This is a genomic window from Ruegeria sp. E8 (genome assembly GCF_056533985.1).
In genome coordinates, this window is the sequence record NZ_JBQFOY010000001.1 from 56842 (window position 1) to 111856 (window position 55015).

Annotated in this window: 61 protein-coding genes (2 of these 61 running past the window's edge); 38 read left to right on the plus strand and 23 right to left on the minus strand. The window is 57.7% G+C overall.

All coding sequences use genetic code 11. The annotated features are described in order from the left end of the window. Positions 1–473 carry the 3' portion of a DsbE family thiol:disulfide interchange protein gene (locus ACR0LF_RS00280; protein WP_480573263.1) on the plus strand. 67 nt of this gene lie to the left of the window's left edge, so only the last 473 of its 540 coding nucleotides appear in the window; its start codon lies off the left edge, out of view; it ends in the stop codon at positions 471–473. Between the two features lie 29 nt (positions 474–502). On the opposite strand, the gene ACR0LF_RS00285 is transcribed toward ACR0LF_RS00280, so the two are convergent. The 3 genes from ACR0LF_RS00285 to acnA all read right to left on the minus strand — a co-directional run bounded on the left by ACR0LF_RS00285 (position 503) and on the right by acnA (position 5653). Continuing rightward, positions 503–1204 carry an SDR family NAD(P)-dependent oxidoreductase gene (locus ACR0LF_RS00285; protein WP_480573266.1) on the minus strand — a complete coding sequence of 234 codons (702 nt, stop codon included), beginning with the start codon at positions 1202–1204 and terminating at the stop codon, positions 503–505. A 137-nt stretch (positions 1205–1341) separates the two neighbouring features. Next, on the minus strand, positions 1342–2844 hold the full coding sequence (locus ACR0LF_RS00290) for a BCCT family transporter (RefSeq protein ID WP_480573270.1): 1503 nt from the start codon (positions 2842–2844) through the stop codon (positions 1342–1344). 118 nt (positions 2845–2962) lie between these two features. Beyond that, positions 2963–5653, minus strand: a complete 2691-nt coding sequence (acnA, locus tag ACR0LF_RS00295; RefSeq protein ID WP_480573272.1) for an aconitate hydratase AcnA — start codon at positions 5651–5653, stop codon at positions 2963–2965. Positions 5654–5875: 222 nt separating this feature from the next. Here acnA and ACR0LF_RS00300 point away from each other — a divergent pair, with 222 nt between their 5' ends. After that, on the plus strand, positions 5876–6577 hold the full coding sequence (locus tag ACR0LF_RS00300) for a DUF1223 domain-containing protein (protein ID WP_480573275.1): 702 nt from the start codon (positions 5876–5878) through the stop codon (positions 6575–6577). Here the strand turns inward: ACR0LF_RS00300 and ACR0LF_RS00305 are convergent, their stop codons facing one another. The 4 genes from ACR0LF_RS00305 to purB all read right to left on the minus strand — a co-directional run bounded on the left by ACR0LF_RS00305 (position 6578) and on the right by purB (position 11028). Then, a complete protein-coding gene (locus tag ACR0LF_RS00305) occupies positions 6578–7501 on the minus strand; it encodes a lysophospholipid acyltransferase family protein (protein ID WP_480573278.1) in 924 nt (307 codons plus the stop codon). A gap of 133 nt (positions 7502–7634) precedes the next feature. Beyond that, a complete protein-coding gene (locus ACR0LF_RS00310; protein ID WP_480573281.1) occupies positions 7635–8735 on the minus strand; it encodes a flagellar motor switch protein FliG in 1101 nt (366 codons plus the stop codon). Between the two features lie 69 nt (positions 8736–8804). Further along, positions 8805–9347 (minus strand): tetratricopeptide repeat protein, encoded by a 543-nt coding sequence (locus ACR0LF_RS00315; protein ID WP_480573284.1) that lies wholly within the window; start codon positions 9345–9347, stop codon positions 8805–8807. Between the two features lie 376 nt (positions 9348–9723). Further along, positions 9724–11028 carry an adenylosuccinate lyase gene (gene purB, locus ACR0LF_RS00320; RefSeq protein ID WP_480573287.1) on the minus strand — a complete coding sequence of 435 codons (1305 nt, stop codon included), beginning with the start codon at positions 11026–11028 and terminating at the stop codon, positions 9724–9726. An 88-nt stretch (positions 11029–11116) separates the two neighbouring features. On the opposite strand from purB, the gene ACR0LF_RS00325 reads away from it, so the two are divergent. The 3 genes from ACR0LF_RS00325 (at position 11117) to ACR0LF_RS00335 (ending at position 12525) form a co-directional block, all read left to right on the plus strand. Further along, complete coding sequence (locus ACR0LF_RS00325) at positions 11117–11449, plus strand: hypothetical protein (protein WP_480573289.1); 333 nt, start codon at positions 11117–11119, stop codon at positions 11447–11449. A 174-nt stretch (positions 11450–11623) separates the two neighbouring features. Next, on the plus strand, positions 11624–12184 hold the full coding sequence (locus ACR0LF_RS00330; protein WP_480573292.1) for a hypothetical protein: 561 nt from the start codon (positions 11624–11626) through the stop codon (positions 12182–12184). Positions 12185–12195: 11 nt separating this feature from the next. Continuing rightward, positions 12196–12525, plus strand: a complete 330-nt coding sequence (locus ACR0LF_RS00335) for a hypothetical protein (RefSeq protein WP_480573294.1) — start codon at positions 12196–12198, stop codon at positions 12523–12525. 32 nt (positions 12526–12557) lie between these two features. On the opposite strand, the gene ACR0LF_RS00340 is transcribed toward ACR0LF_RS00335, so the two are convergent. Continuing rightward, the gene (locus ACR0LF_RS00340; RefSeq protein ID WP_480573297.1) at positions 12558–13772 is read right to left on the minus strand and encodes a bifunctional alpha/beta hydrolase/OsmC family protein; all 1215 of its coding nucleotides are present in this window, start codon (positions 13770–13772) and stop codon (positions 12558–12560) included. A gap of 280 nt (positions 13773–14052) precedes the next feature. Between ACR0LF_RS00340 and ACR0LF_RS00345 the strand changes: the two genes are divergently transcribed. Further along, positions 14053–14247 (plus strand): hypothetical protein, encoded by a 195-nt coding sequence (locus ACR0LF_RS00345; RefSeq protein ID WP_480573300.1) that lies wholly within the window; start codon positions 14053–14055, stop codon positions 14245–14247. Positions 14248–14257: 10 nt separating this feature from the next. On the opposite strand, the gene dddP is transcribed toward ACR0LF_RS00345, so the two are convergent. After that, positions 14258–15601, minus strand: a complete 1344-nt coding sequence (dddP, locus tag ACR0LF_RS00350; protein WP_480573303.1) for a dimethylsulfonioproprionate lyase DddP — start codon at positions 15599–15601, stop codon at positions 14258–14260. A 122-nt stretch (positions 15602–15723) separates the two neighbouring features. Between dddP and ACR0LF_RS00355 the strand changes: the two genes are divergently transcribed. Continuing rightward, complete coding sequence (locus tag ACR0LF_RS00355; RefSeq protein WP_480573306.1) at positions 15724–16467, plus strand: heme-dependent oxidative N-demethylase family protein; 744 nt, start codon at positions 15724–15726, stop codon at positions 16465–16467. A gap of 36 nt (positions 16468–16503) precedes the next feature. Here ACR0LF_RS00355 and ACR0LF_RS00360 read toward each other — a convergent pair whose 3' ends face one another. From ACR0LF_RS00360 to ACR0LF_RS00380, 5 genes are all read right to left on the minus strand, one after another. Beyond that, positions 16504–17415, minus strand: a complete 912-nt coding sequence (locus ACR0LF_RS00360) for a hypothetical protein (protein WP_480855941.1) — start codon at positions 17413–17415, stop codon at positions 16504–16506. A gap of 199 nt (positions 17416–17614) precedes the next feature. Next, a complete protein-coding gene (locus ACR0LF_RS00365) occupies positions 17615–18403 on the minus strand; it encodes a lytic murein transglycosylase (RefSeq protein WP_480573312.1) in 789 nt (262 codons plus the stop codon). A gap of 66 nt (positions 18404–18469) precedes the next feature. After that, positions 18470–19117 carry an MSMEG_1061 family FMN-dependent PPOX-type flavoprotein gene (locus ACR0LF_RS00370; protein WP_480573315.1) on the minus strand — a complete coding sequence of 216 codons (648 nt, stop codon included), beginning with the start codon at positions 19115–19117 and terminating at the stop codon, positions 18470–18472. Between the two features lie 126 nt (positions 19118–19243). Further along, positions 19244–20650 carry a type I glutamate--ammonia ligase gene (gene glnA, locus ACR0LF_RS00375; RefSeq protein WP_480573318.1) on the minus strand — a complete coding sequence of 469 codons (1407 nt, stop codon included), beginning with the start codon at positions 20648–20650 and terminating at the stop codon, positions 19244–19246. A 41-nt stretch (positions 20651–20691) separates the two neighbouring features. Further along, positions 20692–21030, minus strand: a complete 339-nt coding sequence (locus tag ACR0LF_RS00380; protein WP_170343910.1) for a P-II family nitrogen regulator — start codon at positions 21028–21030, stop codon at positions 20692–20694. 171 nt (positions 21031–21201) lie between these two features. On the opposite strand from ACR0LF_RS00380, the gene ACR0LF_RS00385 reads away from it, so the two are divergent. The 3 genes from ACR0LF_RS00385 (at position 21202) to tig (ending at position 25790) form a co-directional block, all read left to right on the plus strand. After that, positions 21202–22842, plus strand: coding sequence for an NAD(P)H-hydrate dehydratase (locus ACR0LF_RS00385; protein WP_480573320.1), 1641 nt, complete (start codon positions 21202–21204; stop codon positions 22840–22842). Between the two features lie 308 nt (positions 22843–23150). Then, on the plus strand, positions 23151–24275 hold the full coding sequence (locus ACR0LF_RS00390; RefSeq protein WP_480573323.1) for a porin: 1125 nt from the start codon (positions 23151–23153) through the stop codon (positions 24273–24275). A 183-nt stretch (positions 24276–24458) separates the two neighbouring features. Next, positions 24459–25790, plus strand: coding sequence for a trigger factor (gene tig, locus ACR0LF_RS00395; protein WP_480576111.1), 1332 nt, complete (start codon positions 24459–24461; stop codon positions 25788–25790). A 101-nt stretch (positions 25791–25891) separates the two neighbouring features. Here the strand turns inward: tig and ACR0LF_RS00400 are convergent, their stop codons facing one another. The 6 genes from ACR0LF_RS00400 to rpsF form a co-directional block, all read right to left on the minus strand. Next, positions 25892–26746 (minus strand): acyl-homoserine-lactone synthase, encoded by an 855-nt coding sequence (locus ACR0LF_RS00400; RefSeq protein ID WP_480573326.1) that lies wholly within the window; start codon positions 26744–26746, stop codon positions 25892–25894. A gap of 107 nt (positions 26747–26853) precedes the next feature. Beyond that, positions 26854–27555 (minus strand): autoinducer binding domain-containing protein, encoded by a 702-nt coding sequence (locus ACR0LF_RS00405; protein WP_480573329.1) that lies wholly within the window; start codon positions 27553–27555, stop codon positions 26854–26856. A 236-nt stretch (positions 27556–27791) separates the two neighbouring features. After that, positions 27792–28277: a transglycosylase SLT domain-containing protein gene (locus tag ACR0LF_RS00410; protein WP_480573332.1), complete on the minus strand. Its 486-nt coding sequence runs from the start codon at positions 28275–28277 to the stop codon at positions 27792–27794. Between the two features lie 164 nt (positions 28278–28441). Beyond that, the gene (rplI, locus tag ACR0LF_RS00415) at positions 28442–29062 is read right to left on the minus strand and encodes a 50S ribosomal protein L9 (protein WP_480573335.1); all 621 of its coding nucleotides are present in this window, start codon (positions 29060–29062) and stop codon (positions 28442–28444) included. Positions 29063–29074: 12 nt separating this feature from the next. Further along, positions 29075–29302, minus strand: coding sequence for a 30S ribosomal protein S18 (rpsR, locus tag ACR0LF_RS00420; RefSeq protein WP_005608650.1), 228 nt, complete (start codon positions 29300–29302; stop codon positions 29075–29077). 28 nt (positions 29303–29330) lie between these two features. After that, positions 29331–29684 carry a 30S ribosomal protein S6 gene (gene rpsF, locus ACR0LF_RS00425; protein ID WP_152458335.1) on the minus strand — a complete coding sequence of 118 codons (354 nt, stop codon included), beginning with the start codon at positions 29682–29684 and terminating at the stop codon, positions 29331–29333. A gap of 284 nt (positions 29685–29968) precedes the next feature. Here rpsF and ACR0LF_RS00430 point away from each other — a divergent pair, with 284 nt between their 5' ends. Together ACR0LF_RS00430 and ACR0LF_RS00435 are read left to right on the plus strand one after the other, a co-directional pair. After that, complete coding sequence (locus ACR0LF_RS00430; protein WP_480573338.1) at positions 29969–30487, plus strand: hypothetical protein; 519 nt, start codon at positions 29969–29971, stop codon at positions 30485–30487. Positions 30488–30612: 125 nt separating this feature from the next. Continuing rightward, positions 30613–31185 (plus strand): YceI family protein, encoded by a 573-nt coding sequence (locus ACR0LF_RS00435; protein WP_480573341.1) that lies wholly within the window; start codon positions 30613–30615, stop codon positions 31183–31185. A gap of 72 nt (positions 31186–31257) precedes the next feature. On the opposite strand, the gene ACR0LF_RS00440 is transcribed toward ACR0LF_RS00435, so the two are convergent. Next, complete coding sequence (locus tag ACR0LF_RS00440; protein WP_480573344.1) at positions 31258–32484, minus strand: cytochrome b/b6 domain-containing protein; 1227 nt, start codon at positions 32482–32484, stop codon at positions 31258–31260. 161 nt (positions 32485–32645) lie between these two features. Here ACR0LF_RS00440 and fabD point away from each other — a divergent pair, with 161 nt between their 5' ends. The 7 genes from fabD to mltG all read left to right on the plus strand — a co-directional run bounded on the left by fabD (position 32646) and on the right by mltG (position 38979). Continuing rightward, positions 32646–33584, plus strand: coding sequence for an ACP S-malonyltransferase (gene fabD, locus ACR0LF_RS00445; protein ID WP_480573347.1), 939 nt, complete (start codon positions 32646–32648; stop codon positions 33582–33584). A 42-nt stretch (positions 33585–33626) separates the two neighbouring features. Beyond that, a complete protein-coding gene (gene fabG / locus ACR0LF_RS00450; RefSeq protein ID WP_480573350.1) occupies positions 33627–34364 on the plus strand; it encodes a 3-oxoacyl-[acyl-carrier-protein] reductase in 738 nt (245 codons plus the stop codon). Positions 34365–34569: 205 nt separating this feature from the next. Then, complete coding sequence (locus ACR0LF_RS00455; protein ID WP_008756330.1) at positions 34570–34803, plus strand: acyl carrier protein; 234 nt, start codon at positions 34570–34572, stop codon at positions 34801–34803. 138 nt (positions 34804–34941) lie between these two features. Continuing rightward, positions 34942–35481 (plus strand): GNAT family N-acetyltransferase, encoded by a 540-nt coding sequence (locus ACR0LF_RS00460; RefSeq protein ID WP_480573353.1) that lies wholly within the window; start codon positions 34942–34944, stop codon positions 35479–35481. Positions 35482–35603: 122 nt separating this feature from the next. After that, on the plus strand, positions 35604–36347 hold the full coding sequence (locus ACR0LF_RS00465) for a 1-(5-phosphoribosyl)-5-[(5-phosphoribosylamino)methylideneamino]imidazole-4-carboxamide isomerase (protein WP_480573356.1): 744 nt from the start codon (positions 35604–35606) through the stop codon (positions 36345–36347). A 208-nt stretch (positions 36348–36555) separates the two neighbouring features. Beyond that, on the plus strand, positions 36556–37821 hold the full coding sequence (gene fabF, locus ACR0LF_RS00470) for a beta-ketoacyl-ACP synthase II (RefSeq protein ID WP_480573359.1): 1266 nt from the start codon (positions 36556–36558) through the stop codon (positions 37819–37821). Continuing rightward, positions 37822–38979 carry an endolytic transglycosylase MltG gene (gene mltG, locus ACR0LF_RS00475; RefSeq protein WP_480573362.1) on the plus strand — a complete coding sequence of 386 codons (1158 nt, stop codon included), beginning with the start codon at positions 37822–37824 and terminating at the stop codon, positions 38977–38979. It abuts the gene before it with no gap. 87 nt (positions 38980–39066) lie between these two features. On the opposite strand, the gene ACR0LF_RS00480 is transcribed toward mltG, so the two are convergent. Next, positions 39067–40332, minus strand: coding sequence for a DEAD/DEAH box helicase (locus tag ACR0LF_RS00480; protein ID WP_480573364.1), 1266 nt, complete (start codon positions 40330–40332; stop codon positions 39067–39069). Between the two features lie 326 nt (positions 40333–40658). Further along, positions 40659–41195, minus strand: coding sequence for a winged helix-turn-helix transcriptional regulator (locus tag ACR0LF_RS00485; RefSeq protein ID WP_480573367.1), 537 nt, complete (start codon positions 41193–41195; stop codon positions 40659–40661). 39 nt (positions 41196–41234) lie between these two features. Between ACR0LF_RS00485 and ACR0LF_RS00490 the strand changes: the two genes are divergently transcribed. From ACR0LF_RS00490 to ACR0LF_RS00580, 19 genes are all read left to right on the plus strand, one after another. Further along, positions 41235–41609 (plus strand): VOC family protein, encoded by a 375-nt coding sequence (locus ACR0LF_RS00490; RefSeq protein ID WP_480573370.1) that lies wholly within the window; start codon positions 41235–41237, stop codon positions 41607–41609. A gap of 433 nt (positions 41610–42042) precedes the next feature. Continuing rightward, entirely contained in the window at positions 42043–43413 is a 1371-nt protein-coding gene (locus ACR0LF_RS00495) for a DNA-packaging protein (RefSeq protein ID WP_480576114.1), read from the plus strand. Positions 43414–43470: 57 nt separating this feature from the next. Further along, entirely contained in the window at positions 43471–43941 is a 471-nt protein-coding gene (locus ACR0LF_RS00500) for a hypothetical protein (RefSeq protein WP_480573373.1), read from the plus strand. Positions 43942–43956: 15 nt separating this feature from the next. Further along, a complete protein-coding gene (locus tag ACR0LF_RS00505) occupies positions 43957–44286 on the plus strand; it encodes a hypothetical protein (protein ID WP_480573374.1) in 330 nt (109 codons plus the stop codon). 189 nt (positions 44287–44475) lie between these two features. Then, positions 44476–45636 (plus strand): phage portal protein, encoded by a 1161-nt coding sequence (locus ACR0LF_RS00510; protein WP_480573378.1) that lies wholly within the window; start codon positions 44476–44478, stop codon positions 45634–45636. Beyond that, on the plus strand, positions 45629–45847 hold the full coding sequence (locus tag ACR0LF_RS00515) for a GTA head formation protein, RCAP_rcc01685 family (RefSeq protein WP_480573381.1): 219 nt from the start codon (positions 45629–45631) through the stop codon (positions 45845–45847). The genes ACR0LF_RS00510 and ACR0LF_RS00515 overlap by 8 nt, the downstream gene beginning before the upstream one ends. Positions 45848–45873: 26 nt before the next feature. Next, positions 45874–46419: an HK97 family phage prohead protease gene (locus tag ACR0LF_RS00520; protein ID WP_480573384.1), complete on the plus strand. Its 546-nt coding sequence runs from the start codon at positions 45874–45876 to the stop codon at positions 46417–46419. Between the two features lie 34 nt (positions 46420–46453). Further along, positions 46454–47632, plus strand: a complete 1179-nt coding sequence (locus tag ACR0LF_RS00525; RefSeq protein WP_480573387.1) for a phage major capsid protein — start codon at positions 46454–46456, stop codon at positions 47630–47632. Between the two features lie 172 nt (positions 47633–47804). Next, complete coding sequence (locus tag ACR0LF_RS00530; protein WP_480573390.1) at positions 47805–48404, plus strand: head-tail connector protein; 600 nt, start codon at positions 47805–47807, stop codon at positions 48402–48404. After that, a complete protein-coding gene (locus ACR0LF_RS00535; protein WP_480573393.1) occupies positions 48401–48739 on the plus strand; it encodes a phage head closure protein in 339 nt (112 codons plus the stop codon). The genes ACR0LF_RS00530 and ACR0LF_RS00535 overlap by 4 nt, the downstream gene beginning before the upstream one ends. Then, positions 48736–49149, plus strand: coding sequence for a DUF3168 domain-containing protein (locus tag ACR0LF_RS00540; RefSeq protein WP_480573396.1), 414 nt, complete (start codon positions 48736–48738; stop codon positions 49147–49149). The genes ACR0LF_RS00535 and ACR0LF_RS00540 overlap by 4 nt, the downstream gene beginning before the upstream one ends. A gap of 21 nt (positions 49150–49170) precedes the next feature. Beyond that, positions 49171–49584 carry a phage major tail protein, TP901-1 family gene (locus ACR0LF_RS00545; protein WP_480573399.1) on the plus strand — a complete coding sequence of 138 codons (414 nt, stop codon included), beginning with the start codon at positions 49171–49173 and terminating at the stop codon, positions 49582–49584. 4 nt (positions 49585–49588) lie between these two features. Then, positions 49589–49909, plus strand: a complete 321-nt coding sequence (locus ACR0LF_RS00550) for a gene transfer agent family protein (protein ID WP_480573402.1) — start codon at positions 49589–49591, stop codon at positions 49907–49909. Beyond that, positions 49906–50115, plus strand: a complete 210-nt coding sequence (locus ACR0LF_RS00555) for a rcc01693 family protein (protein ID WP_480573406.1) — start codon at positions 49906–49908, stop codon at positions 50113–50115. Before ACR0LF_RS00550 ends, ACR0LF_RS00555 begins: the two co-directional genes overlap by 4 nt. After that, positions 50102–50764: a phage tail tape measure protein gene (locus tag ACR0LF_RS00560; RefSeq protein WP_480573409.1), complete on the plus strand. Its 663-nt coding sequence runs from the start codon at positions 50102–50104 to the stop codon at positions 50762–50764. The genes ACR0LF_RS00555 and ACR0LF_RS00560 overlap by 14 nt, the downstream gene beginning before the upstream one ends. 15 nt (positions 50765–50779) lie before the next feature. Continuing rightward, a complete protein-coding gene (locus ACR0LF_RS00565) occupies positions 50780–51412 on the plus strand; it encodes a phage distal tail protein, Rcc01695 family (RefSeq protein WP_480573412.1) in 633 nt (210 codons plus the stop codon). After that, entirely contained in the window at positions 51412–52299 is an 888-nt protein-coding gene (locus ACR0LF_RS00570; RefSeq protein WP_480573416.1) for a DUF2163 domain-containing protein, read from the plus strand. Before ACR0LF_RS00565 ends, ACR0LF_RS00570 begins: the two co-directional genes overlap by 1 nt. Then, the gene (locus tag ACR0LF_RS00575; RefSeq protein WP_480573419.1) at positions 52296–52742 is read left to right on the plus strand and encodes a C40 family peptidase; all 447 of its coding nucleotides are present in this window, start codon (positions 52296–52298) and stop codon (positions 52740–52742) included. Before ACR0LF_RS00570 ends, ACR0LF_RS00575 begins: the two co-directional genes overlap by 4 nt. Further along, positions 52742–55015, plus strand: the 5' portion of a protein-coding gene (locus tag ACR0LF_RS00580) for a baseplate multidomain protein megatron (RefSeq protein WP_480573422.1). The gene runs 1830 nt beyond the window's last position; 2274 of the gene's 4104 nt are visible here — the first part of the coding sequence; it begins with the start codon at positions 52742–52744; its stop codon lies beyond the right edge, outside the window. The genes ACR0LF_RS00575 and ACR0LF_RS00580 overlap by 1 nt, the downstream gene beginning before the upstream one ends.

The window sequence follows — 55015 nt, forward strand, 5'->3', positions numbered from 1 at the left end:
GGATCGGCATGTTCCGCGATGATCCCAACGCGTTGCCCTCGGCCCGCGAAGGACAGCAAGCCCCACCCGTCGTTCTGAGCGAATTCCCCGAGAAAGCCTTGTTCGACGATTCCACACTGCGGGATGGAGAAGTCAAACTGGTCAATTACTGGGCCAGTTGGTGCGCGCCCTGCCGCGCCGAACATCCCAATCTGGAAGCATTGGCGGCAGAGGGCATTCCCGTCTATGGCATCAACTACAAAGATCAACTCGACAATGCCGAGGCCTTCCTGAAGGAACTTGGCGATCCCTACACCGCTATTGGCCGGGACGAGCAAGGCCGAATGGCACTGGACTGGGGTCTTTACGGCGTGCCCGAAACCTATGTGATTGACGGTGAAGGCACTGTCATTTTGCGCTTTGCTGGTCCGATCACGCAGCGTGTGATCGAAAACACTCTTCGTCCTGCTTTGGAAAAAGCTGCGGGCGGCTGAGTCGGGCCCGGAACCAGACTTAGGCGGGTTTACAAACGATAGCCGCCAGTCACGCCCAGAACTTCTCCGGTTATGAAACCCGCCGCGTCAGAGGTCAGAAACCGGACCACGCGGGCGATATCTTCGGGTGTGCCGATCCGGCCCAAAGCGGTTTCTTTGACGAAAAGCGACGTCAGATCGTCCGAGCGAGGGTCCTCGGGGATGTTGATGGCACCCGGTGCGACAGCGTTTACGTGGATACCGTTCGGGCCAAGCTCTTTTGCCATTGCTCGGGTCCACAAATTAAGCGCTGCTTTGCTTGCCCCATAGGTCACGGCATCGCGTGGCGGCAAAGTTGCGTTCATCGATGAAATGCTGACAACCGACGCGCCGCGTTTCAGATATGGCAAAGCGGCGGCCAGCAACGCCGCCGGGGCCAGCAGGTTGAGATCAAGGATTGCCCCGTGATCTTCGGCCCGAAACTCCTCTTTCGGGGTGGATCGGACAAGGCCTGCGTTGTTCACGATTACGTCCAGCCGTCCGAAGCGTTCAATGACCTGTTCAACAACTTGGGCTGGTTGATTGTCCTGTGTCAGGTCGGACTGAATCGCCAGGAAGTCGCTGCTCTGCAATTCTGAATCAGGCTCGCTTTCCAGCCAGGTGAACGCGATATTGTGATCACGGCCAAGGTCTTCGACTATCGCCCGCCCGATCCCTCGGGCACCACCGGTTATCAGTGCAACTTTGTCCATGGGTACAGATGATCCGCAAAGAGGCCGAGTTGCAACGATGATTTCAGCGTTTTGAATCCCATCACTTGCGCAGCAATATCCAGATCATGGCCGCGATGAAGGCGAAGGTCACGAGGTTCATCAGGGTATCAGTAAGATCACCGATCAGCATCGCGTCGCCCCTCCTCTCTGAGCCCGCGGAACAAGCAGACCATCAACAGGACTGAAATAAAGACAAAGGGCAAAGCGCCAAGCGAGATGAGGATTTTTACCGAGTCCACGGATCCTGAAAGAATCATGGCAACGCTCAGCAGCCCCAGCAATGCCCCCCAGATCAGGCGCACGCGCGGAGGAGGATTTTCGTCGCCCCCGGTCGAGAACGTGCCCAAGACAAATGCCGCACTTACGACGCTGGTGACAATGAACAGAAACGCGGCCAGCACCGTTGCGAGGGTCGTAACCAAAGAGAGTGGCAGTCGGTCGAGCAGGGCAAAGGTCACACGCTCGATGTTTGTCTGCGTATAGGCCAGAAGTTCGCCCGCGCCGTTGAGCGCCTCGAAAAGACCAATGCCGCCAAATGCTCCGAACCAGAGAATAGAGAACAGTGTGGGGGCGAACAGCACGCCGATCACGAATTCACGTATCGTTCGACCGCGTGAGATGCGGGCCACGAAGACGCCCACAAACGGCCCCCAGGCGATCCACCACACCATGTAGGTGAGTGTCCAGTCGCTGAACCATCTGGTGACGTCATCGCCGAAAAAGGTGAAAGTTTGAAACCCCCTTGGAATGACGTTGGTGACGTAATCTCCGAATCCCTGAACGACCGTATTCAAAAGATACTCAGTCGGACCGAGGACCACCGTATAGGCAACCAATCCGATCGCGATCAGCATCGCGGCATTGGACAAGCGCGCCATGCCCTGACCCAGATCGATCAAAAGCGCAGGGATATACGCGGCGACCATTGCCAGAAAGACAACGCTGATCAGCAGTGCACCGACCGTTTCACGGCCACCCAGAACCGCGATTCCGTCCGCAACCTGAAAAACGCCCATGGCCATGGAACCACCAACGCCGATAGAGATTGCGATGATCGCCATGAAGTCTGAAAACCACCCCACACGCTCGGCCCAGCGTTCGCCGGGAAACAGGCTTTTGATCGGAGCGCTGACCATCATTCCAGTGCCGCGCCGGAAGCTGAAATACGCGATGGTCAGTGCGGTGGATCCATAGATGGCCCAGGCGTGCAGACCCCAGTGAAAATTCGTCGCCAGCATGGCCTGCTGTGCAGCGATGAAATCCGGGGCCATGCCTGAGATGAAGTTGAAATGGGTAAGCGGTTCCGCCACTGCCCAGAACAACAGGCCGACTCCCATACCGGCAGAGAACAGCATCGAAATCCATGTGGCCGTTGAAAACTCCGGTTCTTCGTCATCCTGCCCAAGACGAATTTTGCCATAGTGTGAAAACGCCAGAACCAGGCAGCCGATCAACATACCCGATGCGGCCAGCATGACGAACCAGCCGCGGCTGTGGAATGTTTGTTGGACAATCCCGCTGGCCCAGGTCACCAAACTCTGGATGTCGATGACGCCCCATATGCCGATTACGGCAATGACGCTGAGGGAACAAACCAGCAGGGCGTTGGGTTTCTTCATGGCGAATGGTTTCCGTCTTTGGCTTTCCCTGACAGTTTCAGGTTTCTGAATAAATGGCCAGAAAACAAAAAACCCCCGGCGGTTGGCCGGGGGTTCAAAAGCAAACTAGGCTATCGGGTTAAGATGCCTTCGCAAGGTTGCGCAGCACGTATTGCAGCACACCGCCGTTCTCAATGTATTCAATCTCGGGCGCAGTATCGATGCGGCACTTCAGAGTGATGGTTTTCTCTGTCCCGTCGCCATAGACGATGGTGCAAGGTACGTCTTGCAGCGGTTCGACAGACTCCAACCCGTGGATCGAGACGGTTTCATCGCCCTTCAGGCCCAGCGTCTTGCGGGTGTCACCGCCGGTAAATTCGAACGGGATGACGCCCATGCCAACCAGGTTCGACCGGTGGATGCGCTCAAAACTTTCGGCAATCACGGCCTTGACGCCTAACAGCGCGGTACCCTTGGCCGCCCAGTCGCGCGAGGAGCCCGCGCCGTACTGTTCGCCCCCAAAGACGACCAGCGGTATGCCGTTGGCCTGATAAGCCATCGAGGCGTCATAGATCGAAGTCTGCTCGCCATCAGGCCCCTTGGTGTAACCGCCTTCAACGCCGTCCAGCATTTCGTTCTTGATGCGGATATTTGCGAATGTGCCGCGCATCATGACCTCGTGGTTGCCGCGGCGCGAGCCGTACGAGTTGAATTCGCGCGGTTGCACCTGACGGTCAGTCAGATATTTGCCAGCCGGGGTGGTCGTGGCAAAGGAGCCGGCGGGCGAAATGTGGTCTGTGGTGACCATGTCGCCCAGAACGGCGAGAACTTTGGCGCTTTCGATGTTGGAAATGGTACCCGGCTCCGCACCCATCCCCTGGAAGTAAGGCGGGTTCTGGATGTAGGTCGAGGTGGGAGGCCAATCATAGGTTTCCTGTTGCGGAACCTCGACGCCCTGCCATTTCTCATCGCCTTTGAAGACGTCAGCGTATTTGGACTGGAACGCCTCGCGGGTCACGGTAGCTTCGACCAGTTCGGCAATCTCGCTTTGGGTGGGCCAGATGTCTTTCATGAAGACGTCATTGCCGTCTTTGTCCTGACCAATCGGTTCCGAAGTCAGATCGATGTCCATCGTGCCTGCCAGGGCGTAGACCACCACCAGCGGCGGCGAGGCCAGATAGTTGGCGCGCACGTCGGGTGATATCCGGCCTTCGAAGTTGCGGTTGCCTGACAGCACCGAGGTCGCGACCAGATCGCCCTCGGAAATGGCTTCCGAGATTTCCCGTTGGATCGGGCCGGAGTTACCGATGCAGGTGGTGCAGCCGTAGCCGACAAGGTTGAACCCGATGGCGTCCAGATGCTGTTGCAGACCCGCAGCCTCAAGATATTCTGACACTACCTGCGATCCGGGGGCCAGCGAGGTCTTGACCCAAGGCTGACGGTTCAGGCCCAGCTCATGCGCCTTCTTCGCCACCAGACCGGCGCCGATCATCACATAGGGGTTCGAGGTGTTGGTGCAGGAGGTGATCGAGGCGATCACGACCTTGCCCGATTCCATGCCGTATTCTTCACCTTTGACCTCGACCTGTTTGCCCATCGGACGCTTGAAGGTCTCGGCCATCTCTTTGGTAAAGGCCGCCTTGGCGTCGGTCAGGGCGACATAGTCCTGCGGGCGTTTCGGGCCCGAGATCGCAGGAACGATCGTGCCCATATCCAGTGTCAGCGTGTCAGTGTAGATCGGGGCGTAGCTCTCATCACGCCAGAGCCCGTTTTCCTTGGCATAGGCTTCAACCAGCGCCAGACGGTCCTCATCCCGGCCGGTGTTGCGCATGTAGCGCAGTGTCTCGCCGTCGATGGGGAAGAAGCCACAAGTTGCGCCGTATTCGGGGGCCATGTTGGCAATCGTCGCGCGGTCTGCCAGCGGCAGACGGTCCAGACCTTCGCCGTAGAATTCGACGAATTTCCCGACCACGCCCTTTTCGCGCAGCATTTCCACGACCTTCAGAACAAGGTCGGTGCCGGTGGTGCCTTCGACCATCGATCCTGTCAGTTCAAACCCCACAACCTCTGGGATCAGCATCGAGATCGGCTGACCCAGCATCGCGGCCTCGGCCTCGATCCCGCCAACGCCCCAGCCCAGAACCGCCATGCCGTTCACCATAGTGGTGTGGCTGTCGGTGCCGACCAGCGTGTCCGGATAGGCGACCTCATCCCCGTTCTGGTCAGTATCGGTCCAGACGGTTTGCGCCAGATACTCCAGGTTTACCTGATGGCAGATGCCGGTTCCGGGGGGCACAACGCGGAAATTGTTAAAGGCATTCTGGCCCCATTTCAGGAACTGATAGCGCTCCATATTGCGCTCGTACTCACGGTCGACGTTCATCTGGAACGCACGCGGGTTGCCGAACTCGTCAATCATGACCGAGTGGTCGATGACCAGATCGACCGGGTTCAGCGGGTTGATCTTTTGCGCATCGCCTCCCAGAGCTTTGATGCCATCACGCATCGCGGCAAGGTCGACCACGGCGGGAACGCCGGTAAAGTCCTGCATGAGAACGCGGGCAGGGCGGTACGCAATCTCTCGCGGGTTTTTGCCTCCGTTCGCACCCCATTCGGCGAAGGCCTTGATATCGTCGACCGAGACCGAAAATCCGTCATCTTCGAACCGCAGCATGTTCTCGAGCACAACTTTAAGCGCCGCCGGCAATTTCGAGAAATCGCCCAGACCGGCTTTTTGTGCGGCGGGGATCGAGTAATAGGAAATGGATTTACCGTTCACGCTCAGGCTGCGGCGTGTCTTGGCGGTATCCTGTCCGACTTTGATGGGCATCCGTGGCCTCCCTCTCAAATGACTTGGATTATGGGATTTGCTGACTGTTATCTGCATCACCAGCGCCTTGGGTTCAAGGTGTAACGAGGCTTGAGACGTAAAATGTATACCATTGTACACATTTTAGCGGGAAATATGTACTCCGGTCTCAAGAAACCTTGATTGGTCGTTGAACTTCAAAGCAGGTATTCCTGAAGACATTCGCCAAAGCCGAGAAGTCTCATGTTCAGAACCATTGCTGTGACCACCCTGATTTCCTGCCTGTTCGCCGCGCATGTTGCGGCTGAGGAAGACCCGGTAGTGGTCGAGCTGTTTACTTCGCAGGGATGTTCGTCTTGCCCGCCGGCGGATCAGATTATGCTTGACCTGGCCAAGCGAGACGACGTCATCGGGTTGGCATTGCACGTGGATTATTGGGACTACATCGGTTGGAAAGACGAATATGCCGACCCGGATCACACTCTGCGGCAGCGGGCCTATGCAAGGGAAGGCGGGCGGTCGATGATCTACACACCGCAAATGGTGATCAATGGACAACATGACATTGTTGGAGCGCAATCCCGCGAGTTGGACCGCGTGATCAATGCACATTTGAAGGCCAGCCCCGAAGCATCGGTAACAGCAAACCGAACCGCCAACAAAGTCACCGTGGATGTGGCGCCTGTGGCGATGCCGGAAGATGAAACCTACGATGTGCGTATCGTTCAGTACTCACCCATGCGCCACGCATCAATCCGTCGTGGAGAACTGGCGGGGCACGAACTGGACTATGCCAATGTCGTTGAAAATTGGCAGATTGCCGGGCAGTGGGATGGAAGTACCCCACAAACATTTTCAGCTCAGCTCAACTCTGATCTGCCTGCCGTTGTGCTGGTGCAGAGAGCAGGTCACGGGCCGATTGTTGCAGCGACCCGGGTGAAGTAACTAAGGTGTTTCTTCGGGGTGCACGCCCAACATGGTCAAGTTCTTCCAGCGGCGATGAATCCAGAACCATTGCCCCATGTGCTGCCGGACAATCTTTTCCAAATCATCATTGGTGAACTGGGTCATGGTTTTAGGATCTGTATGCGGTACCGGATCGTGCAGGATGATCTCGAAATCGATACCATTGGGCTGCCGCACTGCATAACAAGGAATGAGCACGGCATTGTACTTTATAGCCAGTTCCGCGTTCAGAACGGACGTGGAAGCAGGCTGGCCGAAAAACATGAGTTTCTCGCCACCTAGCGCATGAAGATCAGATACGATGGCAATGATCCCGCCCTTTTTGAGCGAACGTACCATCTCGACCATCCCGCGCCGCCCTTGCTCGAACATCGGTGCGCCGGTTTTGTAGAAGGCTTCGACATATGCGTCGTTGAAATAGGGGTTGGCCATGCGGCGAAAAAGGCAGCCAATCGGTTGGCCACTATGCTCTTGCAGGGCGACCCGCGCCGCGAGGTAATGTCCGAAATGCGCCGTGATCATCATGACAGGGCGCCCTTCGGCGACCGCTTTGTCAAAGGCGGCAATGCCCGGGCCGGATATCTTTGCTGTGCTCTGACGTTTGGTGAACCCTTCGGGCGAAAAATGTTCCATGATGGCCCGGCCGGCATTGTCAGGCACGTCGCGGCAGATTTTTTTGACCTCGGCGTCGGACAAGTCAGGGCAGGTCAGTTTCAGGTTCCGCCGTATACGTGTGCGAAATCCGACGACAGGGGCCAAAGTTCGCATGATCGCGCCCATGGTCGCGATGCGCCGCTCATACGGGACAAGGCGCATTGCGCCGATAACCCCCTGCAGGAACAGATTGGCGACATAGTATTTTCCAAGCTCAAACCGGCTGAGCTCCGACTTTTCGACGGGCATGGAGGTGTCTCACCGCGTGTTGCGAATTGCTGAGCCAGACATACAGCCCGATGCCTGTAAGCTCAAGCGCCCAGACGAACAGGAATCTGTGACCCGCATCGGGTGACCGGGCCGGGCAGGCTTGCCTTATGATTTATGTCATATCCTCTTCGTCGTCTTTTTCGATCAGAACAATTGATCCGGCGTCGACCAGAGCGCGAATGGCGCCAACGATCTGGGTCATGGCGTCTTCGGCCTCAGCTTGTTTGACACGCCCCCGCTCAGACATTTCTTCGCGCAGGTTGTCTGCCATGCGGGATGAAATGTTCGACAACATAAATTCGACAGACGCCCTGTCGTCATCCGCAGCGGCCCCGGCCAGCGCAGTAACCAAAACGGGTTGGTCCACCTCGCGCAGGATGGCGGGAATGTCCCGCGCGGTGATACGACTTGCGATGTGGGCGAAGGTAAAGATCGATTGGCGCACGAGGTCAGCGAAGTCTGCGTCATCCTCATCCAGCGCATTCAGCAAGTCGTCGCGCGTCGCGGCTGCGGATTGGTTCAGGATTGCGCCGACCCTCGGCCCGGGTCCGTCGTTGAATGCCTGCGCCGGTCGCTGATCCAGCTGAGCGGCCAGAGACCAGCCGATACGTTCAACCGCCTCAGGGGTCACGTTAGCCGTTTTCGAAACCGCAAATGTGATCCGTCGCGCCACAGGGCCGGGCATGTGGCCCAGCATCTGCGCGGCCTGTGCTGTATCCATCTTGGACAGCATTACCGCCGCCACTTCGGTGCTTTCCGCCTGTGCCATTTTGGCAAGATCCTCGACTGGAATGTCCCGAAGCCTTTGCCAGGGGTCACCGATCTGGCGCACCCCGGCCACCTTGCGCAAGCGCGCCGCTGTGGTTGGTGCGATTTTTCCGTTCACGGCATCCAAGGCCCCGGCAAGCCCATGAGGAAAGGCCAATCCGACATTGTCCAAAGCATCGCTGAATTCCCGTGCCACTGCGCCAAGGGTAACACGATCAACAAGGCCCATCTGGCCAAGCTGATGGGTCAATTTCTCTTGCAGGTCGTCGGGCAATTCCTCGAGCGGTAGATCGGCGCCTTCGTTCAGCAAAAGGCGCACAACGACGGCCGCTTTTTGTCGGCTGGTCAAAGTCCGGGGGACAAGACGCGGCGCGTCATCATCCCCCGCAGCAAGCGGAGCAGAAACCCCGTTTGCCGTTTGTATCAGTGCGTTTGTGTCCTGCATCTGCCCGTTGTGCCAAAATTTCCGAACCACGGGCAGAATAGAGGGAGTCGGGTTAATTAACCCTGAAGCTTAGTAGTTGTAGGTCAGCCCCGTCCGGATCGCTTCACGCAGTGACGCCTCGGCCCAGCTGCCTTCGCCGCCGCGGGCCTTGATCTCGCGCCATTGCTCGATTGCCAGGTCGGTTCTGCCTTCGGTCACAAAACCCTGACCCATGTAGCTGCGAGCCAGAAGATTGTCGGGATTGGTCTCGATGGCGTTCTGATAAAAGACGTTCGCAAGTTCCAGCTCGCCCACCTTGCGATAAGTAAAGCCCCAATAGGTCAATACGCGATCATCGTTCTGGTCCATGATGCGCAGGATATCCTGAGCGTAGCCATATTGTCCGTCATAGGCCAATTCGCGAACCGCATCATACAATTGCTCATCGCTCAGATTGGTTTTGTTTGGCTTGACGCACCGACCTCTGGCTTCGTCAAAGACCCGACCAAACAGGCATTTCTTGGTCGTATTCGTCGGCTTGGGTGCTGTACTGCCACCACCGCCCGCGGCATGGACCACTGGGGCAAAAGCAAAAGTCTGCAAAGCAAGGGCAGAAGCTAACAAAAGGCGCATTTTCCTACTCCGTTCTCGGGGCTGTTCTCAAAATCATAGTGCGATCTTCAAAAAAGCTAACAGCGGAACGGTCGCTTTTATTCACAAGCCGGAAAAAAACATGTCAGCCGTTGACGGATTTTGTGCAGCTTTGCGTTTCAGTATCCCAGAATGAGCCGGGCGCGCAGGATTGCGTTTGTTTGGAATGCGCGCTGCATGCAAGGCCAGCAGACGCCACGCAAACAAGCGCGACTGAGCAGAGAATGGTGCGGATCATGGAACCTCTCCCATAAAGAGCCAGCAATAGAATAGCTGATTTTGGGAGGTCTGGCAAAAAAACATGGCCCGACCTGCGCTGTGCGGGCCGGGCCTTGTGAAAAGGGTGGTTAGAACAGTCTTACTCGCCGAACACGCGCGCAAAGATCGTATCGACGTGCTTGGTGTGATAGCCAAGGTCGAATTTCTCTTCGATCTCTTCGGGGCTGAGTGCGGCGGTTACGTCGGCATCCGCCAACAGTTCTTCTTTGAAATCCGTACGATGTTCCCAGACCTTCAGCGCGTTGCGCTGCACCATGGCATAGGCATCTTCGCGGCTGACACCGGCTTGGGTCAGGGCCAGCAGAACCCGTTGACTCATCACCAGACCGGGGAATTTGTTCATATTTTCTAGCATGTTATCGGGGAAGATCAGCATCTTGTCGATCACACCGGTCAGACGGGCGAGCGCAAAGTCCAGAGTGATCGTGGCGTCCGGCCCGATCATGCGTTCGACCGAGGAATGCGAGATATCGCGCTCATGCCAAAGCGCGACGTTTTCCATCGCCGGGATCACGGCGGCGCGTACCATGCGGGCCAGGCCGGTCAGGTTCTCGGTCAGAACAGGGTTCTTCTTGTGCGGCATCGCCGAAGAACCTTTTTGGCCCATCGAGAAGAACTCGGCCCCTTCCAACACCTCGGTCCGCTGCATGTGGCGGATCTCGATGGCGATGTTTTCGATGCTACTGGCGATGACGCCCAGCGTGGCAAAAAATGCCGCGTGGCGGTCGCGCGGGATGACCTGTGTGCTGATCGGTTCGGGCACCAGTCCAAGCTGGTCACAGACGTGTTCTTCGACGCGCGGGTCGATGTTGGCAAACGTGCCGACCGCGCCGCTGATCGCTCCGGTGGCGATTTCCGCGCGGGCATCGCGCATGCGGGACAGGTTGCGGTCCATCTCTGCATAGAACCGGGCAAAGGTCAGGCCCATCGTGGTCGGTTCGGCGTGGATGCCGTGGCTGCGGCCGATGCGGATGGTGTTCTTGTGTTCGATTGCGCGACGTTTCAGGGCGGCCAGCAGACCTTCGAGGTCAGCAATCAGCAGGTCGGCAGCGCGGGTCAGTTGAACATTCAGGCAGGTGTCCAGCACGTCTGAGCTGGTCATGCCTTGGTGCACGAAACGTGCCTCTTCGCTGCCGACATGTTCAGCCAGATGGGTCAGGAAGGCGATGACGTCGTGTTTGGTGACGGCCTCGATTTCATCGATGCGGGCGACGTCAAACTCCACGTCCTTGGCCTTCCACACGGCCTCGGCGTTTTCGCGCGGGATCACGCCCAGATCGGCCATGGCGTCGCACGCGTGGGCCTCAATCTCGTACCAGATGCGGAACTTGGTCTCGGGCGACCAGATGGCGACCATGTCAGGGCGGGAATAACGGGGAATCATTGGCGGCAGCACCTTTATGTGATTGGGATGAGGCGTTGGCGCGGGGTTTAGCCCCGTGTGCAGCAGGGAACAAGGTGTGAGAGCGGGTATGAGACGGTTTGCCCTGATTTTAGCCCTTTGGCCGGGCGTTTTGGCCGCAGACGGGTTCCAGAAACTGTCCGGTGAAGAGATACGGACAGCTCTGACCGGGAAGAAATTGGAATATGGCGGTGGGGTCTGGCAAACTTTCGAGGCCAGCATGATTACGCAGTATTTCTCGGGTGGGCCAAGCGCGGGGCGCTGGGCAGTGAGGGGAGATCAATACTGTTCGACCTGGCCACCCGCTGATCTGTGGGCGTGCTACGACGTCTTGCAGAATGGAGACACGATCCGTTTCGTTGATGATGCGGGTGGTCAGACCAACGGGGTCTATGCGGAATAGTCCTGCATTGCCTCTATTGAAGCGCTGACTTTAGCGCCTTGAGTTGATGCCTGTCGTGACTGGCTTCCAGGCAAGCTCGAACTTGGAATTCTGCGGTCTTTGCAACGCAGTACTGGACAAGACGCGCGCTCGCGGTTCAATCTGCGAGCAAAGAAATCATCAGGTTATTCAGATATGCGCTTTTTATCAGGCTCCATACTTACCGTTTGCGCCGCCCTCTCGCTGGGCGGGGCGGGGTCAACACTGGCCGACACTCCTGTGACTTACACTGAGGATGGTCGCGCGCTGTTTCGATTTGACGTTCCCGATTTCTGGCTGCTGCGCACCGGTGGCCCGCGTGAGATCGAAGACACCGAGTTGCAGGATCCACGCGCAGTGGCGCGGGTCATGGGGTTGCGTCCTGTAACGGATGATACCGTCTGGATGGGCTTTGTCTCACCGGTGGGGGTTGCGAACATTCAGGACGGAATTCGGTATCTGCAGGATATCGACAAGTTTCTGGTCAACGATCCGACCGTCACCAGCACCAGCGACACCCGTATCGGCGGGTTGCCAGCCCGGGTTTACCGTGGGACCGGGCGTCGGGACGGCAAGGGTGTGAGCTTTACGGCCACCCTGATTGATTTGCCACGTGAGCGTGTCGCCATCGCCGTTGCCATTCTGCGCGACGGGGCCAATCCGGATTATGCAGATGATCTGAACGCCGTCTTTGCGTCGTTCCGGTCGCTTCAGTGAGGGAGGGCGCGATGAGCTTGAGACTGATCAAACGGATGGCCCTTGCATTGGGGCTGGGGGCTGCGAGTTTCACGCTGTCGGCCTGTGACGGTGTCACGGTTGGTGTCGGATACGGGTATGACCCGTTTTATGACTCGATGCTGTGGAACGATTACTATCACGACGTTGATGTGGATATTGATGTCGACCGCCCGGACCGCCCTGATCGTCCTGACCGGCCGACGCGCCCCGATCGACCGAAGCCACCGGTTGCCAAGCCCCCTGCGCGGCCGCGTCCCCCGGTGGCGCGCCCACCGGCAGCCCGGCCCCCAATCCATCGACCGGCACCGCGTCGCAGATAAATAAAAGGCCGCCAGTTGGGCGGCCTTCTTTTTTATGGAAGAAGTTCGGTTGTGATATGAGCCGAGCCTTCGAGAGTCCGGTGAACCGGGCATTTGTCGGCAATCTCTAACAGGCGCTGTTTTTGCGCCTGATCCAGTGGGCCGGTCAGTCGGATTTTGCGCCGGAACTGATCCACCTTACCTTCATTCGCCAGGCCAGCATCCTGCGCATGCACTTTGTCGTGGCATACATCGACGCTGATGCTTGTCAGAGGCCAGCGTTTGCGGCGCGCATACATGCGTATCGTCATCGAGGTGCAGGCACCCAGACCGGATGAGACAAAGCCATAAGGCGACATGCCCTTGTCCGTGCCGCCGTAAGAGGCTGGCTCGTCCGCGACTGCATGATGGTAAGGCCCGGCCTGAATATCCTGCAGGAACCCGGCCGGATCAGCCTCGGTCACCCGCACGACACCTTCCGGCGCGCCGGGCGGAGGAGCAGGCGGGTGCAGTTTCACATAGCGTGACACCCACGCCGAAATGACATCTGCCGCATATTCGGCATCAGAGGCCCGCGTGATCAGGTGATCGGCATCATCAAGGGTTACAAAGCTTTTGGGGTGCTTCGCGGCCAAGAAAATGGTGCTCGCGTTGTCGATGCTGACGGTTTCATCCCGAGGGGCATGAAGGACAAGCAGAGCCGCCTTGAGATCCGCAATCGAGGTCGACAGGGCAGATTGAGCGATGTCATCCACAAAGGCCTTGCCAATGCGGAAGGGACGTCCGCCCAAAGTAACCTCGGCGCTGCCGTCCTGTTCAATCTGGGGCAGGGCATCTTCGAAGTGATGGGACACGTGACCGGGATCCGCCGGTGCGCCCAAAGTGACTACGGCCTTAACCGTTGGAATACCTGCCCGCGCCCGCAAAACCGCTGCGCCACCAAGCGAGTGACCAATCAACAGCGCAGGGGCCATGTTGCGCCCGGCGAGGTATTGCGCGGCTGCAATCAGATCTTCGACATTTGACGTAAAGGTCGTGTTGGCGAACTCGCCTTCGGAATGACCCAGGCCGGTAAAGTCGAACCGCAGTACCGCAATCCCCATGGCGGCCAAGCGGGCCGAAATACGTCGGGCCGCGGGTATGTCCTTGGAGCAGGTGAAACAATGGGCAAACAGGGCCGTTGCCAGAACAGGGCCGTCCGGCAAATCCAGTCGTGCCGCCAACTGGCTGCCGTCATGTCCGGCAAAAGTGATGCGTTCCGTGGGCATGTCGGCTCCTTGAATGGGTTGGGGAAACATTCCCAATACTGTGTATAAGCGCCCCTGGTCACAACCCTTTTGTAAAATGCGTCACGCGAAGGTGAGAACCTGACGATTGTGTCGCTTTGCGCCAGTTCCCCAATATGCCCAACGATATCGCGCGCAGTTTTGGTCGAAAAAAAAAGCTTGCCATCAAAATATGTGATGCAATCCAAATTAAATATTCATTTTACTTATCATCCATCCAGACACAATTACTAGCTCGTAACCTTTGATACAGGAGACGCAAATGACACATGCAGAAGCCACGCCGCACCGCCCCGAGATTTTGCCACGCAGCGTTCTCGCAATTGTTCTGGCCGGGTTGATCGGCTTTGCTATCGGGCAGTCCTGGCCAGCAAATTTCAACGGGTCGCAAGATCAGGTGCGACCAGCCGTTGAGGACTGGCACGGCAACGTTCGTCGGTCATATTGGTCTGAGTGAGGGCTGGGCCTCACTCAAGTCCCATCAACCGGGCGTCGAAGGGATATTTCGTCAGGTTTTCATATCCGTCTTCGGTTATGAGAACCTGATCTTCAAGCTTGATGCTGAAGTCACCGCCGACTTCGCCGACGCAAGCCTCGACGCACAGAACCATTCCGGGTTCCAGCGCATAGTCATAAGACCCCTCGACCGCCTTATCGGGATAGGCCACAAGCGGCCATTCATCACACAGACCGACACCATGCATCAGGCAGCCGTATTTTTGCGCCTGGAACTTGTCGTCCAGCACGTGAGTATTGGCCGTCAGTTCAGGGATCATCACGCCGGGCTTGAGCATCTCCATATTGGTCATGATGTGCTCGTGCGCGTGTTGCATGGCATAGATCATATCTTCGCGCGGTTTCTCGTCACCAATCCACCAGCTGCGCGAAATGTCGATGCAAATCCCGTAGGAACCGATCAGGTCAGTGTCGAATGAGATGATCTCATTCTGCTGGGTGATCCGTGGGCCGCATTCCTGAAACCACGGGTTGGTCCGTTGGCCAGAGGCCAGCAGGCGGGTTTCGATCCACTCACCCCCGCGTTTGATGTTTTCGGCGTGCAGGACCGCCCAGATATCATCTTCGGAGGTTTTACCGTCGCCTACATTGGCGCGGGCGAATTTCTCCATTTCGGCAACGGCTGTTTCACATGCATGGCTGGCGCAACGCATGGCGAGGATCTCGTCGGGTCCTTTGATGGCGCGGGTTTTCTCGGTCAGCTCTTCGCCTTCCATAATCTCGAACCCTTGCGCTTCGAGCGCGCGCAACCCGTGCAGCATGATCTTGTCGACGGCCAGACGTTTGTTGCCGCCGCTGTGTTCTTCGATCAGCACCCGCACTTCATTCGAGAACACATCCGCTGCAACGTCGACTTTGTCACCCCGGTCGAAATAAAACAGGTCCGCGCCCGAGCGCTGTTCGCGCACCAGCGGGTTGAATGTGCTGAGGAAGGGCGAGTTCTTGTAATCCCAGATCACCATGTACCCGTCTGCACACAGCAAAACCGCGCGAAACGGATTGTGGGTGTTCCACAGCTGCATATTGGTGCTGTCCGTCGCGTAACGGATGTTCAACGGGTCGAAAATCAGCAAGCCGCCATAACCGCGATCAACAATCGCCTGAGTCAAACGCTTCCAGCGGTGTTCCCGCATCCGCGCGAGGTTGGGAAGTTCCAGCCCGGCGGCAGCCCATTCGTCAAAAGCGAGCTGCGTTGGCCCGATTTCGATCCGGTCATTTTCGTTTGGTGTGCCATCGCCTAACGTTGCGCCACGGGTGGGGTCAATCTTGCGAGAGTCTCGGTAATGCTGGTTCATGACTGGCCTCTTTGCTTGTCCGGCTATTTTTAGTTTGACCGATATGGCCGTCTGATAAAAACGCGACGGCAGGGTTGTCGTTTTCAACCGACAATTGGCGCGAAGCGTGCTAAGCCGCTGGTATGGCACGTATTCTGCAAAACAAAATTCCTTATGATGTCAGTAACCCACGCGCTTTGCCGGGTATTCAACCTGCGACGATGGAAAACTGGCTGCATCAGGATGAAGCCTTTGCCGGTCAGATGCTGCGTCGCGAAGAGCTGTTGGCGGAACATCGCGATGAAGTGCTGGTGCTTGATCCAAAGGCAAAACCAGCGGCCGAAGAGCTGTTGGATCTGGTGCTGACGCTGATTCATCCAATGGCCGGAGAGAGGGTGCTTCGACCAGATGGTGAATCGGTAACAATCGACAGGGATCGACCTTTGGATACGCTGTGCCGACTGGTGCAGGAGGATTTTTGCATCCTGCAAAAACAGGGTGACGAGCACGTGTTGACAGGTGCTATCTTATGTTTTCCAGCAAGTTGGCGCTTGTCCGAAAAATTCATGCGACCGCTGATCGATATCCATTTGCCGGTGGAAAGCTATGACGTCAATATCGCGAAACGGGTGCAGAGGTTGTTTGACGGCATTCAACCCGGTCGTCCGCTTTGGCGTTTCAATACTCTTTGGTACGAGGATCCAGAGCTTTTTCAACCTCGCAGTGCCAGTGAGCGGCGCGAGTTTCGGGATCGGCGTTCAACCTCTTACCTGCGCAGCGAGCGGCAGACCTTGTTGCGGCTGCCGAAGACAAATGCGGTCGTGTTCTCGATCCACACCTACGTTCTGGCTGCGGACGCGGTCCCGAAAACGGAAAACCCCGCCTGATGGCGGGGCCTCCTAGGAGGGTCTTCAGTAATTTGGTTACATGCCCAAAACGTTGGCAACATCGGCCAACGCGTTGCTGGCGTTCAGCGCAACAATGGCAAAGGTGAACACAAGAACCTGAGTGTTGAGCCGAAAATCCTCGCCCCGGATCAGGTTCACTGCTGCCATGGAGACCGCGATTGGTGCGGACACGCTGGCCAATACACCCGTCATGCACCAACTGCTGAGGCGCAGGATGTCGCTGGGCTTTTGGCTATCATCTGCAATAGGGGATTCCGCAGCACTTGGGTCGTTCAGGTCCGTGTCTTCGCTTCGGAAAGCGATGCTGAGCAGTTGTTCGTCCGTCAACTGAATGGGACGCGCGGCAGGCGCGTGCAGAGCACTGACAACGTCTTCCTGCTCGGGCAATTTTACCCCGGCAAACTGTCCGGTCAGAGACTGAAAAATCTGCTTCCTGTCCCGTGTTGCCCTGCTTGGCGTCAGCGTGTCAAAGGCGCACATGAACTGTTCGACCGTCAGAACCGTACGGGGCGACAGCCATTCGACGCGCCGGGTCGAACAGATATCGACCATGCGGTATAAAATGACCACAAGCATCAGTTCGGAAATTTCGGCGTCATCCAGAAGCGGCGATACCGGTGTGACCGACAGAACCAATCTGTTTTGCGGATGCGACGCGCGGGGTTTTGTTGTTGTTTTCAACCCCGCGGCGCGATCCATACGCTCGTATCGGTCCTCCTGCTCGGAGGTGCCTGTATCCAGCGTCATCCGAACCAGATACTGGCTCGAGACGATACTGGCCTCTGTTGTGCTGAGCAGGGCCTTGCGTTCGACCAGATGGCCGTAGTCTTCAAGCGTTGTGGCAACGATCGTTCCGAAACGCTCTATCGCGCCGGTTGTGTCGCCATCAAATTGCAGGCCGCCATGGTAGCTGTGCTTCCGAGCCACTGCCCCGTCCTTTTCTGCGTTCTGTTCGACAAACACTTTAACAATCATTCTGGGGGAGAATTTGGCGAAAAATGCAAAAAGGTGAAATTTTCACGCGATTGGTTACGCTTTGGAAACCAAGAAACTAAAGGCTTTTCTTTGTCACTGTGGCGGGAATGTGGCGAAATCTGGTGCGAAGCGTGTTTGACACGCGGCGAGGCTATTGGTCGATTCGGGCGGCCATTATGGCAATGGATTGCTGATAAACTGAGGCCGCGTTCCACTGCTGCAAGACCCTGAAATTCGGTTCCCCTGGCTGATACCCGCGGCCCGGTTTCCACCCTTTCTTGCGTAGAAAATTCGCAGTCGAGGCAAGAGCATCCGTCATGTTGTAGAAATCCACCCGCCGGTCACCAGTTGCGTCGACGCCGTAGGTCAGGGCATTGCCCGGCAGGAATTGAGTATGGCCCAATTCGCCATGTTTTGCCCCTTTTGTCGCCATTGTAATGCTGCCCATGTCGACCAGTTTCAGTGCCCCAATTGCGTGCGGAATAAAGAACTCGGACCGGCGACAATCATAGGCCAGTGTTGTGATTGCGGAAACAACCTGACTGTCGCCCATGAAATTGCCAAAGCCGGTTTCCATGCCGTGAATGGCGATCAGGACCCCCGCCGGCACACCGTATTGCCGTTCGAAGGCAGCGTAGTAATTGGGGTTGGCAGCTTTGCGTCTGCGCCCCTGCGCGACGATCGTGTCGGCCCCTCGGACCCGCATGAACTTGTCCAGTGAATACTTAAAGCTCTTTTGGTTGCGATCCGCAGCAATGGTGCGTGTTGCGTATTGTGTCTGGGACAGGGCTTGCAGCCCCTTCTTTTTCACCCCGGCCTTGCGCGCCTGTTTGGCAAAATCTGCCTTCCAGGCCTCAAACCCCGCGCTGGTATTCCCGCAGGGTGCAGCCAGAACAGGGGTAGTCAGAGACAGGGCAAGTATGACGGCAAGGCGAAACATGGGCGTAATCCGATTGCGTTGAAATCTGAGGTCAGACTAGCGCGGGCTCCGCTTCTGGCAAAGCAGTTAGTAAAGGTCCAGTTCACCCTTTTCCTTAAGTGTTTCGAACCATTCTTCGGGAGTGGCCTTTATACGGGCGTGTTTCACCATCATAGCATTCATGTTTGGCAGCCCGGACGAATCCGGCCAGTTTTCGGGCTGCCACAGGTGCGAGCGGATGACGCACTTGGGGCAATGGGCAAAGACGGTCGTGACATGGATCAGCAGCGCCAGCTTGGGCGCGTGTCCGTCAACGGCCATGGAATCCAGTAGCTTTGGGTCGGCACAGATGCGGGCTTCGCCACGAATGCGCAGCGTTTCCATCTTGCCGGGGACAAAAAAGATTACGCTGACGCGCGGGTCTTTGAGGACATTGTGGAACGTGTCGACGCGTTTGTTGCCAGGTCGGTCCGGGATGGCGATCAATGTGTCGGAAAGCACTTGTACAAAGCCGGGGGGATCGCCGCGGGGTGAGATGTCCAGATGCCCGTCCGGGTTGGCTGACGCGATCAGGCAAAAGGGTGAGGTCGCGATGAAGTCGCTGCACATCTGGTCCAGTTCAGAGAGCTCTTTGGCAATGATCTGGGGCAGGGGGTGACCAGAAATCTGCTGCAGTTCCTGGTCGGATGTTACGAATTTTGAGTATTTTGAAAAAAGTGACGTGTTTAGAGGCATCGAGTTGTCTCCGGCTGGGAGTGTTCTCTCAAGTCTGTTGGATCGATGGCGGCGCGTCAAATCTTGTGGGTAGAAATGACAAGGGCGCCCGAATGGACGCCCTTGCAATTCGATTCCGCGTGTAGCTTAGCAGCTGTAGTACATGCCGTATTCGACCGGGTGCGGCGTGTGCTCGTAGGTTTCGACCTCTTCCATCTTCAGTGCGATGTAGCCGTCGATCTGGTCTTTTGTGAACACGTCGCCCTGCAGCAGGAAGTCGTGATCCGAGGCCAGAGCTTCCAGAGCTTCGCGCAGCGAGCCGCAGACGGTCGGGATGTCGGCCAGTTCTTCGGCTGGCAGATCGTACAGGTTCTTGTCCATGGCTTCGCCCGGATCGATCTTGTTCTTGATGCCGTCCAGACCAGCCATCAGCAGAGCGGCAAACGCCAGGTAGGGGTTTGCGGCCGGATCGGGGAAGCGGGCCTCGACGCGTTTGGCTTTCGGGCTTTCGGTCCACGGAATACGGACGCAACCCGAACGGTTACGGGCCGAGAACGCGCGCAGAACGGGGGCTTCAAAGCCAGGGATCAGGCGTTTGTAGCTGTTGGTCGCCGGGTTGGTGAAGGCGTTCAGGGTCTTTGCGTGCTTCAGGATACCACCGATGAAGTACAGTGCTTCGTCCGACAGATCGGCGTATTTGTCGCCGGCGAACAGCGGTTTGCCGTCTTTCCAGATCGACATGTTCACGTGCATGCCGGTGCCGTTGTCACCTGCGATGGGCTTCGGCATGAAGGTGGCCGACTTGCCGTAAGCGTGTGCGACGTTGTGGATGACGTACTTGTACTTCTGCAGCTCGTCGGCTTGCTTGGTCAGGCTGTCAAAGATCAGGCCCAGCTCGTGCTGGCAAGAGGCAACCTCGTGGTGGTGCTTGTCTACCTTCATGCCCAGGCGTTTCATGGTCGACAGCATTTCCGAACGCAGGTCTTGTGCTTCGTCGATCGGGTTGACCGGGAAGTAACCGCCCTTGACGCCCGGACGATGGCCCATGTTGCCCATTTCGTATTCGGTGTCAGTGTTCCACGACGCGTCGGTTGCATCAACTTCGAAGGATACTTTGTTGATGCTGTTCGAAAAACGGACGTCGTCGAACAGGAAGAACTCCGCCTCGGGACCCATGTAAGCCACGTCACCGATGCCGCTGGACTTCAGGTATGCTTCGGCCTTCTGCGCGGTACCGCGCGGGTCGCGACCATAGGCTTCGCCGGTGTCAGGCTCAACGATCGAGCAGTGCAGACACAGTGTTTTCTCGGCATAGAACGGATCAATATAGGCCGAGGTCGTGTCGGCGATCAGTTTCATGTCCGAGTTTTCGATCGATTTCCAACCCGCGATGGAAGAGCCGTCAAACATGAAGCCTTCTTCCAGAAAGTCTTCGTCAACCAGATCGACGTCCACCGTTACGTGCTGCAACTTGCCACGCACGTCGGTGAAACGGATATCAACATACGCGACGTCTTCATCGCGGAGTGTCTTGAGAACTGCTTCTGCGCTCATTCTCTTGGTCCTTTTGATAGATGTGTCAGTATTATTGTGAGTTAGAGAGCGTCCGAGCCGGTCTCGCCGGTCCGGATGCGAATAGCTTGGTCGACGGGCGAGACGAAGATCTTGCCGTCGCCGATCTTGTCGGTCTTGGCGGCGGAAACGATGGCTTCGATGGCCGCATCGACCTGATCGTCGTCCAGTACGACCTCAACCTTAACTTTCGGCAGGAAGTCGACGACATACTCGGCGCCGCGATACAGTTCGGTATGACCTTTCTGGCGACCGAAGCCCTTGACCTCGATGACGCTGAGGCCCTGTACGCCTACGTCCTGCAGTGCCTCTTTCACTTCGTCCAGTTTGAACGGCTTGATGATCGCTTCGATCTTTTTCATCCCGGCTCACCTTGAATGGTTGTCTCAGGGGCAGTGATCACGTCTAAGATCGTGCGGCAATGTGATTGCGATACAGGACGGGCTGGGGTGCTACGAAAAACAGCTGTGTGCTAAATTTTGGGCGATTTGCACAAAAAGTAATCAGAATTGAATCGGGCGAGAGGTGAGAGGATGGAATTGCTGACTGCGGCGCAGATGCGGGTCCTTGAACAGGCGGCAATCGAGTCCGGCGAAGTTACCGGGCTGGAGTTGATGGAGCGGGCCGGGCAGGGTGTCGTCGAGGCGATTTTCGAGGAATGGCCAGCGCTGGACAGGCGAGGGGCCAGCCCCTCGCGCTCCCCGGGATATTTGCGGCCAGATGAAAGGGATCCCTTGCGCGCGGTGGTGCTGTGCGGGCCTGGGAACAATGGGGGTGACGGGTTTGTTGTGGCGCGGCTTTTGCGTGAGCGGGGTTGGGAGGTGCAGGTAATACTGTATGGAGACCCGGAAAGACTGCCGCCTGATGCAAAGATGAACTTCGAGCGCTGGCAGGGCCGGACAGTTGATATTCAGCAGGTCGCTGAATTTGATTTCGAGCGCCCGCATTTGGCCATTGACGCATTGTTTGGGACGGGTTTGACGCGACCTATCGAAAATCCCACGCTTTGGGAGCTTCTTTGGGATCATGATGATGCCCGGGACTCATGGGACATGCGAAGGCAGGGCGCAGGGACGGACGTTATCCCACCGCATACGGTCGCGATAGATATCCCATCTGGCTTGTGTTCTGACTCGGGTCGAGTTTTGGGGGGCGAGTTTCCCGAACATGGCCGCCGATGCGCACGTTCGGATCTTACGGTTTCCTTTCATTCAAGAAAACTCGGGCACGTATTGGGAGACGCGCCCGAGTTTTGCGGCCGCCTTGTTGTCAAAGATATTGGGCTGGAACATCGCCTGGGCGATGCGGAAATTGTGACTGCTGCTGATGTGCATTCTGGTCCAAGCCTTGGTAAAGACGGGAAAGGGCACAAGTTTTCGCACGGTCACGCCTTTGTATTGACCGGTGGTAGCGGCAAGACGGGCGCGGCGCGGCTTGCTGCGCGTGGGGCGCTTCGGATCGGCGCAGGGCTGGTGACGCTTGGAGTTCCTTCTGCCGCTTTGAGCGAGGTGGCATGCCAGATTACCGCGATCATGATGCGGCAGGTTGGAGGTGATGCTGACCTGTCTGATGCTTTGCAGGACCCGCGGTTGACTGCGCTGTGCCTTGGACCGGGGCTTGGGTGGGAACGTGCGATAGAACTGGTGCCGGTTGCGTTGAATGCTGACCGCGCGACGGTATTGGATGCAGATGCATTATCGGCATTTTCCGAGAACCCTGCGGTTTTGTTTGAGCAACTGCATGAAAAATGTGTGCTGACGCCACATGAGGGCGAGTTCGCCCGGCTATTCCCGGATATCGCGGAAAAGCTGAAGGCCGTGCCCGCAACAGGGCCCGCTTATTCCAAAGTGGATGCCGCTCGAGAAGCGGCGAAGCGGGCCGGGTGCGTGGTGTTGTTCAAAGGCCCGGACACTGTGATTGCAGCGCCGGATGGGAAATGCTCGATAAATTCGGCCAACTACGAATGGTCTGCGCCCTGGCTGGCGACGGCTGGTTCGGGCGATGTGCTTGCGGGCTTTGTCACAGGTTTGCTGGCGCGTGGGTTCCAGACAATGCAAGCCGCAGAGCTGGCGGCGTGGCTACATGTGGAATGTGCACGACATTTCGGGCCGGGATTAATCGCAGAAGACCTGCCGGAGCAACTGCCGGACGTTTTAAAAAAGTTGAATATTTGAGTTTGTTCGGCGGGTACTGGCTCAATTCTTGCCAGGTCGGCGAAATTTCGCCGTCAAGCCCGACAACAACGCAGATCGGATGTTTGCCAGACGCATAGCTGGAGGCGACAATTCATTTGCGCACCCTTTGGCGGATTTGCGATGATGAGCGTAAATATTTGGAATATATTGCTAAATTTTGAAAATCATCGGGATACATGTTGCGAATTTGCAATGCTTGCGCGGGACAGGCTGCGAGTTACTGGAATGCTCGTATGTAGTAAACAATTGAGTAGTGCTTCAAACCCGAACCTTTCATGGTGAGTGAAATGACCTCTAGTTTTAAAAACATATCAATTGCCGCTGTTTTGACTGCGACAACCGCGATTCCGGCTGCTGCGGAACTGAAATATGAAAACAACACCGGTGGCTATGTGTTGCTTTACGGGCAGCTGAACCCGGCGTTGATCTCAGTCGATGACGGTCAGGATACTGAGACCCGTGTCCTCGACAACGATCTGTCCAACAGCCGTGTTGGTCTGCGTCTGTTGCAGCCTTTCGGGCAGAACGAGTTCACCTTCCGGTTTGAATCTGCGCTTGGACTGCCGAACTCAACCGAGTGGAACCAGAACGGTACCAACTTTAGCGGCTGGACCCGCGAAGATATCCGCCACTTGGATTTTGCCCTGAAGGGTAACTACGGTAAGTTCTCGGCGGGTCAGGGCAGCATGGTGGCCGATGGTGCCGCGGAAACCGATCTGTCTTACGTCGGGACTGCGCTGTACTCGTTTACCAATGACGAAAACTCGGGCTTCTTTTACCGCGGTACGAATGGGGTGCTGAGTGGTATCACCGTTGGCGATAGCTCCAGCAACTTTGATGGCGCGCGCCGTGGGCGCGTGCGGTATGATACGCCTACATTCAATGGGTTCTCGGCAGGCTTTGCCTATGGCAAGAATATCCTGTCCAGCAGTGACGATGACGATTACTACGATGTTGGTGTTTTCTACGAAAATACCTTTGCAGGTAACGTGGAGTTTGCGGCGGCCGTTGCCTATTCGGTACGCGAGCGGGATAACAATTCCGGCGATCGCAAAGACACAATCGGTTCGGCGTCGGTTCTGCTGCCAAGCGGCCTGGGCTTTACGGTCGCCGGTGGTACGCGCAGCGACGATCAGGCGGGTGCTACGGATCCAAACTACTGGTACGGCAAGATTTCGTACGAGGGCAACTGGGTTTCGTGGGGTAAGACGGGTGTCGGCATCGACTACTACGATGGCTCGGATTTCAACAGCAACGGCTCGGACACCACAGCGTGGGGTATTGCCGTGGTGCAGAAAGTCGAGGCGATCAACACTGATGTTTACCTGAAGTATCGCAACCATGATTTCGAAGACGGGACGTCCTTTGATAACAACGAGGCCTGGGTTCTGGGCGCGCGCTGGAAGTTCTAATTTCCCAAAACCGATCTGATGCAAAACGTCCCGGTTTCCGGGGCGTTTTTTGCGGTTCAGATGATCAAATACGGGTGGATTCAGCCTTTGCCCCTTGCACGTAGGCGGCTGGGCAAATAGAAGGCGTCAAATTTGCCCGGCGCGCCCGTTTTGCGCGCCCCGAATCCTATGGGGACTACCATAATGCAGGTTACCGAGACGCTGAACGAAGGTCTGAAACGCGGTTACAACATCGTTGTGTCCGCAGCCGAGCTGGACGACAAGGTCAATGAAAAGCTGACCGAAGCGCAGCCGGAAATCGAAATGAAAGGTTTCCGGAAAGGCAAGGTGCCGATGGCACTGCTGAAAAAGCAGTTCGGCCAGCGCCTGCTGGGTGAAGCCATGCAGGAAACCATCGACGGTGCGATGAACAAGCACTTCGAAGACAGCGGTGACCGCCCTGCGCTGCAGCCCGAGGTCAAGATGACCAACGAGGACTGGAAAGAAGGCGACGACGTCGAAGTCGCAATGTCCTACGAAGCGCTGCCCGCAATCCCGGAAGTCGACCTGAAATCGGTCGAACTGGAGAAGCTGGTTGTCAAAGCCGATGACGCAGCCGTTGAAGAGGCGCTGAACAACCTGGCCGAAACCGCTCAGGACTTCAAAGCGCGCCGCAAGGGTTCGAAAGCCAAAGACGGCGACCAGATCGTGTTTGACTTCGTCGGCAAGGTTGACGGTGAAGAATTCGAAGGTGGATCGGCTGAAGACTACCCGCTGGTTCTGGGGTCGAACAGCTTCATCCCCGGCTTTGAAGAACAACTGGTTGGCGTGAAAGCCGAAGAAGAAAAAGACGTCAACGTTACGTTCCCCGAAGAATACGGGGCCGAGCATCTGGACGGCAAAGACGCTGTTTTCACCTGCACCATCAAAGAAGTGAAAGAGCCGGTTGCAGCGGAAGTGAACGACGAACTGGCCCAGAAGTTCGGTGCTGAAGATCTGGAAGCCCTGAAGGGTCAGATTTCCGAGCGTCTGGAAGCAGAATACGCCGGTGCTGCGCGCGCTGTCATGAAGCGTGCCCTGCTGGACGCGCTGGACGAGAAGGTATCGTTCGACCTTCCGCCGTCGCTGGTTGAAGCCGAAGCTAAGCAGATTGCGCACCAGCTGTGGCACGAGGAGAACCCTGAGGTTGAAGGCCACGACCACGCCGAGATCGAGCCGACTGACGAACACAACAAACTGGCTGAGCGCCGCGTGCGTCTGGGCCTGCTGTTGGCTGAACTGGGTCAGAAAGCCGAAGTTGAAGTGACCGACGCGGAAATGACTCAGGCGATCATGAACCAGGCACGTCAATACCCAGGTCAGGAACGCCAGTTCTTCGAGTTCGTACAGCAGAACGCTCAGATGCAGCAGCAACTGCGCGCGCCGATCTTTGAAGACAAGGTTGTCGACTACGTGTTCGAGCTGGCACAGGTTGCAGACAAGGAAGTCAGCAAGGACGACCTGCAGAAAGCCGTTGAGGCACTGGAAGAGGAATAATCCTCTTCCTTCCCTCTTTCACACTGAGGGACAAAAAAACGGAGCCGTCTGAAATCAGACGGCTCCGCATGGGTGGCTTTTGTACCTATGAGGTGAGGGGGTCAGGCCTCATGAGCAAAAGCACGGGGGGTTTCTAACAGAGCGGTTCTTTGCTCTGGCGTGAACGTATCCGTAAGCGCTTCGATCAGCTTGAGGACATCCTGCCGTTCAGCTTCTGTTGTCGCAGCGCTCATCTGCTCCACAAAGTATTTCTCAAGATCGGTAAGTGGTTTGTGATCCTGGTTCGCCGGGCTCTGGGCTGCTGCTTTTTTGGCGGCAAACAGGGCCAGTGCCTCTTCTTCGTCGATAAAGACATCGTTGTGAATGTCTGCAAACTCTCGCAGACCGGCGATGCGTTCTTCGGTGCAGTCCAGCAGAGCGGCCAGCGCATGAACTTTGCCCATGGGAACTGTCTTTCCGACATAGTCATACGGGGCGCAGTTCGATCGTTTCAGAACCCGATCCATAACCGGATCAATCACGGTGATGATGTCCTGGATGCCCGAGTTTTTCGCATATTCCAAAGAGCCGATCATCAACTCGCAAGTCGCGTAGGAGACCGAGTTCTTTTCTTTGCCGCGAGTGAGGCGCTGCGTGTCGACGCAGAAGCGTGTCGATTCCCACATCGTCGCGCTGCGGAGCGGTGCTTCGCCACAAAGGATTGCCGAGAAGACGTCCGACAACATGTGAGGTCCAGTGGTCTGGAGGGCACGCACGGCTGCGACGACATTCCCCTCATCGTCGAGTCCGATTACATATGCCGGGTCCAGATGATCGAACTCGTCGATTTCCTTTCCGTCCTGGATATTTACATCCCATCCGAGACGCTCGCCAAAAACACGTGCTCTCAACTCGAACATTTCGTCAAGAACTTCGCTGAACATATGTCTGTTCAGGCCATCTACCACGATGATCATTTCTTCCCCCTTCGAGTGGTTGTTCGGTAAATCTGACGTTACCGGTCTCGGGGGATTTTTCTATTGGGGGTTTCCCGTATTTTGGCGAAATTTAGCTATTTTTTTGTTTAACTCGGGGTAATAAGCCCGATTGCTATCGCCCGGCCCACGGCCTGAGGGGTGGTAAGCGCACTAAGCTTTTCCCGGCTGGAACGCAAGTGAACTTCTACGGTTCGGTGCGAAATGGACAGAATATCGCCAATATCCTGTTGCGATTTACCCGCAGCCACCCATTGCAGGATTTCCGTTTCACGGGCGGACAGCGTTGGGTGATAGAGCGCGTTGGTCAACTGATCGGACGAAACGACGTTGTCATGGATATGAACCGCCATGGACTGCAAGTCGCTGATAACATTCGTATACAGCTTGCGCCATTCTTCCTTGCTGCAATTTCGGGTCGCGCTCAGCAGGCCGATATCACCATAGGGACCGCGTACAGGGATTGTTACGCCCTGGTTTGGCAACCCGAAATCATGGGCATCGCGGAAGACGCGTTGAAATTCCGGGCTGCGCTCAAGACGGCTCCAATCCACCGGCGCAATGCTGCGGCGTGCCATGTGGATTGTCGGATCAATCATGATCAGACCTTGGTTCTGATAATGCTCAGTCCAAGAGTCGTCGTAGGTCACAAAACCGGCGACGGTACCAGCAGCAGGGTTCATGCCAGCGTAAGCGGCATGGTCCATCTCATGCTTCTCGCAGATTTGCCTTAGAAATTCGGTATAGCGAACTTCTGAATCCGGCAGAGTGCTCAGATCGACAATTTCCATATGGTGCCTACCAGCTGTGGCCCATCTTGCCGCCCGATGGTGTCGTCGAGCATGCGTATTTCACAGAGTGGAACCCGTTTACCTCACCGAGCCAGAACAACATACTTTTGTAAACATGACAAGGTGAGGCACTAATTGTCTGTGCAATTCCGAATATTGAGACATTCAATAGAACATTTTTGTCACTATTCAGCCAAAAGTGCTAATTTTCAGCCGATTTCTGACGCTAATGACTGTCAATTTGCGGGTTTTAGGCCCGTTTCCACCAGCATTCCACGTGCTTTCGCTTCGGGGTAAAAACCTTTGGCGTAAAGAAAAATTGCCCGTTTCTGATCGCCATCGGACAAAAGCCAGGCACCGCGCAGGTATTTTCCCGCAAATTCCAGGTTGGTTTCCGCGTCCAGCAAACCTTCGGCATTCCCGGTATACCCCATCGAACGTGCAGTAGCCGGAAGAATCTGCAGCAGGCCATAGTAGGGACGGTTAACAGCCCAAGGTCGGTGCGTGCTTTCGCGAATGGCCAGCTTGTGAACAAGTTCGCGCGGGAGTTCGTAGTGATCCGCCCATTTGTTGATCGAAGCGCGCAATTCAGGCGTTTCGTTCGGATAGAGCGGCGGGTTAAATTGTGTCGTATCCGCTTTGGAGACCACTCCTGCACCGCAAGCAACCAGCGGGGCTGTCAGCAAGAGTGCCATGAGATTGCGACGGGGGAACAGGGGCATAATTAATCTCCGGGCTTCGCGTGCGATGATATGGCCTAAGTGTTCGGCTGCAAGATCAGGGATGGAATTGGGCTGAAATTTGCTGGTTTGGCTTTGGATTACTAAAGAAAATGAAAAAGGCCGCGCAAACGCACGGCCTTTGTAATATTCAAAGCGCAGCCCGATCAGGCCTTGGCTTCGTCTTCCTCAGCAGGAGCTGCTTCCGGGGCCAGTTCCTCGTCTTCCGACGCGGCCGAGCCGATATCGTCGAACAGTTCGGCGATCTCGAATTCAGCAGCAGCTTCTTCTTCAGCGGCCAGTTCCTGGATCGACTTGCCCGATGCCTGCAACTCGGCTTCTTCTTCCGAGCGTGCAACGTTCATCTGGATCTCGACTTCAACCTCGGGGTGCAGTTTGACTGCAACCGCGTGCAAACCCAGTTCCTTGATCGGAGCGACCAGAACGATCTGTTTTTTGTCGACGGTGAAGCCTGCTTCGGTTGCAGCGTCCGCGGCGTCACGCGGCGTGACCGAGCCGTAGAGCGCGCCGGCATCCGATGCCGAGCGAATCACGATGAACTGCTGACCGTCCAGCTTTTCAGCCAGTGCTTCAGCTTCTTTCTTGGTTTCCAGGTTGCGTGCTTCAAGCTGTGCTTTCTGGGCTTCGAACGACGCGATGTTGGCGTCCGATGCGCTCAGCGCTTTGCCTTGGGGCAGCAGGAAGTTGCGGGCGTAGCCGGGCTTGACGTCAACGACGTCGCCCATCTGACCCAGTTTCGCAACGCGTTCCAGCAGGATAACTTGCATGTGAGTCTCTCCTTACTTCACGGCGTAGGGCAGCAGAGCGAGGAAGCGGGCGCGCTTGATAGCACGGGCCAGTTCACGCTGCTTTTTCGCCGAAACGGCGGTGATGCGCGAAGGAACAATCTTGCCGCGCTCAGAGATGTAGCGCTGCAGCAGACGGGTGTCCTTGTAGTCGATTTTCGGCGCGTTCTCACCCGAGAACGGGCAGACCTTACGACGGCGGAAAAATGGTTTTGCGGCCATGGTTTAGTGTCCTTTTCTCAGGCGTTGATCAACGGCGCTCGCGGCGGTCGCCACGTTCGTCGCGTTTCTGCATCTGAACCGACGGGCCGTCTTCGTGGCCGTCGACCTTGATGGTCAGAACGCGCATGACGTCGTCATGCAGGCGCATCAGGCGTTCCATTTCCTGAACCGCACCCGAGGGGGCATCGGTCTTCAGGAAGGCGTAGTGGCCTTTGCGGTTCTTGTTGATCTTGTAGGCCATCGTCTTGACGCCCCAGTACTCGCTGTCAACCAGCTTACCGCCGTTGTCAGCCAGAACGGTGCCGAAATGTTCGACGAGGCTTTCTGCCTGCGCGTTGGACAGGTCCTGACGCGCGATCATTACATGCTCATACAGTGGCATGTGCACTCCTGTTTCTATCAAGGCGCATTTCATAGGCGGGGCCGTTTTCGTCCTTCGCGGCCCTGCCACGAGAGGCTGCGCGATTCATCTAATTGCGAAGGATGGCCCCATATACACGTTTGAACCGCAGGGGCAAGCCCCGCCACATATGCCTTTGAGACGCCGCCCAATTTCCTTTGGGCCGCCCAATTGCTGACGCTTTTCGGCTCAAAGTTGTTTTGCATACCGGGCACTATCCGGACTCAACTGAATTTCGGCAGTAACCTGATAAAGGGTGACATGTTATGACCGCGACAAACACAAACACATACCGGGAAGAGGCGGCAGGTTCGCGCTTTGAGCATTCGGTGCCGGTGATGATCACCTTTGCCCCGAACTGGAAAGCCCGTTTGATCCTGGCGCGGATGGTCGGGGCCTTCCTGATCTTTTCGGCGTTTTCCATGTGGCTGATGCCAGGATCGGTCGTGGGCGCAGACGTCTGGCCGATCAAGATGGTTGCGTCCATGCTGTTTCTGATCGTCGGGGTCAGCCTGCTGACGATCGAAGTTCTGGACCCGCGCCCGGACGCATACTTTGATCCCATCCGCCGCGAAGTGCGGGTGCTGCAGAAAAACGAAGATGGGCGTCCGCAGACCGTTTTGCGCCGCAGCTACGACTCGTTGGGCGGGGCGCGATTTGAAGAGAACGAAGTTCACCTGTTTGACGTGGATGGCAGCCTGCTGATGAAACTGCCCCTGGAATCGGCGGATGTCAGCCGAGCGTTGAAGGGGCAACTGAGCAAAAGCGTTACAATTTTCGGCTGAATTCTCTTCTGTTCAAAAAGGAACAGAAATTGTGACTCGAAAAAGGTTGTGTGCCGCCAACGGGCGGCACATTTTGTTTGTGAGCAACCCTTATGGTTTGCATTCACAAAAACGCGGAGATTGTTATGAAATCCACCTTTCTTGCTGCTGCATTAGCCGTATCGGCGACCACGGCCTTCGCCAGCGCCGAGAAATATGTGTTGGACCCCAGCCACAGCCAGGTTGTCTTCAGCTACAACCACCTGGGATTTTCGACCACAACCGGCATGTTCTCGGGTTTTGAAGGCGAGATCATGTTTGATCAGGAAGACCCGGCTGCCTCGAGCGTAAGCGTTTCGATGCCGGTCATGGAGATGCTGACAGGCTGGAAGCCTCGTGAAGATCACTTCATGACTGAGGATTTCTTTGGTGCCGCTGAAGGCGACCTGATCACGTTCACTTCGACAGGCATCGAAGTGACCGGCGAAGACACTGCGAATATCACCGGCGATCTGACCATGAACGGCGTGACCAAATCCGTTGTTCTGGACGCCAAGCTGAACAAAGTTGACAACCATCCGATGGCAAATAAGCCCTGGGCCGGTTTCAATGCTACCACGACCCTGGTGCGCAGCGACTTCGATCTGGGCCAGTTCGCTCCGTTTGTGGGGGATGAAGTAGAGGTTTCTATTTCGGTCGAAGCTCAGAAAGCTGAATAAGCCTTCAAGACCTGCAACGAAAACACACCGCCGGGACCGAAAGGCCCCGGCGGTGTTGTTTTTGTGCTCAACTCACTCTGCCTGGGTTGCCGTAAGTTCGACCGTTACTTTCACGGCAAAGGCCAGAGAATCTTCGCCCGGTTGTGAAAGTCCGATGTCGAAGTCCAGACGGTTCAGTTCCAGTTCACCTTCCATTTTGGCAACGCCGTCCTGTAGGTCCAGTTCAAAGGGCAGGACGACATCCATGGTTTTGTCCCGGATGGTCAATGAGCCGCGCGCCTCATAAGCCAGATCGGTTTTGAACAGATCAGCGGTGAATTGTGCGGTCGGAAACTGAGTGCTGTCAAAGAAATCGGGCCCTATTGCCTGATCGGTTACCGTCCCCAAGCTCAGCGATCCGATGGCGACCGTAACATCCACGGATCCTGCCGGCCCAGGGGCGGCTGGGTCCTCGAAAGTGATGGCGGCGGTCCAGTCGGAGAACGCGCCGCTGACCGGGCTGCCCAGCTGGGTGATGGTGATGCCCAGCGTTCCATCCTGAACCTGCCAGTCCGATTGCACCTGTTCCAGTTCGGCCGACGCGTGCCCTTCGGTCGAATGGCCGGAATAGGCACCGTTGAACCAGCCGACGGCAAGTGCTCCGCACCAGATGACAACGGCAGCAACTGCGGGAGCCGGCGAGTGCCATTGCTGCGGCGGTTCCGGCAGATCGATGCGCCCCGGCAGCATACGCCGCAGGGTGCTGTCTTTGTCGATCACATGGTGCTTAAGCGCGCCGACAATATGAAGCGCTATGGCAACCAGCAGCACCAGAATTAAAACCTTGTGCAGCCCTGCAGTGACCTCGGCCAATCCCACTGACTTTGGGATGAATGGCAGGTTTTGGCCGAAAGGCCAGAGGATTGGCGCAAACCCTTCGGTCGCGGCATGATGGACCCAGCCTGTCAGGGGAACGAGAACAAGCGATCCGTACAGCAGCCAGTGGACAGTTTCGGCGGCAAAAGCTTCGGGTTTGTTGTCGGCGTTCAACAGACCCGGTTTGGGTTGGCTCAGCGCCCACAGGATGCGGGCGAGGGCCACGATAAACACCGTAACACCGATGGTTTTATGCAGCGAAAACAGTTGTGCCGCGCGTTCCAGGTCCTCTGGCGTCGTTTGGATCGCAGGGTCTTTTATCGCCCATGCGATGTTGTTGGCGATCCAGCCCAATGGCACGGCTGTAAAGATGAGCAGGGCCGTCAGCCAGTGAAAGGTTTTGGTAACTCCCCCATAGCTGTGGGAGGTATTGGCAAGGGACATGTGTTTCGCGCTCCGGTCGATTAGCTGCTGTCACCCTAAATACAACGCCTTCGGACACAATAGCGCATCGCGCACACAAATGGTGTCAGGATGCAGAGCTTGTGCCGGGTGGCCTCTCGGTTTACACCCCGCCGCAACCTAACGTCATCCATGAGGTTGCAATGACACGCGCGTTCGTTTTCCCGGGGCAGGGTGCCCAGACCATCGGCATGGGCAAGGCACTGGCTGATGCCTACCCAGCTGCGCAGGCCGTATTTGACGAGGTCGACGAGGCGCTGGGCGAAAAGCTGAGCAGTCTGATCTGGGAAGGTGACATCGCTGAACTGACATTGACGCAGAACGCGCAGCCCGCATTGATGGCAACATCGATGGCAGCAATGCGCGCACTGGAGGCCGAAGGCGTTTCAGTGACGGATGCAGCCTTTGTAGCCGGCCATTCTCTGGGTGAGTATTCGGCATTGGCCGCCGCCGGGGCGTTGTCGGTTGCAGACACAGCGCGCCTTTTGCGGACGCGCGGGCAGGCGATGCAAAGTGCCGTACCGGTGGGCGAGGGCGCAATGGCCGCCATTCTGGGGCTCGACCTTGAAGCGGTGCGAGCCGTTGCAGAAGAGGCCGCGCAGGGCGAGGTCTGTCAGGCCGCGAATGACAATGATCCGACACAGGTCGTTGTTTCGGGTGCCAAGGCCGCGGTGGAGCGCGCTGCCGAGATTGCAAAGGAAAAAGGTGCAAAACGCGCAGTTATGTTGCCTGTAAGTGCTCCATTTCACTGTGCGCTGATGCAACCTGCTGCAAATGTAATGGCAGAAGCGCTTGCTGCCGTCGAAATCAAGGCACCCGCCGTGCCTTTGGTGGCCAACGTGCGCGCCGAAGCGGTCAGCGATCCGGATCTGATCCGTCAGTTGCTGGTTCAGCAGGTGACCGGTTCGGTTCGGTGGCGGGAAAGCGTGCAATTTATGGCGGCGCAGGGCGTGACTGAAACGTGGGAAATCGGTGCTGGTAAGGCGCTGTCCGGCATGATCCGCAAGATCGATCGTGCCATCGCGGGCAAGGCTGTGGGCGCACCGGAAGATGTTCAAAAGGCCGTTCAGGTCGAATCGTAAGCTGTATATGCGTCGTGACAGACGCAGTAAGAGGGAAACCGAATGTTTGATTTAACGGGTAAGAATGCGCTGATCACCGGTGCTTCGGGCGGTATCGGAGGCGACATTGCACGTGCGTTGCATGGCGCTGGCGCGACGGTTGGGTTGTCCGGTACACGCGTCGAACCGCTGCAGGCTTTGGCAGGCGAACTGGGCGAACGTGCACATGTGCTGCCCTGCAACCTGAGTGACCCAGAAGCCGTAGAGGCGTTGCCAAAGCAGGCGGCTGAGGCGATGGGATCTGTAGACATCCTTGTAAACAACGCCGGTATCACGCGCGACAACCTGTTCATGCGCATGTCCGACGAGGAATGGCAGAGCGTCATTGACGTGAACATGACCTCGACCATGAAACTGTGCAAAGGTGTGATCCGGGGCATGATGAAGGCACGCTGGGGCCGGATCGTGAATGTCTCGTCGGTGGTGGCTGCGATTGGTAATCCGGGGCAGGCGAACTATGCTGCGTCAAAGGCTGGCATGATAGGCTTTTCCAAGGCTTTGGCCCACGAAGTTGCAACGCGCGGGATTACCGTGAATGCGGTGGCGCCGGGCTTTATCACCACGGCAATGACCGAGAAGCTGACCGAGGAACAGAAAAAGGGTCTGTTGCTCAAGGTTCCGGCCAATCGCATGGGCGATCCTGAAGAAATCGCGGCAGCCGTTCTGTATCTTGCCAGCCCCGAAGCGGGTTATGTTACCGGAAGCACCTTGCATGTGAACGGCGGTATGGCCATGTTGTGATCTCGACAGGGGCGGCGCGAAAGCGTTTGCCTCTTGCGCCGACTATGCTATAGGCGGCGCATCTATGCGGGGCTGGATTTTCAACCGGCCTTCTAAATCCCGGTTCGCCGGGACCCAAACCGCCCGAAACGGGCAAATCAAAGCCAACCCGTGCGGGCAAGGGCAGAATCGGGCAGACCGCCCTGTAAAGGAATGAGGAATAGACATGAGCGACGTCGCAGATCGCGTTAAGAAGATCGTTGTTGAGCACCTGGGTGTTGAAGAAGATAAAGTCGCGGAAAACGCGTCCTTCATCGACGATCTGGGCGCAGACAGCCTGGACACTGTTGAGCTGGTTATGGCCTTCGAAGAAGAGTTCGGCATCGAGATCCCCGATGACGCAGCCGAAACCATCCAGACCTTTGGCGACGCCGTAAAGTTCATCAGCGAAGCGTCCTAAGCGTTTCCTTCTGATCAAATGCGGCGCTTCCGGGCAACGGGGGCGCCGTTTTTTTATGCCTGTTCAAAATTCATGCTTGCGCGGTCATTTTTGGACGCGCACTGTTTCCATTGAGGCGAAATTCCAAGTGGACAGGGCATGATAAGATCCACTCCCATGATAAATACCGCGCGTTTGACGCTGTGTGCCATGCGCCCGGAAGACTTTGACCGGTTCGCCGAGATCTGGCGGGACCCTTGCATTGTACAGCATATTGGTGGCTCTCCCCGTTCAAGGGGCGAGGCGTGGGATTCCTTTCTGCGCAATGCCGGGCATTGGCAGATGGCCGGGTTCGGCCAATGGGGTGTGCAGCAGCAATCGAATCGCAAGCTGATCGGACAGGCTGGATTCTTTTATGGGAACCGCAGCATGGGGGAAGACTTTGACAGCTTTCCCGAAGCGGGCTGGGTATTGGTCCCCGAGGCTCAGGGGCAGGGCCTGGGATATGAGGCAGCCAAGGCGGCACATGACTGGTTTGATCGTGTGATTCCCGGTCCTTTGGTTGCGATGGTAAACGCGTCGAATGCATCGTCTCAGAAACTGGCGAAAAAATTGGGTTATGTCCTGATGCGTGAGGGCGAGTACAAAAACACCTCCGTACACTTGCTGCGCAGAAATGGTCCGCCTGCGCGGGTGTAGTTGCGCCCGGGTCTGAGCATGCCGCAAAACGATCAAACTTTGCCGATCCCGGTCTAAACGGGAGAAATTTGAGCGTGTATGCTACTGTGGATTTCAGATCGGTTGAGCGGAGGACCAAGCTCATGAGGATTTACCCCACGATGGAACTACAGAACGGCCGGTGTGTCTCGTTGGACAAGGGCCGTTTGGAGGACGCGATGATCTGGCACGTGAACCCGGCTGAGACGGCACGTAGCTGGGGTGCGGCCGGAGCCAATTGGATGCATCTGACGGATTTCGACGCGATCGAGGGCCGTGATACCAACGCCGAACTGGTCGAGGAAATCATCCGTACCTCCGAGATGTCGGTGCAATTGGCTGGTGGTATGCGCACCCGTGAACAGGTGGAGTACTGGATCGATAAGGGCGCGGCGCGCATCGTGATCGGTACGTTGGCAGCCTGGGATCCGCAATTGGTCAAGGAACTGGCCAAGCTGTATCCGGATCAGATCGTTCTGGCAGTCGACGTGTGGCAGGGTTTCGTAATGACCGAAGGCTGGCGCAGCCAGAGCGCGTTTACACCTGAGGCCTTCATCGACGCCTTTGCCGATACCCCGTTCGCCGCAATTCTCGTGACTGATATCGACAGCGACATGGAAGATGTCGAAGCGCAGCTGGGGCTGATCTCGGGTCTGGCGCAGCATTCCCGTACTCCGGTGATCGCCAGCGGCGTTGTGCGCACGGCGGACGATATCTCGAGGTTGGCGTATATTCCCAACATTGCCGGTACCTTGGTCGGTCGGGCGCTGTTCCGTAAATCGCTCGATCTGTCAGAGGCACTTGATGTCGCAAGCACAGCACACGAGCCTGTGGCGCAGTTTCAGTAAACGCCACCTTTTGAGTATCAAGCCGCCTCTGCGAGAGATCGCGTGAGGCGGTTTTTTGTTACACGCAGACAAATTTACCCCGCTTTCGGCATGGTCCCGCAGGTTTTGCGGCAGGATGCTGACGCGGAATCCGCCGTTGCTCTTGCCCCCGCACCCCGGGGCGGGGTATGAGCGGTTCTCATAACAGGAAGCAGGCAAGAGGCACTTCATGCGCAGAGTCGTTGTAACCGGTCTTGGATTGGTCACTCCTTTGGCCAGTGGGGTCGAGGAAACCTGGTCGCGGCTGCTGGACGGAGAATCCGGCGCTGGCCCTATCACGCATTTTGATGCGGAAGGCAGCGGGGTCACAACGACCTATGCCTGCGAGGTACCGCGTGGGGACGGAACCAATGGAACGTTCAATCCCGACGATTGGATGCCGCTGAAAGAGCAGCGCAAGATCGAGGATTTCATTCTGTATTCCATCGCGGCCGCTGAAATGGCCTGCAAGGATGCGGACTGGTTGCCTGAAGACGAAGAGTCACTGCTGCGCACAGGTGTTCTGATCGGCTCTGGCATCGGTGGTTTGGGGTCGATCGCGAATACAGCCAATCTGATCCGCGACAAGGGCCCGCGTCGGGTGTCGCCGTTCTTTATTCCGGGCGCGCTGATCAACCTCGCTTCGGGGCAGGTGTCGATCCGCCATGGCTTCAAGGGGCCGAACCATTCGGTCGTTACGGCGTGTTCCACCGGTGCGCATGCCATTGGCGACGCGAGCCGTATCATCCGTGCAGGTGATGCGGACGTTATGGTTGCAGGTGGCGGTGAGGGCTGCATCTGCGAGATTGGTATTGCCGGCTTCAACGCTTGTAAGGCGCTGTCGACCAAGTATGCCGATAACCCCAAAGCGGCCAGCCGCCCCTATGACGTGGATCGTGACGGTTTTGTCATGGGCGAAGGCGCGGGTATCGTCATTCTGGAAGAGTATGAACATGCGAAAGCCCGCGGAGCAAAGATTTACGCTGAGGTGCTGGGTTACGGCATGTCAGGCGATGCTTACCACATCACTGCGCCGTCCGAAGACGGCGACGGGGCCGAGCGCTCGATGAAGGCGGCGCTGCGCAGCGCCGGGCTGGAGCCGAAGGATCTGGACTATATCAACGCGCATGGCACCTCGACCATGGCGGACACGATCGAGTTGGGGGCTGTGGAACGTCTGCTGGGCGATCACGCGGCGAATGCAACGATGACCTCGACCAAATCGGCAACCGGCCATTTGCTGGGGGCTGCGGGCGCGATTGAGGCGATCTTCTCGATCCTGGCAATCCGTGATCAGGTTGCGCCACCGACGATCAACCTGGACAACCCGGCGGTTGAGACGCCGATTGACCTGGCCCCGAACGCGAAGCGTGAGCGTGAGATCAACGTGGCGCTTTCGAACTCGTTCGGGTTTGGCGGCACCAATGCCAGCGTGATCTTCGGAAAGGTCAGTTAAATGTGGCGGGCCATTGCATCGAACGCGCTGACCATCCTGGTGGTCGGCTTGTTCCTGATGGGCGGTCTGATCCTTTGGGGGCAGACCCAATACAAGGCCGAGGGCCCGCTTGAAACCGCAATCTGTCTTCAGGTCAGAAGCGGATCGAACATGACGCGTGTCAGTCAGGAACTGCAAGAGCAGGGCGCGATCCGCAGTGCCACGATTTTTCGGATGGCGGCCGACTATACGGATCAGGCGCAACGTTTGAAAGCGGGTAGTTTTCTGGTGCGCGAAGGGGCGTCGATGGAGCAGATCATCGACGAAATTACCAGCAGCGGTGCCAGCACCTGTGGGTCCGAGATTGAATATCGCATCGGTGTGACACGTGCTCAGACCCGGGTGCGCGAGTTAAACCCGGCGACTCTGGATTTTGTCGAGATCGCGTCGTTTGATGCTGCGGAAGAAGAAACGCCCGACGCTTATACAGAGAAACGCAATGAGGCGGATACGCGGTATCGCGTGTCGCTGGCCGAAGGCGTGACCTCATGGCAAGTGGTGGAAGCGTTGAAGTCCTTCGAAGCCCTGACGGGTGAAGTGACCGAAATTCCGGCTGAGGGTATGCTTGCCCCTGACAGCTACGATGTAGTGGCGGGGCAGGATCGTAATACTATTCTGCAGGCAATGCAGGATAAGCAGCAATTGCGGATCAATGCCGTCTGGGAAAGCCGTCAGGACGGGCTGCCGCTGGAAAACCCCGAAGAGATGCTGATCCTTGCGTCGATCATCGAAAAGGAAACCGGCGTTCCGGACGAACGCGGGCAAGTGGCCAGCGTTTTCGTGAACCGGTTGAACCAAGGGATGAGACTGCAGACGGACCCGACCGTGATCTATGGTGTTACCAAAGGGCAGGGCACCTTGGGCCGTGGTCTGCGGCGCAGCGAGTTGAACCGTCCAACGCCATGGAACACCTATCAGATCGATGGATTGCCACCGACGCCGATTGCAAACCCAGGTTTGGCCAGCCTTCAGGCAGCCGTCGCACCGGAGGACACGAATTTTGTGTTCTTTGTTGCGGATGGCACCGGTGGGCATGCGTTTGCCGAGACTTTGCAGGAACACAATCGCAATGTCGCAAAATGGCGTGAGATCGAAGCAGAGCAGAATTCAGGAAACTAATCAGAACGCAACGAATTCGCGTTCTCAAGACAAAGCCAACGCCGATTTCTGAAACGGCGTTGGCTTTTTGTTGGTGCAGTTCAGGCCTCAGGCCGCCGGACGTCTGCGGCGCGGGCGACGTCGCTTTGCGGACGAAGGCTTACCCTCGCCATTGGCGGGTTTGGGTTTGAACCCCCGACGGTGGTTGTTCGAGCGGCGCGATGGTTGCTCGGCCTGAACACCTTCCGGCATTGTTCCACTGGCGACCGGAATTTCGATCTTCATCAGCTTTTGGATCTGACGCAAAAGATCAACTTCTTCCGGGGCGCAGAAGGCGATGGCTTCGCCCTCACGCCCGGCGCGGGCGGTGCGTCCAATGCGGTGGACGTAGTTGTCGGGCACCTCGGGCAGATCAAAGTTGATCACATAGGCGACGCCCGGAATGTCGATGCCGCGTGCGGCGACGTCGGTGGCCACCAGAATGTTGATCTCTCCGGCGCGGAAGGCCTTGATGGCGCGGTCACGCTGGCCCTGACTTTTGTTGCCGTGGATCGACGCGGCGTTGTAGCCGTCAGCGACCAGCCCTTTCATCAGCTTCTCGGCCCCGTGTTTCGTGCGCGAGAAGACAAGGGTCAGGGCATCGGTATCCTGCGACAGGATTTCCCGCAGTTTGCTGGGTTTTCCCGGTTTGCTGACAAAATGCACCGATTGGGTGATCTTGTCCGCGGCCTTGCCTGGAGGCGAGACCTGCACGCGCTGTGGGTTGGTCAGATACGCGCGGCTGAGTTCTTCCATCTGCTTGGGCATTGTGGCCGAGAACAGCATGGTTTGGCGCGGGGTACCCAATGCGGGTGCAATTTTGCGCAGCGCGTGGATGAAGCCCAGATCAAGCATCTGATCAGCCTCGTCCAGCACCAGATGGCGTACCGATCCGAGGTCAACGGCGCCACGCTCCATCAAGTCGATCAAGCGGCCAGGTGTCGCGACCAGAATATCCGTGCCTCGGGCGAGGAACATGATTTGCCTATTGATCGATTGGCCGCCCACAACGGTGGCCACGCGCAGCTTGGTGCCTTTGGTCAGGGTACGCAGGCTGTCTGCAATCTGGTTCACCAACTCGCGGGTGGGGGCGAGGATGAGCGCTTTGGCAGTTTTGGGATCGGGTTTTCCCGGCTGGGCCAGCAGGTGATTGATCAGAGGCAGTCCAAAGGCCAGCGTCTTACCGGTGCCGGTTTGGGCGAGTCCGAGAATATCGTGACCGTTCAGAGCCAGCGGAATGGCCTGGTTCTGGATCGGCGTGGGTTGCGTGAATTTGGCGTTCTTCAACGCCGTGTTAAGCGCCGGGGCGAGGCCCAGCATATCGAAGTCGAACAAATAACTATCCTTTACGGCCCGGAGCAGTGGCCCGTGGGCAGGTCATGAGGGGCCGCACGCTGGCGACCGGCAGGGGTTGTGCGAGACCTCGGGACGAGCAGGTGCATCCTGCGTCATCCGGCCGTCGCGTCAAGAACCCTGCGTGATGGGGAACTATGGTGTGGATCGGGCGCTGTGGGGCGGAAGAGGTCCGCGCGAGCTCACGCAGCAGCGCTTTGTTTCAGGGCACATGAGGGTTGGGCAAGGGAATGTCAAGCATGGGTGCGGTTTTAGAAGGTTTTTCGAGATGAAATTGACACTCAGTTTGGTTGCAAAGGGCAGTTGATTTACGGCGTTAAACCTACAGCCCTGTTGATCGCGATACCGGTATTCACTGCATGGTAGGTCGGAAATGGCATCCGCCCGGTGGTATCGATTTCGCGCCGGAGCCAATCGTATTCCTCCAACTGATGCAGTGAGGAAGACAAGGCCCGATCCGTTATAATCGTCAGGCCAGATTTGATGGCCGAAAACCGATGCGGAGTGCCTGTTAGGGCGAGAACCGGCACGGTCCAAGTTTTCCGTAGAAGCTGGATTTCTTCTTTGTCGTGTGTGGCGCTGAGTATCTTGCTGGCGATTTCCGCAGCCTCGATCCCAGTTGGTGTCAGTCGGAATTCAGGGCGCAAAGGATGCCCATGGCCGGGGTTTCTCTCGATCAGATCAAGGTTGGCTAGGTGTGTCAGGCTGGCTGCAAACGCAGTTCGGCTTGCGTTGGTCGCAGACAAGAGCGGAGCTTGTCGGCCCGGAACTCCGGCGTGCAGTTGAGCAAGAATGTTCAGTGACCATGCCCGCGAGGTCAGCTTGACAAGAGTAATAATGTCCATAAAGTATAGTAACTATATTTTAGGAAAAAGGAAAGTTCTATGCCACTCGTTTCATTGAAAAACACCATCACGCTTGCGTTGTCCGTCAAGGATCGACATGCCAGCGCGAATTGGTATGCCGACAAACTTGGGTTCGAGCTTGCCCACCACATTGACGAAGCGGGCTGGAGTGAAATGCACACCAATGTTGACGGGGTCACTTTGGGACTTGGTGAGCAGGCCGAAGCTTCGCCGGGCAACTGCGTGCCAGTATTCGAAGTCGCAGATATTGTGGAAGCCCGCGGTAAATTGGAGGGCGCCGGAGTGAAGTTTGACGGCGAAACGGAGACGATTGAAGGGATGGTCAGCACGGCCACGTTTTATGATCCGGATATGAATGCGCTGATGCTTGCGCAGGATTTGACGGGCGGTTAATCTTAATAAAGCGCACGGTGCGTGTTGCGTGAGTGTTGCGTAACATATTGACTTTGCGAACTTTTCAACGTATTGATTGCGTCATGCTAGAAGAAGTGGGCAACGGCCCCGGGGCAACCCGGTGGCCGTTTTTCGTTTCTCTCGTGCGGAGAAAACTCACGCATGAGGTCACAGGCAAACATGACTTTGATTACCCCGGAAGAGCGGATTTCCCAGACGGCTGACTTGTTGCAGTCGCTTGAGAGGTCCATTCGCGATCTGCGGCAAGCGGCGGAAGACCTGCGCAAACAGATCGGAGCCGGGGAGGATGCAGATCTTGCTGGTTCAGCCAGGCAGCTCGGGCAGCTAGAGGGGCTGATCCGAAGTTGTCAGAAAGTGGAGACAAGCTTTGTCGAACAACATCACAGACAAGCCGGAATTGCCCAAGGAGGTTATGCGCTCGACCTTGAGCGCGCTCGATTTGAAGTCGGGTGCAGGTTGGCTCGCCTCCGCCGATGCTGCGGTGCGGGAGAGATTTCTGAGTGAGATCGGGAAGGGGGGGCTGTGTGCCCTCCCTTTCCTGTTCGAGTTCTGGGCGTTGCCGCACCAGTTGCCGCCCGAAGGCGACTGGCGATCCTGGGTGATCATGGGCGGGCGTGGGGCTGGCAAAACGCGGGCCGGGGCCGAATGGGTGCGGTCGATAGTTGAGGGGTCTTTGCCGTTGGATCGCGGTGAGGCGTGTCGCGTGGCTTTGGTTGGTGAGACCTTCGACCAGGTGCGCGATGTGATGATCTTTGGCGATAGCGGGATATTGCAGTGCTCGCCACCGGATCGGCGGCCTGCGTGGAAGGCATCAGAACGCAAGCTGATCTGGCCCAACGGGGCCGAGGCGCAAGCGTTTTCGGCGCATGATCCGGAGGGGTTGCGGGGGCCTCAGTTCGATGCGGCTTGGGTGGATGAATTGGCCAAGTGGAAGAAAGCTAGTGAGACCTGGGACATGTTGCAATTTGCGCTGCGGTTGGGGGACCGGCCTCGGGTCTGTGTGACCACGACGCCGCGCAACGTGAAGGTTTTGAAGGAGTTGCTGGCGTCTCAGTCCACGGTGCAGACCCACGCGCCGACCGAGGCGAACCGGGCCAATCTGGCGGACTCGTTTTTGGTCGAAGTGCGCACGCGCTATGCGGGCACGCGGCTGGGGCGGCAGGAGTTGGACGGGGTGCTGCTGTCGGATGCCGATGGGGCGTTGTGGACGGGTTCGATGCTGGAGGCGGCGCGCTGTGCACAGGTGCCCGCGTTGGACCGGGTTGTTGTGGCGCTTGACCCGGCGGTGACAGCAGGGTCGGATGCGGATGCCTGCGGGATCGTGGTTGTGGGCGCTCAGTTACAGGGGCCGCCCGAGGCGTGGCGGGCCTATGTGCTGGCCGATCGGACGGTGCAGGGCGTTGGCCCGGCGGGCTGGGCGCAGGCGGCGATTGACGCGATGGATGAGTTCGGGGCCGAGAGGCTGGTGGCCGAGGTTAATCAGGGCGGGCAACTGGTGGAAGAGGTCGTGCGGCAGGTGGACCCTCTGGTCCCTTATCGCGCGGTGCGGGCGTCGCGCGGCAAGGTCGCGCGGGCCGAGCCTGTGGCGGCTTTGTACGAGCAGGGGCGGGTGCGCCATGTGGCCGGGCTGGACGCGCTGGAGGAGCAGATGTGCCAGATGACCGCGCGGGGGTTCGAGGGGCAGGGCTCGCCTGACCGCGTGGATGCATTAGTCTGGGCGCTGCATGAGTTGGTTGTGGGGCCTGCGGGGGTTTATAGGCGGCCGAGGGTGCGGAGCCTTTGATCGACATCAAAAATGAACTGTGCTATTGCTAACTTGTTTTTATGAGAGACTATTGCCATGCATACATTAAAGAGCGCCGGGCGTTTCATTTTCATCTTTTCGATTTTAGTTCTGTTTTCGGCATCTTGTACTAAGCCAATTGATCCGACAACGTCGTCAATTCTAGCGGAAATGTCAAAGCGAAATGACAAGTATTTCAGCTCGTTAATTAAGGACTATGGGACATCGAAGTGTAGGTTTAGTTCTGAAGCGAGTAAGGAGTATTGGCGAGAAACCAACCAAGATCTTCGAGTGGTAGACGCGAGGTTTTCAGCGCTGGAGGCATTGGAAAAAATTTCTAGTGAATACGAATTACTAAAAACGGCCTACGATAAAACAGAAACAAACCTCAAATTGTTTGATGAGAAACCGGTCAAATTACCAGATGGAAGTCTCTCATATTGTCTCGACCCAGAAGCTCTTACCCCATTGTGGATAAACATCCAAAGCGCAACGGGAGATCTTGGCCAGATATCTAATTTCAAGTAAATTGAGGAAAACACAATGTCGGTATTTGACGTAGAAGAAAACAGGAAAATTATTGGAAAAGCTTTTGCAGAAGCAATTGGGGTTATTTTTGATCAGCCGGAACGAGAAGCAGGGTTGTCCGTTGCTAAAGCTATCGACCTTTGCAACGAACGAGTCGCTTCTGGAGAATGGACAGGAGAGCATGCGGAGGCTTACATAGAGGCAATAACAGCCGCCGAAGCAGCGGCTGTAGCTGCGTCCCGGGCTTTGCACGGTATGATGGTTCGACGAGCTTTCATAAATGTTCTCCTTAGCCTTGCTCAAGTTGCCAACAACTCCATCAGATGGCCTATTATTCCTACTTAAGCGGCTAACATTGTCTTTTTGTCATTGTGCATTTGAAATCATCTTGGGTTTCGTAGGGTAATGGAGTAAGTGGATTTGGCTTAAGCCCCGTTGCCCACCCCCCGTACGCCCCATTCCCAAGCCTTAAACTTCTTTCCGTCATAACTCCTTTCAACAAGCCGGGCAGAGCGGCGGCAGAAAGGAGCACAGATGGTATTCGATTTCTTGCGTCGTGGATCGGCGGGCGAAGCGCCCGAGGCGAAGGCGAGCGCGGCGGGGCCTGTGGTGGCGTGGCAGACGGGCGGGCGTGTGGCGTGGAGTCCTCGGGATGCGGTGTCGTTGACGCGGACGGGGTTTTCGGGAAACCCGGTGGGGTTCCGCTCGGTCAAACTGATTGCCGAGGCGGCGGCGGCTTTGCCACTGGTTCTGCAGGATCAAGCGCAGCGGTTTGATGCGCATCCGATCCTCTCGTTGATGCGCCGTCCGAATGCGGCGCAGGGGCGGGCGGAGTTGATGGAGGCCTTGTTCGGGCAATTGCTGCTGTCGGGCAATGCCTATGTCGAGGCTGTTCAGGCAGAAGACGGCCTGCCGGTTGAGCTGCATGTCTTGCGCTCGGACCGGATGAGCGTGGTCCCGGGTTCGGATGGATGGCCCAAGGCGTATGACTACGCAGTGGGCGGCAAGAAGCATCGGTTTGCGGCGGAGGCGATCTGCCATATCAAGTCGTTCCATCCACAGGATGACCACTATGGGTTCTCGCCGATGCAGGCGGCGGCGATGGCGATTGATGTGCATAACAGCGCTTCGCGGTGGTCGAAATCGCTGCTGGACAATGCGGCGCGGCCTTCGGGGGCGCTGGTGTGGAAGGGCGATGGTCACGGGGTGATGGCCGAGGATCAGTTCCGGCGCCTGTCGGATGAGATTGAGCAGAATTATCGTGGCGCGCGCAATGCGGGACGACCGATGGTTCTGGAAGGGGGGCTGGATTGGAAGCCGATGGGGTTCTCTCCGTCCGACATGGAGTTTCAAAAGACGAAGGAAGCCGCCGCCCGCGAGATCGCGCTGGCCTTTGGGGTCCCGCCGATGCTGCTGGGGATTCAGGGCGACGCGACCTATTCGAACTATCAGGAGGCCAATCGGGCGTTCTATCGCCTGACCGTATTGCCTCTGGTGACGCGGGTGGCGGCGGCGGTGTCGGAGTGGCTGGCGGGATTTACCGGCGAGGAACTGGTGCTGAAGCCCGATCTTGATCAGGTGCCTGCATTGTCGGCGGAACGCGATGCGCAATGGGCGCGGGTCAATGGGGCCGATTTCCTGACGGATGCCGAGAAGCGCGCGTTGCTGGGGTTGCCGGAACGTGCGGATGTCTGAGGGGTATCCTCCGTTCGAGTGTGCGCCGGGCCTGCGTCTGGCCGCCCATGAGCGGGTGGCCGAGATTCAGCATGCGCATTTGTGTCGGCGGCTGGATCAGATCGAAGAGATGATGGAGCGGCTGGAGCGGCGGCTGTGGCTGACGGTCTATGGCGTGGCGGCAGTAATCCTGGCGCAGGCATTTCAGTCACTCCTCGTCGTTACACCATGAATTCAGTGGGTTGCATGGAGAAGTTTATGGATTTGGAGCACAAGTTCGCACAGTTCGGGGACGGGTTGTCAGTGACCGAGGATGCGGTGATTGAAGGCTATGCCAGCTTGTTCGGGCAGGTCGATCAGGGCAGCGATGTGGTGCAGCGTGGGGCTTATCGCGTCTCGCTGGCCGGGCTGGTAAAGGCGGGTCAGCGGGTCAAGATGCTGTGGCAGCACGACCCGGCGCAGCCCATCGGTGTCTGGGACGAGGTGCGTGAGGACGACAAGGGCCTGTGGGTCAAGGGGCGTCTGTTGGAGAGTACTCAGAAAGGCCGTGAGGCGGCGGAGTTGATCCGCGCCGGGGCGCTGGATGGCCTTTCGATTGGCTATCGCACCAAGCGGGCCGTGAAGAATGACAAGGGCCAGCGCGTCCTGACCGAACTGGAGCTGTGGGAGGTGTCTCTGGTGACCTTCCCGATGCTGCCCAGTGCGCGGGTGGCGGCAAAGGGGACGACCCCGGACGCCGAGGACACCCTGCGCAGTATTGCCGAGGTGTTTGACAACGCCCGGCAGGAGCTGGCGCGGACCTAGCGCGCCTCAAATCCACTCAGAACAGGACATGCTGATGAGCAAGACCGAGACCCCGGCCTTGACCGGAGAGGGTGCGCCCCTGGTTCAGGAGGTGAAGCAGGCGATGGCTGGCTTCGTGAATGAATTCAAGGGCCTGAAGGCTGAAGTTAAAACCAAACTGCAACAGACAGAAGAGCGACTGACCATGCTGGATCGTAAATCAACCATCGCGGCGCGCCCGCATCTTGCGGCGTCCATCGAAGACGGCGCACCGCATCAAAAGGCGTTCGACACGTATGTGCGTTCGGGCGATGACGACGCGCTGCGTGGGCTTGAAATGGAGGCCAAATCGCTGTCGAGCGCAGTCAACAGCGATGGCGGCTTTCTAGTCGATCCGCAGACCGCAGAGGTGATCAAATCGGTGCTGAACTCGACCGCTTCGATCCGTTCGATTGCGTCGGTGGTGAATGTCGAAGCGAACTCGTTCGACGTATTGATTGACCATACGGATGTAGGCGCGGGCTGGGCCGATGAAAACTCGGCCACGGCTGAAACCGGGACCCCGTCGATAGATCGCATTTCGATCCCGCTGCACGAGTTGAGTGCGCTGCCCAAAGCCTCGCAGCGTTTGTTGGATGACAGCGCCTTTGATGTCGAGGGTTGGCTGGCGGGTCGAATTGCGGACAAGTTCGCCCGCGCCGAGGCGGCCGCGTTTATTGGGGGGGACGGTGCTGACAAGCCCAAGGGTATTTTGAATCATGCCAAGGTGGCCAATGACTCGTGGGCCTGGGACAACATCGGCTATGTTGCGACGGGCGTCGACGGCGGTGTCAACGCGGATGCCATTGTCGATGTGGTCTATGCGCTGGGTGCACAATACCGGGTGAATGGCACCTTCGTGATGAATTCGAAAACCGCCGGTTTGATCCGCAAGCTGAAAGACAGCGATGGCCGCTTCCTGTGGTCGGACGGTTTGGCTGCGGGCGAGCCTGCGCGTCTGATGGGTTATCCGGTGTTGATTGCCGAAGACATGCCGGATGCGGCGACCGACAGTTTCTCGATTGCCTTCGGGGACTTCCAGGCGGGTTACACCATTGCCGAGCGTCCTGATCTGCGCGTGCTGCGCGATCCGTTCAGCGCCAAGCCGCATGTCCTGTTCTATGCGACCAAGCGCGTTGGCGGCGACGTGAGCGACTTTGCTGCGATCAAGCTGATGAAATTCGGCACGTCCTAAGACGGGTTGAATCCGGGGGGCCGTTGGCCCCTCGGGCGGCGGGCGCGGGCCGGGGTGAGATCCCCTGCGTTGTCTAGCTGCTCCCCTCCGTCCGAGCAACGTGGGGCGGCACGTGCCCGTCATTTTCCAAGGATACGGCCCCCGGAGGGGTCCGAGATTGCGGAGTGAATGGATGATGTTGATCGAAGAAACCGCCATCGCGGATGCGGCGCTGCCGGTGGACCAGTTCAAGGCGCATCTGCGGCTGGGCACCGGCTTTGCCGAAGCCAGCGTGCAGGACGAGGTGTTGAAGGGTTTCCTGAGGGCCGCGATTGCGGCGATCGAGGCGCGTACGGGCAAGGTGCTGATCGAACGTGGATTTTCCTGGAGTGTGAACGGTTGGCGGGATCGCCGCGGTGAGGTCCTTCCGGTCGCACCAGTGAAGGCAGTGACAGCCGTGAAGGTGACGGATGCGGCGGCGACCGATAGCACAGTTCCACCTGGTGCATATCGGTTGGAGCGCGACAATCAGCGGCCCCGACTGCGCCCTACTGGAACCGCGTTGCCTGTGATTTCCAGCGGTGGTTCGGTGAAGATCGTTTTTACCGCTGGAATGGCTTCCGGCTGGAGCGGACTGCCCGCCGATCTGGGGCAGGCGGTTCTGTTGCTGGCGGCGCATTACTACGAATACCGCGATGAAACCGCGCTGGGCGCAGGGTGCATGCCGTTCGGTGTCACCAGTCTGATTCAGCGCTATCGCATTGTGCGTTTTGGGGCGGGGGTTTCGCAATGAACGTGCCGCATCTGAACCGTAAGCTGGTGCTTGAAGCACCTGTGCGCAGCGCAGATGGGGCGGGCGGTTACACCGAGACCTGGGCCGCGAAGGGGACGCTGTGGGCTGAGGTAACTGCGCGCAGTGGGGCGGAGCGGCAGATCGCCGGCGTGCCCGTATCGCGTGTGGGATATCGTATCGTGGTGCGTGGCGCGCCTGAGGGATCTTCGATGCGCCCTGCGCCGGATCAGCGGTTTCGCGAAGGCAACCGCCGCTTTGTCATCCGCGCCGTGGCGGAGCGCGATCCTCGTGGACAGTACCTGACCTGTTTTGCAGATGAAGAGGTGGCGGCATGAGCTACGGCGTATCCGCCGCTTTGCAAGCGGCCGTGTATCAGAAGCTTTCCTCGGACACCGCAGTAAGCAGCCAATCTGGCGGAGCGATTTATGACGCGATGCCCACAGGAACGGTTCCCCAGACCTATGTGGCGCTGGGGCCGGAAGAGGTGCGTGACGCCTCGGACCGGTCGGGCGGTGGAGCGGTGCATCGGTTTACCGTTTCAGTCGTCTCCGAAACCGCGGGGTTTGGCGCGGCCAAGACCCTGGCCGGGGCTGTGTGCGACGCACTGGACGGTGCAACACCGACATTGGCGCGCGGGCGGCTGGTGGGGCTGTGGTTCGAGCGGGCCTCGGCCCGGCGTACCGGAACCGGCGGTGCTATCCGCCAGATCGACCTGAGATTTCGCGCTCGTGTCGAAGACGATTAAAGCAATCAACGGAGAGAGCACATGGCTGCCCAAAACGGAAAAGACCTGTTGGTCAAGGTAGATATGAACGGCACGGGCCAGTTTCAGACCATCGCGGGTCTGCGGGCTACGCGGATCAGCTTCAACGCTGAAAGTGTGGATGTGACGACACTGGAAAGTCAGGGCGGTTGGCGCGAGCTGCTGTCGGGGGCGGGGGTCAAGTCGGCCTCGATCTCTGGTTCGGGTGTGTTCAAGGATGCCAGTACGGATGAACGCACACGGCAACTGTTCTTTGATGGTCAGACGCCGAATTTTCAGGTCATTATCCCCGACTTTGGCACTATCAAAGGACCTTTTCAGGTGACCAGCATCGAATATGCAGGCTCGCATAACGGTGAGGCGACCTACGAGTTGAGCTTGGCCAGCGCCGGTGCTCTGACCTTTACGGCGCTTTGATCTGATGGCCAATCCGTGGACGGGCGAGGTGGCTTTGACCATCGATGGAGAGCGGCGGGTGCTCAAGCTGACGCTTGGTGCTTTGGCGGAATTGGAACAGGAGTTGAGCGCGGGCTCTCTGGTTGAGCTGGTGCAACGGTTTGAGGGCGGGGCGTATTCCAGCGCCGATGTACTGGCCCTGATCGTCGCTGGTTTGCGGGGTGGTGGCTGGACCATCACCCATGCCGACCTTCTGCATGCCGAAATCGAGGGTGGCCCCATGGCCGCGGCCAGAACCGCAGCCAAGCTGCTGGCCCGCGCCTTCATGGTGCCGGAGGGCGCATGAGCGGGTTCGACTGGCCCGCCCTGATGCGGGCCGGGTTTCTGGGGCTGCGGCTGACGCCGGATCAGTTCTGGCGTCTGACCCCGGCCGAGCTTCGGCTGATGCTGGGTCAGGGCGCGGGGATGCCAGCGATGAACCGGGCCGGGCTGGACGCGCTGCTGGCGGCGTATCCGGACAAAACACAAGGAGAGCGTGATGATGGATCGTGATGGGTTTGACGACCTGCAAGAGCGGGGAGAAGCGTTGGGCGATTCCCTGGGCGATGCTGCGACAATGGCAGCCGCTTTTGACGGCCAGATGAAGCGCATCAGCGCCGCGTTCGAGGCAACCGGCAAGGATGTCGCCACACTGGAACGTGGCATGTCCAGCGGTTTGCGCAAGGCCTTCGACGGTGTGGTATTGGACGGGATGAGCCTTTCTGGTGCGTTGGATGTCCTGAAGAACTCTATGATCCAAACGGCTTATGCGGCCGCGATCAAGCCGGTGACGAACCATTTCGGCGGGATGCTGGCCGACACAGTTGGTGGGCTGGTGAAGGGTATTTTGCCTTTCGCGGACGGTGGCAGTTTCAGCCAGGGGCGGGTGATGCCCTTTGCCAACGGCGGCGTCGTCAGCAGCCCGACCATGTTTCCGATGCGCGGTGGAACCGGGCTGATGGGTGAAGCGGGCCCCGAGGCAATCATGCCGCTTGCGCGCGGTGCGGACGGTAAGTTGGGCGTGCGAACGCAGAGCGGCGGGCGCGCGGTGAATGTGGTGATGAACATCTCTACCCCAGACGTGCAGGGTTTCCGCCGGTCTCACGGCCAGATCGCGGCACAGATGAGCCGCGCTTTGGGCCGCGGCAATCGCAACAGATAAATCAGGGAGCAGCTGATGAATTTCCATGAGGTGAGATTTCCCGCCAGTCTGAGCTTTGGCTCGGTCGGCGGTCCAGAGCGGCGCACGGATATTGTGACGCTGGCCAACGGTTTCGAAGAACGCAACACGCCGTGGGCCCATTCCCGACGTCGTTATGACGCGGGCATGGGGATGCGGTCGCTGGACGACATCGAGATGCTGATTTCGTTTTTCGAGGCGCGACAGGGTCAGATGTTCGGATTCCGCTGGAAGGACTGGTCGGATTTCAAATCCGGCAAGCCGACATTGGACGTCGGTTTCAGAGATCAGCTCATTGCCAAAGGCGATGGCAAGCAAACCGGGTTTCAGTTGATCAAGACATACAGCTCGGGCGGGGTCAGCTACGCGCGACCCATCGTAAAACCCGTTCTGGGTACGGTGCGTCTGGGGCTGGGTCAGGACGAAGTCCGCGAGGGCGTGGAATTTGTCGTGGATCTGGCAACCGGCAAGGTCGTCTTTGCCGATCCGCCTCCGAAAGATGTCGATGTTACTGCCGGGTTTGAATTTGATGTGCCGGTGCGGTTCGACACTGACAAACTACAGACCAGCGCTGCCAGTTTTCAGGCGGGCGAGGTGCCGAACGTTCCTGTGGTCGAGGTGCGCGTCTGATGGCAATGGATGCACAGGGACTACACGGGCATTTGCAGAGCGGGATGACCACTGTGTGCCGCTGTTGGGCGATTAAGCGTGCCGACGGTCAGGAATACGGGTTCACCGATCATGATATAGAGCTTGGCTTTGACGGTTTGACGTTCAAGGCCAGCTCTGGCTTGACGGCTGCGGCCATTGAACAGGCCACTGGCCTGTCCATCGACAATACAGAAGCCATGGGTGCGCTGTCTGACGCAGCCATTCGTGAAGAGGACATTGAGGCGGGACGTTTTGATGGGGCCGAAGTGCGTGCCTGGCTGGTCAACTGGGCCAATCTGGATCAGCGCATCCTTCAGTTCCGAGGATCGATTGGCGAGCTGCGCCGTTCGGGCGGTGCGTTCCATGCGGAATTACGAGGCCTCACCGATTTGCTGAACCGGCCTTTGGGGCGCGTTTATCAAAAGCCTTGTACGGCGGTGCTGGGGGATCGGGAATGCCGGTTCAACATGGACACGCCGGGGTATTGGGTCGAAGGTGCGATCTCGGGCTTTGATGGCGGAACGGTTCTGCAAGTTACGGGGGGGCAAACCCTCCAAGACGGCTGGTTCGAGAGGGGGCGCGCGGACGTCGTATCCGGTTCTGCCAAAGGGCTGTGGGCTTCGATCAAGCACGACAAACGGACAGCGACAGGACGGGCGGTCACCCTTTGGTCTGGATTTGGGGTAGGCCTTGCGATTGGCGACAAGGTGAAACTGCGGGCAGGGTGTGACAAGCGGATGGAAACCTGCCGTCTGAAATTCAAAAACATTCTGAATTTTCAGGGTTTCCCGGATCTTCCAGGCGAAGACTGGGTCATGGCTGTTCCCAAGAAAGGCAAAGCCAATCGCGGGGGTAGCATAAGATGACAACGCACAGAGAGGACATTGTGGCAGAGGCGCGCGATTGGCTTGGAACGCCTTACGTGCATCAGGCCTCGGTCAAGGGGGCAGGTGCGGATTGCCTGGGGCTGTTGCGCGGCGTGTGGCGAGCCGTGATCGGACGAGAGCCTGAATCCGTTCCCGCCTATAGCCTGGACTGGTCCGAACCGCAGGGCGAGGAACGCATGTGGGCGGCGGCCAAGCGTCATTTGATCGAAAAACCAGTGAACAGATTGGCGGTGGGAGATGTGCTGTTGTTTCGGATGCGCGACGATAGCGTGGCCAAACATCTGGGCATCGTCAGCGTCACGCAATCCGAGGCCCGCTTCGTCCACGCTTACTCCGGCCACGGCGTCGTGGAAAACGCTCTGAGCAGCCCATGGCGTCGCCGTGTCGTTTCCTGTTTCGAATTCCCGATGGAGAAGCTTTGATGGCTACTATTCTTCTTTCTGCAGCCGGGGCCGCGCTGGGCGGTTCGATTGGCGGCACGGTCGCAGGCCTTTCAACCGCGATCATCGGACGGGCTGTTGGTGCAACGGTCGGACGGGTCATCGACCAGAAGTTCTTTAACCAGTCGGTCATGGGCAGTGGCAGCGAAGTTGTCGAAACCGGGCGCATGGATCGGTTCCGGTTGACGGAGACCGGCGAGGGTGCGCCGGTGACCACTGTTTTTGGCCGTATGCGCGTGGGTGGTCAGGTCATTTGGGCCTCGGACTTTCTGGAAACTCAGACGAAAACCACGGAAGGCGGTAGAGGTGGGGGCAAGGGAAACAAACCCAGGACCCCTGAGGTGACGACTGTCACCTATAGCTACTCGATTTCTCTGGCGATTGCCGTCGGTGCCGGTGAGATTGCTGACGTCGCGCGCATTTGGGCGGATGGGGAAGAGCAGGAGCGCTCTGGCCTCAACATGCGGATTTATCACGGTACAAAGAATCAGCTGCCGGACCCGTTGATCGAGGCAACCGAAGGCGCAGGTACGGTTCCGGCCTATCGCGGGACAGCCTATGTTGTGATCGAGGATTTTCCGCTCGGCTCCTTCGGAAATAGGGTGCCGCAGTTTTCGTTTGAAGTGGTTCGACCTGCGCAGCGTGAAATGCCCGATCATAGCAGCAGCGTTTCGCAGACCGTGCGCGGAGTCGCCATGATACCGGGCACGGGAGAATACGCTCTGGCCAGTTCTCAGGTGAATTATTCGCAGCACGGCAAAAGCTGGGCTGCCAATGCGCATTCTGCATCTGGCGTGTCCGACCTTGTATCCTCGATCCGTTCATTGAACCGTGAATTGCCAAATTGTGATGCCGCATCACTGGTGGTTTCGTGGTTCGGTGACGATCTGAGATGCGGTCAGTGCAAAATCCGGCCCAAGGTCGAGCAGCGAGAGATCGACAGCAGTGATATGCCTTGGATCGTGTCTGACCAGACCCGAAGCAAAGCGGGGCTCGTTGTTCGAAAGAATGGCCGCCCGGTTTACGGGGGTACTCCGGCTGATGCAGCGGTGGTTGAGGCAATCCGCCATCTGAAAAAGTCGGGAAAACGGGTGATGTTCTATCCCTTCATCCTGATGCAGCAGTTGCAGGGTAACGCGCTGCCTGATCCCTGGTCGGGCGCTTCCAGCCAGCCGCACCTGCCGTGGAGGGGGCGGATTACGCTGAACGTGGCCCCGGGACGTGCAGGGTCTGCGGACCAGAGTGCGGCAGCTGATGCGCAAGTTGCCGCGTTTTTCGGAACCGCGCGCGCGCAGGACTTTGCGATCAACCAGGACACGGGTGGATCAGGAAGTACCTACAGTACGGTAAGCACCGGTCCGGTGCAGGGTGGCAGACCTGACGACAGAGGGTCGACCGGGGTAACTTGGGTAAACGGTGGCAGTAACCTCGGCGGATTGCTGGGTGGCCAAAGCAAAACCGCCAAAGAGGTCATTACTTACTCGGGCCCTCAGGAATGGGGTCTGAGGCGCTTCATTCTGCACTACGCAATGCTGTGTAAGGCTGCCGGTGGTGTTTCGTCTTTTTGCATCTCATCTGAGATGGTTGGCCTGACCCAGATAAGGGGGGCTTCGGGATTTCCCGCCGTGGCACAGCTGCGCGCCTTGGCGGCCGAGGTGCGTAAGATATTGGGACCGAATACCAAAATCGGCTATGCTGCCGATTGGAGCGAGTATTTCGGTTACCAGCCGAAAGGTACGGGCGACAGGTACTTTCACCTCGACCCGCTTTGGGCGGATAGCAATATCGATTTCATAGGCATCGACAACTACATGCCGCTGTCCGATTGGCGCGATGGCGAAAACCATCTGGACGCAAAGGCGGGCGCACCTGCGATCTACGATCTGGACTATCTTCGCAGCAATATCGAGGGTGGCGAGGGTTATGACTGGTACTATGCGTCTCCGGAAGCGGCTAAGGCGCAGGCCAGAACGCCTATTAAAGATCAGGGTCATAATGAACCATGGATCTGGCGCTACAAGGATCTGCGCAACTGGTGGTCCAATCCGCACCACGAACGGATCGGTGGGGTGCGACAAGCGCAGCCAACCGCTTGGGTGCCCGGTTCAAAGCCGATCTGGTTCACCGAACTGGGCTGTGCCGCCATCGACAAGGGCACGAACCAACCGAACAAGTTTCTGGACCCGAAGTCTTCTGAATCACTGTTGCCGGCGTTTTCGAACGGGATGCGGGACGATTTCATTCAGGTTCAGTAC

Excerpts from the sequence above, each read along its gene's own strand:
- ACR0LF_RS00495 (WP_480576114.1), top strand. The coding sequence starts at position 42,043 with ATGCGCTCGACCTTGAGCGCGCTCGATTTGAAGTCGGGTGCAGGTTGG.
- ACR0LF_RS00435 (WP_480573341.1), top strand. The coding sequence starts at position 30,613 with ATGAAATCCACCTTTCTTGCTGCTGCATTAGCCGTATCGGCGACCACG.
- ACR0LF_RS00365 (WP_480573312.1), bottom strand. The coding sequence starts at position 18,403 with ATGTTTCGCCTTGCCGTCATACTTGCCCTGTCTCTGACTACCCCTGTT.
- glnA (WP_480573318.1), bottom strand. The coding sequence starts at position 20,650 with ATGAGCGCAGAAGCAGTTCTCAAGACACTCCGCGATGAAGACGTCGCG.
- ACR0LF_RS00520 (WP_480573384.1), top strand. The coding sequence starts at position 45,874 with ATGGATTTGGAGCACAAGTTCGCACAGTTCGGGGACGGGTTGTCAGTG.
- fabF (WP_480573359.1), top strand. The coding sequence starts at position 36,556 with ATGCGCAGAGTCGTTGTAACCGGTCTTGGATTGGTCACTCCTTTGGCC.
- rpsF (WP_152458335.1), bottom strand. The coding sequence starts at position 29,684 with ATGCCACTGTATGAGCATGTAATGATCGCGCGTCAGGACCTGTCCAAC.
- ACR0LF_RS00370 (WP_480573315.1), bottom strand. The coding sequence starts at position 19,117 with ATGCCTCTAAACACGTCACTTTTTTCAAAATACTCAAAATTCGTAACA.
- ACR0LF_RS00305 (WP_480573278.1), bottom strand. The coding sequence starts at position 7,501 with ATGCCCGTCGAAAAGTCGGAGCTCAGCCGGTTTGAGCTTGGAAAATAC.
- ACR0LF_RS00325 (WP_480573289.1), top strand. The coding sequence starts at position 11,117 with ATGAGACGGTTTGCCCTGATTTTAGCCCTTTGGCCGGGCGTTTTGGCC.
- ACR0LF_RS00540 (WP_480573396.1), top strand. The coding sequence starts at position 48,736 with ATGAGCTACGGCGTATCCGCCGCTTTGCAAGCGGCCGTGTATCAGAAG.
- ACR0LF_RS00410 (WP_480573332.1), bottom strand. The coding sequence starts at position 28,277 with ATGCCCCTGTTCCCCCGTCGCAATCTCATGGCACTCTTGCTGACAGCC.
- ACR0LF_RS00490 (WP_480573370.1), top strand. The coding sequence starts at position 41,235 with ATGCCACTCGTTTCATTGAAAAACACCATCACGCTTGCGTTGTCCGTC.
- ACR0LF_RS00570 (WP_480573416.1), top strand. The coding sequence starts at position 51,412 with ATGGCAATGGATGCACAGGGACTACACGGGCATTTGCAGAGCGGGATG.
- ACR0LF_RS00565 (WP_480573412.1), top strand. The coding sequence starts at position 50,780 with ATGAATTTCCATGAGGTGAGATTTCCCGCCAGTCTGAGCTTTGGCTCG.
- ACR0LF_RS00510 (WP_480573378.1), top strand. The coding sequence starts at position 44,476 with ATGGTATTCGATTTCTTGCGTCGTGGATCGGCGGGCGAAGCGCCCGAG.
- ACR0LF_RS00315 (WP_480573284.1), bottom strand. The coding sequence starts at position 9,347 with ATGCGCCTTTTGTTAGCTTCTGCCCTTGCTTTGCAGACTTTTGCTTTT.
- purB (WP_480573287.1), bottom strand. The coding sequence starts at position 11,028 with ATGATTCCCCGTTATTCCCGCCCTGACATGGTCGCCATCTGGTCGCCC.
- ACR0LF_RS00430 (WP_480573338.1), top strand. The coding sequence starts at position 29,969 with ATGACCGCGACAAACACAAACACATACCGGGAAGAGGCGGCAGGTTCG.
- ACR0LF_RS00380 (WP_170343910.1), bottom strand. The coding sequence starts at position 21,030 with ATGAAAAAGATCGAAGCGATCATCAAGCCGTTCAAACTGGACGAAGTG.
- ACR0LF_RS00290 (WP_480573270.1), bottom strand. The coding sequence starts at position 2,844 with ATGAAGAAACCCAACGCCCTGCTGGTTTGTTCCCTCAGCGTCATTGCC.
- ACR0LF_RS00550 (WP_480573402.1), top strand. The coding sequence starts at position 49,589 with ATGGCCAATCCGTGGACGGGCGAGGTGGCTTTGACCATCGATGGAGAG.
- acnA (WP_480573272.1), bottom strand. The coding sequence starts at position 5,653 with ATGCCCATCAAAGTCGGACAGGATACCGCCAAGACACGCCGCAGCCTG.
- dddP (WP_480573303.1), bottom strand. The coding sequence starts at position 15,601 with ATGAACCAGCATTACCGAGACTCTCGCAAGATTGACCCCACCCGTGGC.
- rpsR (WP_005608650.1), bottom strand. The coding sequence starts at position 29,302 with ATGGCCGCAAAACCATTTTTCCGCCGTCGTAAGGTCTGCCCGTTCTCG.
- ACR0LF_RS00485 (WP_480573367.1), bottom strand. The coding sequence starts at position 41,195 with ATGGACATTATTACTCTTGTCAAGCTGACCTCGCGGGCATGGTCACTG.
- ACR0LF_RS00440 (WP_480573344.1), bottom strand. The coding sequence starts at position 32,484 with ATGTCCCTTGCCAATACCTCCCACAGCTATGGGGGAGTTACCAAAACC.
- ACR0LF_RS00330 (WP_480573292.1), top strand. The coding sequence starts at position 11,624 with ATGCGCTTTTTATCAGGCTCCATACTTACCGTTTGCGCCGCCCTCTCG.
- ACR0LF_RS00465 (WP_480573356.1), top strand. The coding sequence starts at position 35,604 with ATGAGGATTTACCCCACGATGGAACTACAGAACGGCCGGTGTGTCTCG.
- ACR0LF_RS00530 (WP_480573390.1), top strand. The coding sequence starts at position 47,805 with ATGATGTTGATCGAAGAAACCGCCATCGCGGATGCGGCGCTGCCGGTG.
- ACR0LF_RS00385 (WP_480573320.1), top strand. The coding sequence starts at position 21,202 with ATGGAATTGCTGACTGCGGCGCAGATGCGGGTCCTTGAACAGGCGGCA.
- ACR0LF_RS00285 (WP_480573266.1), bottom strand. The coding sequence starts at position 1,204 with ATGGACAAAGTTGCACTGATAACCGGTGGTGCCCGAGGGATCGGGCGG.
- ACR0LF_RS00355 (WP_480573306.1), top strand. The coding sequence starts at position 15,724 with ATGGCACGTATTCTGCAAAACAAAATTCCTTATGATGTCAGTAACCCA.
- rplI (WP_480573335.1), bottom strand. The coding sequence starts at position 29,062 with ATGCAAGTTATCCTGCTGGAACGCGTTGCGAAACTGGGTCAGATGGGC.
- mltG (WP_480573362.1), top strand. The coding sequence starts at position 37,822 with ATGTGGCGGGCCATTGCATCGAACGCGCTGACCATCCTGGTGGTCGGC.
- ACR0LF_RS00460 (WP_480573353.1), top strand. The coding sequence starts at position 34,942 with ATGATAAGATCCACTCCCATGATAAATACCGCGCGTTTGACGCTGTGT.
- ACR0LF_RS00555 (WP_480573406.1), top strand. The coding sequence starts at position 49,906 with ATGAGCGGGTTCGACTGGCCCGCCCTGATGCGGGCCGGGTTTCTGGGG.
- ACR0LF_RS00505 (WP_480573374.1), top strand. The coding sequence starts at position 43,957 with ATGTCGGTATTTGACGTAGAAGAAAACAGGAAAATTATTGGAAAAGCT.
- ACR0LF_RS00405 (WP_480573329.1), bottom strand. The coding sequence starts at position 27,555 with ATGGAAATTGTCGATCTGAGCACTCTGCCGGATTCAGAAGTTCGCTAT.
- ACR0LF_RS00545 (WP_480573399.1), top strand. The coding sequence starts at position 49,171 with ATGGCTGCCCAAAACGGAAAAGACCTGTTGGTCAAGGTAGATATGAAC.
- fabG (WP_480573350.1), top strand. The coding sequence starts at position 33,627 with ATGTTTGATTTAACGGGTAAGAATGCGCTGATCACCGGTGCTTCGGGC.
- ACR0LF_RS00455 (WP_008756330.1), top strand. The coding sequence starts at position 34,570 with ATGAGCGACGTCGCAGATCGCGTTAAGAAGATCGTTGTTGAGCACCTG.
- ACR0LF_RS00345 (WP_480573300.1), top strand. The coding sequence starts at position 14,053 with ATGACACATGCAGAAGCCACGCCGCACCGCCCCGAGATTTTGCCACGC.
- ACR0LF_RS00535 (WP_480573393.1), top strand. The coding sequence starts at position 48,401 with ATGAACGTGCCGCATCTGAACCGTAAGCTGGTGCTTGAAGCACCTGTG.
- ACR0LF_RS00390 (WP_480573323.1), top strand. The coding sequence starts at position 23,151 with ATGACCTCTAGTTTTAAAAACATATCAATTGCCGCTGTTTTGACTGCG.
- ACR0LF_RS00500 (WP_480573373.1), top strand. The coding sequence starts at position 43,471 with ATGCATACATTAAAGAGCGCCGGGCGTTTCATTTTCATCTTTTCGATT.
- ACR0LF_RS00300 (WP_480573275.1), top strand. The coding sequence starts at position 5,876 with ATGTTCAGAACCATTGCTGTGACCACCCTGATTTCCTGCCTGTTCGCC.
- ACR0LF_RS00335 (WP_480573294.1), top strand. The coding sequence starts at position 12,196 with ATGAGCTTGAGACTGATCAAACGGATGGCCCTTGCATTGGGGCTGGGG.
- ACR0LF_RS00525 (WP_480573387.1), top strand. The coding sequence starts at position 46,454 with ATGAGCAAGACCGAGACCCCGGCCTTGACCGGAGAGGGTGCGCCCCTG.
- ACR0LF_RS00340 (WP_480573297.1), bottom strand. The coding sequence starts at position 13,772 with ATGCCCACGGAACGCATCACTTTTGCCGGACATGACGGCAGCCAGTTG.
- tig (WP_480576111.1), top strand. The coding sequence starts at position 24,459 with ATGCAGGTTACCGAGACGCTGAACGAAGGTCTGAAACGCGGTTACAAC.
- ACR0LF_RS00575 (WP_480573419.1), top strand. The coding sequence starts at position 52,296 with ATGACAACGCACAGAGAGGACATTGTGGCAGAGGCGCGCGATTGGCTT.
- ACR0LF_RS00560 (WP_480573409.1), top strand. The coding sequence starts at position 50,102 with ATGATGGATCGTGATGGGTTTGACGACCTGCAAGAGCGGGGAGAAGCG.
- ACR0LF_RS00400 (WP_480573326.1), bottom strand. The coding sequence starts at position 26,746 with ATGATCATCGTGGTAGATGGCCTGAACAGACATATGTTCAGCGAAGTT.
- ACR0LF_RS00310 (WP_480573281.1), bottom strand. The coding sequence starts at position 8,735 with ATGCAGGACACAAACGCACTGATACAAACGGCAAACGGGGTTTCTGCT.
- ACR0LF_RS00515 (WP_480573381.1), top strand. The coding sequence starts at position 45,629 with ATGTCTGAGGGGTATCCTCCGTTCGAGTGTGCGCCGGGCCTGCGTCTG.
- fabD (WP_480573347.1), top strand. The coding sequence starts at position 32,646 with ATGACACGCGCGTTCGTTTTCCCGGGGCAGGGTGCCCAGACCATCGGC.